The organism is Butyrivibrio sp. FC2001, assembly GCF_000424125.1.
Taxonomy (GTDB): domain Bacteria; phylum Bacillota; class Clostridia; order Lachnospirales; family Lachnospiraceae; genus Butyrivibrio.
In genome coordinates this window covers 115343-173013 of record NZ_AUJH01000015.1, presented here as the reverse complement: position 1 = coordinate 173013, position 57671 = coordinate 115343, and the positions used below count along the sequence as shown (strand labels likewise).

The 57671-nt window shown below is 43.5% G+C and carries 44 protein-coding genes (1 of these 44 cut by a window edge); 5 read left to right on the top strand and 39 right to left on the bottom strand.

From position 1 onward, the window contains the following. Positions 1 to 71: 71 nt before the first annotated feature. Complete coding sequence (gene tnpA / locus G601_RS27330) at positions 72 to 476, top strand: IS200/IS605 family transposase (RefSeq protein ID WP_026492017.1); 405 nt, start codon at positions 72 to 74, stop codon at positions 474 to 476. A 160-nt stretch (positions 477 to 636) separates the two neighbouring features. Here the strand turns inward: tnpA and G601_RS0109635 are convergent, their stop codons facing one another. From G601_RS0109635 to G601_RS0109625, 3 genes are all read right to left on the bottom strand, one after another. Then, complete coding sequence (locus tag G601_RS0109635; protein ID WP_026665211.1) at positions 637 to 2133, bottom strand: DUF3298 and DUF4163 domain-containing protein; 1497 nt, start codon at positions 2131 to 2133, stop codon at positions 637 to 639. A gap of 485 nt (positions 2134 to 2618) precedes the next feature. Continuing rightward, positions 2619 to 3692, bottom strand: coding sequence for a GTP pyrophosphokinase (locus tag G601_RS24980; RefSeq protein WP_051205715.1), 1074 nt, complete (start codon positions 3690 to 3692; stop codon positions 2619 to 2621). Positions 3693 to 3797: 105 nt separating this feature from the next. After that, a complete protein-coding gene (locus tag G601_RS0109625) occupies positions 3798 to 5879 on the bottom strand; it encodes a hypothetical protein (RefSeq protein ID WP_155834501.1) in 2082 nt (693 codons plus the stop codon). A 318-nt stretch (positions 5880 to 6197) separates the two neighbouring features. Between G601_RS0109625 and G601_RS22745 the strand changes: the two genes are divergently transcribed. Further along, complete coding sequence (locus G601_RS22745; protein WP_051205714.1) at positions 6198 to 8669, top strand: ATP-binding protein; 2472 nt, start codon at positions 6198 to 6200, stop codon at positions 8667 to 8669. Between the two features lie 74 nt (positions 8670 to 8743). Here the strand turns inward: G601_RS22745 and larB are convergent, their stop codons facing one another. From larB to G601_RS22740, 8 genes are all read right to left on the bottom strand, one after another. Beyond that, positions 8744 to 9493, bottom strand: a complete 750-nt coding sequence (gene larB / locus G601_RS0109615) for a nickel pincer cofactor biosynthesis protein LarB (protein ID WP_026492014.1) — start codon at positions 9491 to 9493, stop codon at positions 8744 to 8746. A gap of 8 nt (positions 9494 to 9501) precedes the next feature. After that, positions 9502 to 11394: a leucine-rich repeat protein gene (locus tag G601_RS0109610; protein ID WP_026665209.1), complete on the bottom strand. Its 1893-nt coding sequence runs from the start codon at positions 11392 to 11394 to the stop codon at positions 9502 to 9504. A gap of 6 nt (positions 11395 to 11400) precedes the next feature. Beyond that, positions 11401 to 12345 carry an ABC transporter permease gene (locus tag G601_RS0109605; protein WP_026665208.1) on the bottom strand — a complete coding sequence of 315 codons (945 nt, stop codon included), beginning with the start codon at positions 12343 to 12345 and terminating at the stop codon, positions 11401 to 11403. A gap of 6 nt (positions 12346 to 12351) precedes the next feature. Next, positions 12352 to 13659: an ATP-binding cassette domain-containing protein gene (locus tag G601_RS0109600; protein ID WP_026665207.1), complete on the bottom strand. Its 1308-nt coding sequence runs from the start codon at positions 13657 to 13659 to the stop codon at positions 12352 to 12354. Between the two features lie 54 nt (positions 13660 to 13713). Continuing rightward, positions 13714 to 14595, bottom strand: coding sequence for a DegV family protein (locus G601_RS0109595; RefSeq protein WP_026665206.1), 882 nt, complete (start codon positions 14593 to 14595; stop codon positions 13714 to 13716). Positions 14596 to 14605: 10 nt separating this feature from the next. After that, positions 14606 to 17047: an alpha-galactosidase gene (locus tag G601_RS0109590; RefSeq protein ID WP_026492009.1), complete on the bottom strand. Its 2442-nt coding sequence runs from the start codon at positions 17045 to 17047 to the stop codon at positions 14606 to 14608. Further along, positions 17044 to 17607 carry a TetR/AcrR family transcriptional regulator gene (locus G601_RS0109585; protein ID WP_026492008.1) on the bottom strand — a complete coding sequence of 188 codons (564 nt, stop codon included), beginning with the start codon at positions 17605 to 17607 and terminating at the stop codon, positions 17044 to 17046. Before G601_RS0109585 ends, G601_RS0109590 begins: the two co-directional genes overlap by 4 nt. Positions 17608 to 17727: 120 nt before the next feature. Further along, complete coding sequence (locus tag G601_RS22740; RefSeq protein ID WP_035790579.1) at positions 17728 to 19443, bottom strand: two-component system response regulator; 1716 nt, start codon at positions 19441 to 19443, stop codon at positions 17728 to 17730. 254 nt (positions 19444 to 19697) lie between these two features. Between G601_RS22740 and G601_RS22735 the strand changes: the two genes are divergently transcribed. After that, positions 19698 to 20801, top strand: a complete 1104-nt coding sequence (locus G601_RS22735) for a ribose-phosphate pyrophosphokinase (protein ID WP_035790578.1) — start codon at positions 19698 to 19700, stop codon at positions 20799 to 20801. Positions 20802 to 20858: 57 nt separating this feature from the next. On the opposite strand, the gene G601_RS0109570 is transcribed toward G601_RS22735, so the two are convergent. The 4 genes from G601_RS0109570 to G601_RS0109555 form a co-directional block, all read right to left on the bottom strand. After that, on the bottom strand, positions 20859 to 22352 hold the full coding sequence (locus G601_RS0109570; protein WP_026665205.1) for an ArnT family glycosyltransferase: 1494 nt from the start codon (positions 22350 to 22352) through the stop codon (positions 20859 to 20861). A gap of 106 nt (positions 22353 to 22458) precedes the next feature. Then, entirely contained in the window at positions 22459 to 23025 is a 567-nt protein-coding gene (locus G601_RS0109565; RefSeq protein WP_026492006.1) for a TetR/AcrR family transcriptional regulator, read from the bottom strand. After that, positions 22940 to 24517 (bottom strand): phytoene desaturase family protein, encoded by a 1578-nt coding sequence (locus G601_RS0109560; RefSeq protein WP_155834500.1) that lies wholly within the window; start codon positions 24515 to 24517, stop codon positions 22940 to 22942. The genes G601_RS0109565 and G601_RS0109560 overlap by 86 nt, the downstream gene beginning before the upstream one ends. 164 nt (positions 24518 to 24681) lie before the next feature. After that, the gene (locus G601_RS0109555; RefSeq protein WP_026665203.1) at positions 24682 to 25863 is read right to left on the bottom strand and encodes a hypothetical protein; all 1182 of its coding nucleotides are present in this window, start codon (positions 25861 to 25863) and stop codon (positions 24682 to 24684) included. A 240-nt stretch (positions 25864 to 26103) separates the two neighbouring features. Between G601_RS0109555 and G601_RS0109550 the strand changes: the two genes are divergently transcribed. Then, a complete protein-coding gene (locus G601_RS0109550) occupies positions 26104 to 26754 on the top strand; it encodes an SGNH/GDSL hydrolase family protein (protein ID WP_026665202.1) in 651 nt (216 codons plus the stop codon). Here G601_RS0109550 and G601_RS0109545 read toward each other — a convergent pair whose 3' ends face one another. Next, the gene (locus tag G601_RS0109545) at positions 26755 to 27522 is read right to left on the bottom strand and encodes a response regulator (RefSeq protein ID WP_026665201.1); all 768 of its coding nucleotides are present in this window, start codon (positions 27520 to 27522) and stop codon (positions 26755 to 26757) included. It lies immediately after the preceding gene. A gap of 1 nt (position 27523) precedes the next feature. Continuing rightward, complete coding sequence (locus G601_RS0109540) at positions 27524 to 30490, bottom strand: ATP-binding protein (protein ID WP_026665200.1); 2967 nt, start codon at positions 30488 to 30490, stop codon at positions 27524 to 27526. Between the two features lie 934 nt (positions 30491 to 31424). Between G601_RS0109540 and G601_RS0109535 the strand changes: the two genes are divergently transcribed. Next, the gene (locus tag G601_RS0109535) at positions 31425 to 31967 is read left to right on the top strand and encodes a hypothetical protein (RefSeq protein WP_026665199.1); all 543 of its coding nucleotides are present in this window, start codon (positions 31425 to 31427) and stop codon (positions 31965 to 31967) included. A 43-nt stretch (positions 31968 to 32010) separates the two neighbouring features. Here the strand turns inward: G601_RS0109535 and G601_RS0109530 are convergent, their stop codons facing one another. From G601_RS0109530 to pyrF, 22 genes are all read right to left on the bottom strand, one after another. Beyond that, positions 32011 to 32655 (bottom strand): AAA family ATPase, encoded by a 645-nt coding sequence (locus G601_RS0109530; RefSeq protein ID WP_026491999.1) that lies wholly within the window; start codon positions 32653 to 32655, stop codon positions 32011 to 32013. A 148-nt stretch (positions 32656 to 32803) separates the two neighbouring features. Next, positions 32804 to 33514: an ABC transporter ATP-binding protein gene (locus G601_RS0109525; protein WP_026491998.1), complete on the bottom strand. Its 711-nt coding sequence runs from the start codon at positions 33512 to 33514 to the stop codon at positions 32804 to 32806. A 3-nt stretch (positions 33515 to 33517) separates the two neighbouring features. Beyond that, on the bottom strand, positions 33518 to 34276 hold the full coding sequence (locus tag G601_RS0109520; RefSeq protein ID WP_026665198.1) for an ABC transporter ATP-binding protein: 759 nt from the start codon (positions 34274 to 34276) through the stop codon (positions 33518 to 33520). Between the two features lie 2 nt (positions 34277 to 34278). Continuing rightward, the gene (locus G601_RS0109515) at positions 34279 to 35322 is read right to left on the bottom strand and encodes a branched-chain amino acid ABC transporter permease (RefSeq protein ID WP_026665197.1); all 1044 of its coding nucleotides are present in this window, start codon (positions 35320 to 35322) and stop codon (positions 34279 to 34281) included. A gap of 4 nt (positions 35323 to 35326) precedes the next feature. Next, positions 35327 to 36211 (bottom strand): branched-chain amino acid ABC transporter permease, encoded by an 885-nt coding sequence (locus G601_RS0109510; RefSeq protein ID WP_026491995.1) that lies wholly within the window; start codon positions 36209 to 36211, stop codon positions 35327 to 35329. A 138-nt stretch (positions 36212 to 36349) separates the two neighbouring features. Next, the gene (locus G601_RS0109505) at positions 36350 to 37573 is read right to left on the bottom strand and encodes an ABC transporter substrate-binding protein (RefSeq protein WP_026665196.1); all 1224 of its coding nucleotides are present in this window, start codon (positions 37571 to 37573) and stop codon (positions 36350 to 36352) included. 179 nt (positions 37574 to 37752) lie between these two features. Continuing rightward, positions 37753 to 38907, bottom strand: coding sequence for a hypothetical protein (locus G601_RS0109500; RefSeq protein WP_026665195.1), 1155 nt, complete (start codon positions 38905 to 38907; stop codon positions 37753 to 37755). Positions 38908 to 39170: 263 nt separating this feature from the next. Next, complete coding sequence (locus G601_RS0109495) at positions 39171 to 39881, bottom strand: hypothetical protein (RefSeq protein WP_026665194.1); 711 nt, start codon at positions 39879 to 39881, stop codon at positions 39171 to 39173. A 73-nt stretch (positions 39882 to 39954) separates the two neighbouring features. Beyond that, positions 39955 to 41346 carry a DNA repair protein RadA gene (gene radA, locus G601_RS0109490; protein WP_026665193.1) on the bottom strand — a complete coding sequence of 464 codons (1392 nt, stop codon included), beginning with the start codon at positions 41344 to 41346 and terminating at the stop codon, positions 39955 to 39957. Between the two features lie 899 nt (positions 41347 to 42245). Further along, the gene (locus G601_RS0109480; protein ID WP_026491990.1) at positions 42246 to 42653 is read right to left on the bottom strand and encodes a hypothetical protein; all 408 of its coding nucleotides are present in this window, start codon (positions 42651 to 42653) and stop codon (positions 42246 to 42248) included. Between the two features lie 148 nt (positions 42654 to 42801). Next, entirely contained in the window at positions 42802 to 45357 is a 2556-nt protein-coding gene (locus G601_RS0109475; protein ID WP_026665191.1) for an ATP-dependent Clp protease ATP-binding subunit, read from the bottom strand. Positions 45358 to 45409: 52 nt separating this feature from the next. Next, positions 45410 to 45781: a GntR family transcriptional regulator gene (locus G601_RS0109470; RefSeq protein WP_026665190.1), complete on the bottom strand. Its 372-nt coding sequence runs from the start codon at positions 45779 to 45781 to the stop codon at positions 45410 to 45412. Positions 45782 to 45879: 98 nt separating this feature from the next. Continuing rightward, on the bottom strand, positions 45880 to 47289 hold the full coding sequence (locus tag G601_RS0109465) for an SH3 domain-containing protein (protein WP_026665189.1): 1410 nt from the start codon (positions 47287 to 47289) through the stop codon (positions 45880 to 45882). Between the two features lie 217 nt (positions 47290 to 47506). After that, entirely contained in the window at positions 47507 to 48781 is a 1275-nt protein-coding gene (gene purD / locus G601_RS0109460) for a phosphoribosylamine--glycine ligase (protein ID WP_026491986.1), read from the bottom strand. A gap of 68 nt (positions 48782 to 48849) precedes the next feature. After that, on the bottom strand, positions 48850 to 49497 hold the full coding sequence (gene purN / locus G601_RS0109455; RefSeq protein WP_026665188.1) for a phosphoribosylglycinamide formyltransferase: 648 nt from the start codon (positions 49495 to 49497) through the stop codon (positions 48850 to 48852). Next, complete coding sequence (gene purM / locus G601_RS0109450) at positions 49491 to 50525, bottom strand: phosphoribosylformylglycinamidine cyclo-ligase (RefSeq protein ID WP_035786236.1); 1035 nt, start codon at positions 50523 to 50525, stop codon at positions 49491 to 49493. Before purM ends, purN begins: the two co-directional genes overlap by 7 nt. A gap of 24 nt (positions 50526 to 50549) precedes the next feature. Next, complete coding sequence (gene purE, locus G601_RS0109445; protein WP_026665187.1) at positions 50550 to 51050, bottom strand: 5-(carboxyamino)imidazole ribonucleotide mutase; 501 nt, start codon at positions 51048 to 51050, stop codon at positions 50550 to 50552. 218 nt (positions 51051 to 51268) lie between these two features. Then, entirely contained in the window at positions 51269 to 53953 is a 2685-nt protein-coding gene (locus G601_RS22730) for a DegV family protein (RefSeq protein ID WP_051205713.1), read from the bottom strand. After that, positions 53950 to 56433: a hybrid sensor histidine kinase/response regulator gene (locus G601_RS0109435; RefSeq protein ID WP_026665186.1), complete on the bottom strand. Its 2484-nt coding sequence runs from the start codon at positions 56431 to 56433 to the stop codon at positions 53950 to 53952. The genes G601_RS22730 and G601_RS0109435 overlap by 4 nt, the downstream gene beginning before the upstream one ends. Positions 56434 to 56442: 9 nt before the next feature. After that, positions 56443 to 56805, bottom strand: a complete 363-nt coding sequence (locus G601_RS0109430) for a DUF6142 family protein (RefSeq protein ID WP_051200930.1) — start codon at positions 56803 to 56805, stop codon at positions 56443 to 56445. Positions 56806 to 56810: 5 nt separating this feature from the next. Next, the gene (gene pyrE / locus G601_RS0109425) at positions 56811 to 57497 is read right to left on the bottom strand and encodes an orotate phosphoribosyltransferase (protein ID WP_026491979.1); all 687 of its coding nucleotides are present in this window, start codon (positions 57495 to 57497) and stop codon (positions 56811 to 56813) included. A 15-nt stretch (positions 57498 to 57512) separates the two neighbouring features. After that, positions 57513 to 57671, bottom strand: partial view of an orotidine-5'-phosphate decarboxylase gene (pyrF, locus tag G601_RS0109420; RefSeq protein ID WP_026491978.1) — the 3' end only. It continues 762 nt past the right edge of the window; 159 of the gene's 921 nt are visible here — the last part of the coding sequence; its start codon lies off the right edge, out of view; the stop codon is at positions 57513 to 57515.

Below are 57671 nucleotides of genomic sequence, written 5' to 3'. Positions count from 1 at the left end.
GATTACTGGATGGATGGATGGAACAATTACACATTGGATGCCGCTCCCTGCGCCTCCAAAGATATAACGGTATGGATAACAGATATAATCGCCATAACAGGCGTAAGTATAGTCTTAAAGTGCATATAGTTCTTGTTACGAAGTACCGCAAGCAAATACTTAAAGGCTCTATCGCTGACGATGTAAAGCAAAATATATACGATATCTGTAATTCTAAAGGCTATAGCATCATTGCTATGGAAACCGACAAAGACCATATTCATTTTCTGATAAACTACGACACCACGGATAGAGTATGCGATATAGTTAAGTTGATTAAGCAACAGACCACACATTATCTATGGCAGAAATATCCTAACTTCTTATCTAAGTGTTATTGGAAACATAAGATATTTTGGTCGGACGGCTATTTTGCTTGTAGTATTGGCGAAGTATCATCAGCTACCATACAGAAGTACATCGAAAGCCAAGGTTAATGGCTTACGAATTTACAAGGCTCCTCCCACCGCCCAAGGGCAGTGGGTTTCCGCTTACGAAACCGAAAGGATTTTGTTTATGAAATAGTATCATAATGCCCAATAATACAGAAAGCTCCCGGGATGTTCCGGGAGCTTTATAGACGCAAGCTTGCCATTTTCAACCTTTATAGTCTGCAGCTTCCTCAGAATCACCTGCGTCCTCGGAGCTATCACTTTGGATATCAGCAGCGTCTATCTCAGTGTCTCCCATCTGCTCCTCATACTCTTTTTCAGGATCTGTGAATGCCTTATAAGCCTTGAAGCCATTATCAAGTTCTTCTGCATTTTTCCTGTAGGTTCCTGATCTTACAGCCTTGGGTGTTCCGTCTGTGATATCAAAAACCAACAGATCATAGCAATCATCATCCTCGGGAAGAATCAGATAAATCAATGTGGTTACATCTTTTCTGTGAACATAATAGTAATCAGCAAAATCGTATGTTACATTGCACTTTTTCTCAATAGTCGCTGACTTGCCATCAAGAGTAAGGATGATTGCCTTGGCAGGAGTATAGTTTTCCTGATACTCGCCATCTTTTACAAAGCTTATGTTTATACCCTCTGTTGCGTCCCCATTTCCTTCCTCTGCGACAAAGGTATGCTCAGCGTTGATATATCCGCCATCCGTGTCAGGCACGATTTTTTCATCAATAATGCCTTCATACTCATCATAGCCGATGACCACGTCTGAAGCTCCAAACGCGTATGATGTCAGCTCATAAGGATTGAAAATGAAATGTAATCCGTCGCCGCCAAGGTACCAGTTGTATGGAAACTGCGACTTCTCATAATCGTCATTATTAGAGGTATCAGGATTGTATTTATAATGGGCTAAAGAATCCTCCAGCCCCATGAACTGATTCTCATCAACCTCAGTAGCATGAAGCTCATCTGCAAGAATCTTATCAAGCTCCTCTTCTGAGCACTTTACTATCTCATCCAGCTTAAGCTCAGCTCCGGTCTGGGTGTCATAGGTGCAGCCCAGCTCATTGTACAGGTTATGGAAACCGCCATAGAATTCGTCAAAGCTGTTTACTATGCTAAGAACTGTGTTGTCCGCGCGGGATATTCTCATGTTCTCCTTATAGTAATAATGTCCCATGAAGCCATAGCCGTTATCAATTGCTTCTTCATAGTCACTTACAGCCTGCTCTTTTGCCTCCTTAGCTACATCACCTACATTGTTTATCTTGTCACTGGCTTTGCTGCTGATGGTTTCATACAGCTTAGGAAAAGCGTCTGCGTATTGTTCATCCATTAGAAGTGCTACGTACTGTCCATCTAGTAGGACACCATTACTATCATCCAATGAAGGATCTGCAAACTTCTTGCTTCCCTCATACTTCACCTGCTCTGTCTTATAGGCAATCCTGAAAACGCCATCCAATGCATCAAGCTGTTCCGGTTCCTGCTCCTCTGCAGTCTCTTCGGTCTCAGCACTTGCATCTTCTGAGTTCTCCTCCTGAGCGGCATCACTTGATGCTGTATCAGCAGCCTCTGTACCCTGTCCTGCTTCAGAAGATTCTGTTGTTGCTCCCGGCACGTTACTTCCACATCCTGCAACACTTAATGCAAGTAATAATGCTGTCCCTGCAATATAATCTTTTCTTCTCATACTTATCCCTCTTTATAATATATATTTACTCCTGCGTATATTCTCAGAAGATTTTACGTCTATATATGTTTATAGTCTATTCCGACTGCCTGCGGAGAATGTGTTCCAATAGCCATTACGTCTAACTGCGGACAAATCTTTCTATTGGTTACCATGCGGGCACTGCACTCCGGCAGCGATTACGTCTATTCGCGAACTTGTCTTTCTATTGATTACCCTGCAGGGAAAATCTTCAGGTAGTCGTTACGTCTAACTGCGGACAAATCTTTCTACTGGTTACCATGCGGGTAAAATCTTCAGGTAGCCATTACGTCTATTCGCGAACAAATCAAACCACAGGTTGAACGCCGCCCAAAGCCCAAGCCATCAAGTAGCCCAATTCCCCCAGAATTCACCAAACCGGCGTAATACAACATGAAAAAAAATTTGTTCGCGCCTGCACATATTCAAAAAATACAAATAACTCCCGCAAGCTGACAGACTATCTACTTACACAATCCGCCAAACTCGTCTCTCAGTCCCATAATTATCCTTGCATTGTTCTCCGCCTTCTTCATATCCTCAGAGAATGCATAATAGATATCCCTGATCTCCTTCTCGGTGTAATCTCCCCAGACCATCTTGGCTCTAAAGAGATAGAACAGTGCTGCGTTGGAGGTTATCTCCTCAAGATCAGAGAACTGAAGCGCGTGGTTTAATAAGAGAAGTACATGATCGTGCTCCTCGCTTACAAGCTTATGGAGACCACCAAGGGTCTCGATTCCGAACTCCACCAGCATGGACAGATAAGCTTCAGCGCCAACAAGAATTACCTTACCGCCTGTGAGCTTAGCCATATCCTCATAGAGATTGTTCATGGCCTGACTGTATTCCATGAAGGCGTTAAGAGTGAGTATATCAAGAGTCATCTGCTCTGCAGTATCATCATGGATTCCCTGAAGAGTCTCGGTCTCATAGATTCCAAGCTGGTTCCTTATAGTCTCGAAGGAATCATCTGCCACCTCAAGGAGTCCTGCTATGCGGGCGAACTCACGGCGGACATATCTGGGAATTTCAAGGACAGTCTTATAACCAAGGTCGTGCTCGATCTCTGCCCAGGCATGCTGCAGAATAGTCCTTAGCTGAATCTCAAACACAAGATTAGTAAGCTCCTCCGGGTATCCCATATCCTTCCTCAGCGTGCACTGAAAATGTAAAGAGAGATAGCCAAAGGCCTCCGGCGGAAGACTCAAACGCTTGTCGTCCGAGTGCTCAAGATCCACATCAAATATCTTCTTTACAACCTCGCCTGCCTCATCAACCTGGGACAGGAAAAAGCAGATTACGCGAAGCCCAAGAAGGTCATTTAAGTCCTCAACATTGGAATATCTGTCGGGCTTTTTTACAAGCTTATCCTCGACAGATTCCCAGCTCTTAATTCTGCTTGGAAGCTGCATGATATTGATGTTCGCTTTTTCAAGCTCAGTAGCTAAAAGCTCAGTAGCTATTTTCTGAACCTCTGCGTATTTTTCGACTATCTCATCATAGTTCTGTTTCTGGATTTGTAGTCTAAGATTCATTTCCCCACCTATAAAAAAATCAGAATAGCAAATTGGGTATCGGCGTGACCTGCGCCCGGTACCCAATAATAATAAATTATATCCCTTCGTAAGGCAATTTCCCTTTTATTCGAATACCTTATCAAGGCCACCGAAATTATCAAGCTTCATATTGGGTGAAAATTCGTTTATTACAAAACGTATGGTTCTGCTCTCTTCCTCTCCAACCGTTATGAAGTCTATGTAATTCTGAAGGTCTGACGCATAGGGCGTAACCTCCGTGCCCTCTGCCACATAGAACATTCCACCTGAGCTTAGCGCATCCGAGGAGTTCCTGGGATTATATCTTCCGCTCTCCCGTATTTTCAGCTTTCCTCCGGAAAGCTTGTACTCCTTCGCTGCAGGAACAGGGAAGCCATCGTTATCGATCATGTATGCTCCTGTCGGATACATGAAGCAGACAGGTCCGTCTATAACCTCGTTTACATGCATAAGCACATAGTCCGGATCAAGTGTAGTCTCAGGAAGTATTGAAAGTCCCAGGTCACCATTGTCCTCAGGGATCCTGAGTCCCTTATCGGTTATCTCATAGACCATTCCATAAAAGCTCACATCACCCGTAGGCACATTCACATAAAGGAAGCTCCCATCCTTCGTAGATGTGAGATACACATCCGGTGCATATCCGTAAAATGGTGTTTCAAAGGTTCTTCCACCGGCGGTGCCACGCCACTTAACATCATCCTCATTTATGTCACATTCCATCCTGAATTTGATGCCGCCCTTTACGTAATAATCGGTATCGTAATCCAGTCTGGTGAAGGTCTTATCGGGACATTGTCCATAGAAATTGCTGATAAGCTTAGGATTATCCTCGAAGGAAAGCGACAGATGATAGCCCTCCGGCTCATCATCCACAACACCTGTATTTATGAAAATATGAACAAAGCCATTAGCAAGTGAAAAGCACACATCACCGTTACCTTCCATGATGGATTTCCTGATACGGTCACTGCTCTCCTCAAAAAACTTCTTCCTGGGGTACATCGCCTTAAGGGAGCTATCTATCAGATTTGGAAGCTGATTAAGATCCCTGAACACATCTGAAAACAGCAGAATATTTCCTGTGACAGAATCCACATTATAAGTCCTGTAGGATACAGATTCTTCCGTCTGATCAAGGTCTATCTGTCTCTTTTCCCTAATATACAAGGAGATAACCTCGGAGTCATTTCTCGTGACAAAGCTCTCACTTTCATAGTAGAGCTCCCTTCCCTTTCTGCCGTTTTCAAAGCTATCTTTTGCAGCCATGGCCATGTCCATCTCGAAGCAGTTGATATTATTTATGGCTTCGCGAAGCTCCTCCTCTACAGGGTACTTCAGCTCGTTTATTTTTCCGAAGGCATCCATCCTTCCTATGTGCAGCAGCGGGAACAGAATATGGCCTTTCCCCTCTCTAAGGGTCACGTCCTCATATTGTGAAGACACTGACAGGCCTATGAGATCACTTCCCTTGGCACAGGCACTTGCAAAGAGCTGTACAAAGGCATCCTCAGCCTCAAGGGGAAGGAAATTCTCTTCGTTGTCACTGGCGTAAATATTCTCGCCCGATTCAAACATTACGCTTAAGGTTGCACCATATTCATCAGAGATTCCCCTGATCTCATTATCAAGTCCGTTGTAGGATGCAAGATCATAGGTATCTATTATGTCCATAAGGTAATCCATGAAGGCCTTCCCTGCCTCGAATCGTCTCTCATCCTTTGTGGAAGAGTCGTAGGCAAGGTAGCTTCCTCTAACGGTTGTGCCGTCATAATCAGCCCTCAGCTTCCATTGCTTTTTTCCCATAGTGAGCACTCCCTCTTCGTACAAGGTAGAAAAGGTGCAATAGAACGAGATAATCTGTGAGGACTCAATCTCCTTTTTTGCATTCGGATTGGAATTATTGACGCGGTTTCCATCCCCCGGCACCTCGTCTTCAATGCCTGAAGCGAGAGGAGTATACTCATCCTCTATCTCCAGATTTTCAGTTAAAGTGGTATCCTCATCCGATACGGCGACCTTGAAGAAATCAACGATGTTCGTGCGCCTGGAAACAATGCTCTTTTTCACCACGGGCTCGTCAATATGAGCTATCTGGTAAAAAATAGCAATACAGAATCCTATTAAGGCCATTATAGATAATCCCACAACTAACCCCTTTTTCATTCTGCAGTTCCTTTCAATCACTTAACGGAAAATTGATAACAATTAATACTCTGCGCAATGATACATCCTGTACTTATATTTTAAAAAAAACTGATAAATTTCAGGGTAAATAACTATAAGCATTGTATTAAAAGATTATTAAAAATACCGGTGAATAATTTATAAAAAACATATTTAATTGAAATTTAATGGAAACTACAGAATAAAAAAACATATTACTGATATGATATTTTTAGAGAATTATACTTACGAAATATCGTTACCATTAACCTTTTACAGGCACGTACATTTTGGTGTCTTGAAAGGACGGTCTTTGTCATGAAAAGATACCACTTTTTTTCAGCGATTATTCTAATTTTCATATTGCTATGCTTCACTTCCAATGCGGCCTTTGCTACAGAAAAAAGTAACGAGACTTTAGTTGTAGGAGTCCCTGTGGATCGCTGTCCCGTTTTTTATACTGATGGCAACGGAGAAATCGTTGGTATCGGCGTTGATCTGATGCGCTGCGCCGCTGAGGAAGCAGGGTATTCGACCGAATTCAAACCACTTAAAGAAGCGAACCTTAAAGAGTCACTGGACAACCCCGAATATGATCTTATCATGCCCTTTGGAAGTGCTATTTCCAGCGCAAAGGGCGAGGAATCCATCGTCTCTGAAAATCTGACACAGACCCCATTTACACTTGTAACAGTAAATAATAAGCAGATCAGTGACCCCAGAAATCTCAAGGTAGGTATGCTCAAATCTCTTGGCGGCGGTGCTGAAACAGTAAAGAACCTCTATCCGGGAATCGAGATAACTCTGTACGATACCATGTCTGAATGTGTGAGTTCACTTATATCCGGCAAGGTGGATGCGCTTTTACACAACTCATACGTGTGGAGCTATGTCCTTAAAAAACCGGCCTACTCCAATCTGGTTCTCCATCCGGCTTCAATGTTCTCCATGGATTTCAGGGCAGGAACATTAGATACCCCCAAGGGCAACAGCATAATCACAAGACTTAACGAGGGCATAGGAAAAATACCTGAAACCCGTAAACAGGCAATTGTTCTGGACTATACCACCAGAAATCTCTACAAGTACAGCTTTTTTGATTACATATACCAATACGGCCTTATCGTAGGCGTATCTTTACTGGTTGTCATAGCGATAGCGTTTGAAAATAAAAAGCTCCGAAGAGCAGAGAAAATTGCTGAGGATGCGTCTAAAGCAAAATCCATGTTCCTTGCAAATATGTCCCACGAGATACGCACTCCCATAAACACTATCATGGGCATGGGTGAGATGATTTCAAGAGAGACAACTGACAACAATATCCAGCAGTATGCTTACAGCATTAACAGATCAGCAACTTCTCTTCTTGGTCTGGTAAACGATATTTTGGACTTCTCCAGAATGGAAGCCGGCAAGCTAAAGCTGAGAAATGAGCCTTATAATCTCTCAAGTATTATCACCGATGTGAACGTGATGATAAAAAATCGTGCTGAAGCTAAGGGACTGACCTATAAGGTAACCGTCAGCAAATCTATTCCGGATGAACTTGTAGGTGATGAGACAAGACTTAAACAGGTCATCATAAATCTTCTTACAAACGCCGTAAAATACACAGCCAAGGGCTATGTTCATCTGACTATTGATTATTCAAAAACAAGCAGAGATACCATCGACCTTACCGTTACTGTTGAGGACTCCGGTATCGGAATGAAAAAGAGTGAAATCGACAGATTGTTCACCGCCTTTGAGAGACTTGATGAGGATAAAAATAAGACTATCGAGGGAACAGGTCTTGGCATGAGTATCGTAAAGCAGATCCTTGATGCAATGAACAGTACCCCTGAAGTCCATAGCGTCTATGGTTCAGGAAGTACCTTCTCATTTACAGTAAGCCAGAAGGTTTCTACCTGGGAAAAGATTGGAGATTACAATGAAACAGCCAGGGACATTGTCACAAAGAAGGGCAATTACAGCGCCAGCTTTATTGCACCTGATGCCAAGGTTCTCATAGTTGATGACACCGAGATCAACCTTACCGTAATAACAGGGCTTCTTGCTCCCACTCAGATGAAGATAGACACCGCTCTCAGTGGCAAACAGGCACTGACAATGCTTGAAAACACAAAGTATGACATCCTTCTTCTTGATTACCGCATGCCAGAGATGGATGGTATTGAGCTTCTAAACCGCATAAAAGGTGACCTCCACAACATTAACTACTACAGTGTATGTATAGTACTTACTGCCAATACTGTGGATGATGCCAGGGATATGTTTATAAGGGCAGGCTTCGATGAATACCTTGAAAAGCCTGTTAATGGAAAAATACTTGAAGCCATGCTGCTTAAATTCCTTCCGCCAGATAAGATTCTTGAAAGCAGAGTCCCTGACGAATCAGGTGAAGACGATACGTCTGAAGCTGAATATCAGATCAAATCACCGGATCTTCAAAAGCTTCAGGATGATGGTATTCTTGATATCATACGCGGAATTGAATACGCAGGCTCCGAGGAATTATTCATTGAAGCTCTTACGATATTTAAGAATTCAATTGATAAAAAGGCAGATGAAATTGAAGAGCTCTATTTCCGGGAGGATATCACTAACTACACCATTAAGGTCCACGCCCTTAAGAGCTCTGCTAATATAATCGGAGCACATGACCTGTCCGAAAAAGCCAAGGACCTGGAGACCGCCGGCAAAGCAAACGACATCGACTATATCAGAGAGCATACAAGCGAACTGCTTGATATGTATTGTCAGTATAATAAGCTTCTTTCAAAATTCTGAATAGTTCTTAAGCAAAAAGAAAATGAAACGCCGCCAGAAGCATTTATATATGCCCTTGGCGGCGTTTCATTTTCTTATTGATGATTGATCATGGAGGCCAGATATCCTGCACCAAAACCGTTGTCTATATTCACAACACTGACTCCACTGGCACAGGAGTTCAGCATGGATAAAAGCGCTGACACGCCTCCAAAGGAAGCACCGTAGCCGACGCTTGTAGGAACAGCAATTACAGGACAGTCTGCCATGCCGCCGATCACACTTGCAAGTGCTCCCTCCATTCCTGCTATGGCTATAATAACTCTTGCTGACATAATATCATCCATATGTCCCAGGAGTCTGTGGAGTCCCGCAACGCCCACGTCATAGAGTCTTACAACCTCATTGCCGTAAACCTCTGCGGTCTTTGCAGCTTCCTCCGCAACAGGCATATCACTTGTTCCGCCTGTGGCCACAACGATTTTACCTTTTCCGTCCTTTTCAGGTATCTCTCCCGCTATGCCTATGTGGCTTAGTTCGTCATAGGTAAAATCAGCTATATTCTGCTTTAGAAGCTCTGCTGCTTCTTCCTTCATTCTGGTAATAAGAACTGTTTTCTGACCGTGTTCCCGAAGCCTTTTCGTTATCTCCAGAACCTGAGATGGAGTTTTGCCTGCTCCATAAATAACCTCAGCTGCTCCCTGTCTAAGTCCCCTGTGAAAATCAGGCTTGGCAAAACCAAGATCCTCATAGGGAGCCTCCTTAAGCTTTAACAGAGCATCATCAACACTCAGCTTCCCCTCAGCGACCTGCTCAAGCATGTCCTTTATCGCTTTTTTCTCCATATATCCCCTTACTTCTTTTTCTTGTATTTGTATGTCTGCGTTTTAGCGCCGCTCTTCTTTAGCTTTTTCACAATCTTATTATAGGTTTTCTTGTTCTTTACATAAACAGTAATCTTGCCATCTTCCTTAGTATTTTTAAAGGCACCTGATCCAACCTTACTAAGATTATTGGCGTAAATCTTTACACTTTTTAGCTTCTTACAATTCTTGCAGCACTTTTTGCCAATCTCCTTCACAGTTTCCGGAATAACAAGCTTCTTAAGCTTCTTATAATTCTTGAAGGCTTCATTACGTATTTTGACAACTGCGTAGGTCACTCCGTTTTCATCAGTTACAGTAGATGGAATAGTTATGCTCTTAGCGTTCTTGTTGCCGCCTCCTGTTATTTCAACCGTTCTCTCTGAAGAAGAAAGAACAGAATAGTTATAACCACCACTGGCAACGCTTTCACCGCTGGCCTTAATTACCGAAACAGGTATTGTGGTCGTAATATTTTTATTATTAAAAGTGTCCACACTCTTAACAGTGATAGTTGCAGTTCCGGGAGCTTTGGCGATGATCATATTGCCATAAACACTCACTACGTTTGTATTGCTGCTTTTTACAGTAAAACCATTCTGGTTTGCATTAGCAGGTGTTACAGTAGCCTTGACTTCAAGCTCATCTCCAATTTCAAGTACAGTCTTTTCAAGGCTTGCACTGATTCCCGTTGCAGGAACATATGAATAATGATAGAGTCCCTGAACATGCTCTCCTATGTAGTCATATGTGTATGTAGTTCCTGTTGCTCCCGGCATCATATAACCACAGCGTCCATTAATTACTCTGTAATGCCACAAATCATTTTCATAAGCATCTGTTGTTTTATTAAAAAAAGCACTACTAATCTGATTATATTGCTCCGAAGGTATAGCCCAGGTAGTATCCACTTCATACCAATCACCACCAAGATAAACTATGTTCCAGACATGTCCGACTCTGCCTGCGCCCCCATCTGCCTCACCATTAATTGTCATTGTGTCAATCCCCAGCGCGTCCATTATCATCATATATCCGCTAGAATATCCATCGCAAACTGCATACCTGTTATAAAGAGATCCCCATGCCGTATGGCAAAGATCAAAAACATTATTCATATCCTCCTCATCATAGGGGATTTTTCCTGCGTAATAGTCATGAATATTACGCTCAGTTGCTGCTTTAGACAAAGGGTTCGACCCATTTACTATCAGTCCCTTAGCTTTTATCTCAGCCAGCCAGGTGTTTAGTCCTGTGCTTATCTGATTATTTATTTTTGAAAATTGATTTTCATCACTATATGACCTTATAATACAAAAATCATAATAGGTCGTAACATTTCCAACCGTCTTTTGAAAATATCCAATATACGTCGGAAAGCACATATAGTATTGTATTTTTGCGGGATAATCATAACAACATGCCTGATGCACAATGTTCATCTTAACATAAAACGTTGCTCTGTCGTAAGGCTGCGTACTGGTCCTGACATTATAAACAACAGCATGCTGTTGTAACAATGCTTCAGTTACATCCGCATCAGAAATTTTATATGAAAGATAATTCCCGGCATTCACAGCATTATAAAACAATTGATAAAATTTTTTATGTTCATCTTCAAGCCGAACGTAATGCTCCCCATTAAAGCTTGTGGCCTTACTTACTTCAACGGGCACGCTGTAGTCTTCCGGTATTTCGATCTCTCCCAGATCTTTGGGTTCCGGCATCTTAGCCAGACCACCTACATAGCGCCTGCCTGTCTGCCCTGCTGCATTAGCAACTCCGGCACTGTTAATCAGCTTTCCCGGAATCAGGAATGATATCACAAGAGCCAGCGTTAAAATGATTGGTAATGTTCTTCTTACTTTCTTCATCACTTTCATAGTTTGTCACCTCTTATCCTTATCTATAAACTCCAGTAATATCACGGCAGCCAGAACATAAACCATCGTCCAGGCAATAAGCCATGCCCAGCATTTGTATACCACATCATCATCAAAAGCAAACTCGGGATTTTGATTCTGCTCTGCGGTTTTTTTGAGTATTTCATCCCTGTAATCATTCTTCTCTAAATAAACAAAAGCATCCTGTAACGGTTTTTCTCCATTGATCTCCACATTCTGCATTTTAAGGGCGTTATTCCAGACACTCACCATGGGAAGTGAATTGTAATCCCCCTGAGCACAGAGAGCTGTGAGTCCCCATTTGGTCGCCGTCAGATTGGTCAAAGGCTTAGCCATATCGGGTAGTGTGAAAAAGTTACCTGAAAACAGCAGCTGCACAATAAGCATAAACGGCATTATAGTCATGGCTGTGGTTGTGGTTTTCGCACAGGATGATATCAAAAGAGCCAGCATATCAGCGCAATAGGTCACAAGGAAAATGGTTATCATAAAGTCCACAAGCGGAAATCCGGTTATAAGACTTTTTGAAGGCATCATTATCCTCATGGACATAAACACAAAAATGGTTATGGCAGACTGGGCTATGCAAAGTACCGCCTGATATATCATATGCGCCAGAATATATGAGGTTATATGAAGTCCTGATCTGTGGTCTCTTTTTACTATCGCCCTCTCCCTGCATATCACCTGTATGGAATTGAAAAATCCGTTCCACACACAGATACAGGAAATCGCAAAGGCTCCCATGAGAGTGCCTTCCATGGTCTTAAATAAATTCTGCCCCACACAAAATGCCACAAGACCTGCTATGATTGCAGCCATGGGAAGAACCTTCCAGTCACTTTGAAATAGAAACATTCGGAAAAGCTTACCCAGATATATGATGGTCTGAAGGAGCCTTCCTGTATGTCTTACACGTCTTCTCCTCATAGTCCGTCACCCCACATTCCCCTTCATAAGATCAGCGTATTTTTCAACAAACTCTTCTCCACGTCCGTCTCCTCCGACATTGATAGGATTGATAACGCGGAGAATTCCCTCCATGGAATCCTTTTCGAAGAATTTATAGGATTCTTCAACCGTTCCATAAAATGCAATTCTTCCTGTTCTTTTGGAATCCTTTATAAGAACAATTACATCATCAAAAAGATCTGCAACTCTGTCCGGTGTATGAGTTATTACAATAACTATTTTTCCATCGTTTGCTATATCACGAAGCTTCTCGAAAAGGCTTCTGGCTACGACGCCATCAAGACCTGAGTCAGGCTCATCAAGAATAAAAAGAGTAGGATCGGAAATATATTCCATCGCAATTGATACTCTCTTCCTCTGACCTCCTGAGAGCTTATCCACCAGATTATTTCTTACGACCGTAAGTCCAAATTGTTCAAGGACGCTGTCAACGCGCGCGAATCTCTCCTTTATCGGTGTATCGGAAGGCAGACGCAAAGTAGCAGCATCAGCAAGAGTAAGCCAAACAGTATCATTGCCGCGGATGAGATCCTGCTGGGGCACAAAGCCCACATCATAGATGATCTTTTCATAATCATCATAAATGTCCAATTCACCAAGGGTTATCTTGGCATCTGCTTTTTCATAGCCCGTGATCGCATTAAGGAATGTAGTCTTACCTGCGCCGGAGCCACCAAGAAGCAGCACCATATGCCCCTTGGGAATATTCATGTGAATATCCTTAAGGAGCGTCTTCTTTTTGAAAAAGTCCCAGCTGGTTCTGCTTTTGAGATTGATTGTAAGTCCGTTAATATCATCGGAAACATCCTGTCCCAGGATCTTTGCTCCATCCCCTTCTAAATCATCCACTCTGAAGGAAGGAACAAATCCCTTAACCAATCCCCAGATCATAAGCGTGATGCCTTCAAATAAGAAGAACATAATGATCCATTTTTTGTTCCTCTTAAAGACCTTGATAAGCTCCCAGTAGACCCTTATTTTTATTATTACCATTGCTAAAGCTGATGAGAAACAAAAGATAAATATAATGACCGAAAGCCTGTTACTGCTGTTTATAAAACGGCCAACAAGCCAGGATGCATAGTAAATAAAGGAAAGAAGTGTAAGCGTCCTTCCATCCTCTTCTTTATCTGCGCATAGAGAAATGTGGTATTCACGGGCGACCGGGATGACCGCCCAGAAAGATTTAACCCCACACTTTTTGAACAGATTCCAGCATCCTATAGATGCCAGAACATAAGATACGACATTTAAACCTACCTGTTCCCACATAAGAGTCCCCCTCATAAAAACCCTTAAACTTTCACACGGTACTTTTCTTTAAATTTAATCTATTCTTTTGTTTCCCATGAAGAACAAAGCTACAGTACCCGGACCGGTGTGACTTCCGATGGTGGTACCTATATCGTACACTTCTATTTTGCCCTTCATGCCAGGTATACTCTTTTCGATCTCCTGAATAAGCGCTTCTGCGTCTTCCCTGCAGGCTGACTGTGAGATGTAGCACTTGCCGTTGTAGTCTGCTCCTCCCACTGCATTTTCAAGCATCTTCTTGGCAGTTGCCCTTATGACTGCTGCCTTACCTCTGTGCTTGGTTCTGGGAATGAGCTTACCCTGATAATCAACATTTAAGAGCGGGCATATTTTCAATGCTCCTCCAAACCATCCTGCTACCTTGGACACTCTTCCGCCCCTTACAAGATAAGTAAGGTCGGTTGTGAAAAACCAGTGGTTAACATCAAGTCTGTGCTCAAGAACCCAGTCGTTAAGCTCATCAATTGTGAGTCCTTCGTCGCGCTTATCAGCTACGTTATCAACTAAAAGTCCATACCCTGAAGATGCTGCAAGAGAATCTATGATATAGATTTTCCTGTCGGGATATTTTTCCCTAAGCACATCTGCCGCAATGTTGGCAGAGTTCAAAGTTCCTGAAATTCCGGAGCTCAGTGTAAGATGAATGATATCCTTTCCCTCCTCAAGAAAAGGAGTAAAGTGACTGATATATTCATCCACATTTATCTGGGATGTCCTGGTCATTGCACCTGCTGCCATGGCCTTATAGAAATCATCTATAGGATATTCCCCGTTATCGCAATATGCCTTTCCGTCTACCTCAAAATGGAAATAAGCAAGCTTAATATCCCTTTTTTCATAGTGCTCTGCATTTAAATCCGCTGTTGAACAGCAGCTAAGAACATAATCTGACATGTTTTCCCCCTTATTCTGTCACTTCTGCAAATACATACAATCTCGCATCATTTGTTCTGAACATGCGAGTATCCTCCCCATAGCCTGTTCCGCCGTAATCAGGATTAAGACGAACACCGCATCCGTTAAGAACGCTTCCTGTTGCCACTGCCTCATCCTTTTCACTGCGCATCTTGTATCTTCTAGCTATGATACCATGAATTATTCCATCCTGCTTAACATGAATCGGAGACATGGTATTTATAAGACTTCCGAAGTCCTTTATATTGACGCTGACCTGACGGTTTGCAACCTCATAGACCTTATCATCTGCAAGGCCCATGGTCTTAAGCGCAAGATAATCATTGTTAGGTCTGCTCTCCTTTTGGAAGATAAGAGCAACCGCTGCAGACTTATCCTTTGTAACCACCATGAAGCGGTACTTATCAAGTCTGTAGAAATCACCAAACTGGAATACCTTTCTCCACTGCTTGTAGAATGCAACCTGATCCACAACCTGCTTCTTCTGCTCCTCTGAAAGCTCGCCAAGATTGAGCTCATAGCCAAAGCAGCCAAAGGCAGCCACTGAGAATCTGGTCTCAAGCGGAACAACGTGAAGTGTCTGGTGATTAGGAACAGCTGACACGTGGGCACCCTGTGTGTTAACGGGATAGCCGTAGCTGTAGCTTCTCTGAATATCCATTCTGCAAACTGCATCGGTATCATCACTTGCCCATATCTGAGGGAAGTATGAAAGTATTCCAAGGTCGAATCTGTTACCACCTGCTGAACAGCCCTCAAACAGAATATGAGGGAAGTTCGTTGTAAGTGTTTTCATAACTCTGTACAGACCGATGTAATATCTGTGCTGGAACTCCTTCATCCTCCCCGCAGGAAGCTCAAGTGAAAATCTGTCTGAGAAAATTCTGTTCATATCCCACTTTATGTAGGAGATGTTTGCAGATGAAAATACCTTTGAAAGTGCATCTATAATATAGTCCTGTACGTCCTTTCTGGACATATCAAGGATCATCTGTGTTCTTCCGACTGAATGATCGCGGCCGGGTACTCTTACGGTCCACTCTGGATGTGCTCTGAAAAGATCAGAGTCCTCGTTTACCATCTCGGGCTCAACCCAGAGACCAAACTTCATGCCAAGGCCGTTTATCTTTTCAGCAAGTCCCTTTAAGCCATCGGGAAGCTTTTTGGTATTAACTACCCAGTCTCCAAGACCTGCATGATCATCGTTTCTGGCGCCAAACCAGCCATCATCAAGAACAAAGAGCTCTACTCCTGCCCTTGAAGCTTCCTTGGCAATTCTAAGGAGGCTGCTCTGGTTGAAGTTAAAGTATGTTGCCTCCCAGTTGTTTATAAGGATCGGTCTTTCTTTATCTCTCCACTCACCGCGAACGATGTGTTTTCTTACAAAATCGTGCATACTGCGGCTCATTCCGCCGTAGCCCTCTTTTGAATAGGTCATGACTGCCTCGGGGGCCTCGAAGGACTCACCGGGATTAAGCAGCCACTGGAAGCCAACGGGCTGTATTCCGCTGACAAATCTGCTAAGGAAGGTGCCGTTTGATGAAAGGGCACTGTAATGATTACCACTGTAAACAAGATTGAGACCGTAGCAGTCGCCTGCTGTCTCTGTCGTATCAGGCATGCTGATCATTGTGAAGGGATTGCTTCTGCTTCCTGACTCTCCGGCAGCGAGCTCCTCATTTACAACTTTTCCAGCATTACAAACAGATGCAGTCTGTCCCATCTCATCTGCCCAGCGTCCGTGGAAGCTTGTGAGCTGGTAGCCTGTCTGCTGAAAATCAAGCTGATTGGACAGGAGTCTGTCGATCTTCACATCCTCCTTGCCATCATTTATAAGCTTACTGCTTCTTGTGATCGTATTGCATTCAGGGTATACCTTGTAGATCATCTTAAGTCTTACGTCCTTTGACTTTTCCTTAAGAGTGATGACGAGCTGCATGGCGTGATCAGCCATGAATGCAGGGAGTGTTGCACCCGCCCCGGATACATCTTTCTTATCTCCATCATCATAGGAGGAAGGAAGTGTCTCCAGTGGAGTGATCTCATCTGAAATAACTGCGTTTTCAAATAAAAAGTCGCAGGTTGTAGAGCCATCTGCAAAGCTAAGCTCTACCATGGGCTCTCTGATGTCGCCCTTACCAAAGCCCGACATCTCAAGGGGCATGACCTCTAAGCACATGGGATAATACTCAGGTGCATAGACAACCATGTTGCCGCCTTCGTTTTTATGCTTGATCTCAAGAACCTTCGCCATGTCGGCAAGGATCTCTGATTCCTCATTCTGATTTTTTAAAAGTTCCTCGTACTGGAGCTCTGAAAGAAGTGATGCTCCATAGTGAATGTGTTCAATGTGACCTGACGGCAGAACCTGCATGAAATAACTGCTGCTCCTCGTCTGAAGTAAAAATATGTTGTCTTTCCTTATGATCATCTTACGCAAATACCTCTCATTATAATGTCTATCATAATCTTAAGGGCATCATCATAGGTTGTGTTACCCTCGATGAGTACATTTGAGCTCAAAAAGCGCTCTATTGAAGCCTCTGTCATAGCTTTGATAACAGGGATGGGAAGAGGTCTTATAACGCCCTCTCTTATTCCTCTTTCAATAAGCTCAATCGTGTCCTCCCAGTCGTTCTCCAACCTGTTCTGAACCTTAATATAGATTTTGGGATATTTATCCCTAAGTGTAAACACTTTTCTGAAATCTACATCCCTGTATTTATCAGGCATGCAGATCATGATCTTTTCAACCTTCTCAACAGTTGAAAGTGTGTCATCATTAAGAATCTCCGCTTCCTTTGCCTTAATGGAATCAAAGCAGTAATCAACAAGAGCATCGAAGATCTTTTCCTTATCATCGAACTCCTTATAAATTGTTTTCTTACTCATGTGAAGATCGCTTGCCACATCATCCATTGTGAACTTGGATCCCTTTTCCTTGAATTCATCAAGCACTGCCTCGAGTATCTTAATCTTTGTATCGTTCATGTTACCTCCTACTATTCGCTTTTCGCTATACCCTCTGTAAACTGTTGCTTTACAGATTTTCCATCATTACCACGAAAACCAAATATACCTTATTTAGTTTCCTTCAATTCCCCTATACTGTCAAGCTTCTAATGCAGCATTTACCTCTGCCTCGAGCTCTTCATTTTCCTTAACTATGAGCTTTTCAAACTCTGATACCACACATGGCATCGAGAAGTAGAATCCCTGGATGACATCGCACCCTGCCTTCTTCAAAAGATCGTACTGTTCCTCTGTTTCAACCCCCTCAGCTACAACCTTGACCTTGAGGGATTTCGCTATATCCATCATGAGCTCCACCATCTTCATGTCCTTATTGCCCTCGTGGATATTTTTCACGAACTGCATATCCAGCTTGAGGATATCTATGGGAAGTGAGGTTATCATGTTGAGAGAGGAATAACCCGTTCCGAAATCATCCATCTCGATGGCAAAGCCTTTTTCCCTAAGTCCGTTAACCACCTTGATTATCTGATCAGAGTTCTCCGTGTAGGCCGACTCTGTGATCTCAAGATTCAGCATCCCGGGAGATATCCAGTTGTTCTGAACCACTGTGAAAATCTCCTCCCCAAGGTCAGGAGCTCCGATATCAACTCTTGATACGTTTACGGAAACAGGAACCTTGAAATCATATTTCACCATCCACTCTCCTACCTGTTTGGATACCTCATCCCACACGTAGTGATCCAGCTTATGGATAAGACCGTTATCCTCGAAAAGTGGAATAAATCCGTCCGGCCGAAGGAGCCCCAGATCGGGATGCTCCCACCTCACAAGAGCCTCTGCTCCATAGAGAGAATCCCTGTCGCCCTGAACAGAATATTTGGGCTGGTAGTACACCTTAAACTCGTGATCCCGTATGCCTCTTTGCATATCATTGATAAGACGCTCATCCAGTTTTTCCTTATCGTGCATATCCTCGTCGTAGATAGCACAGTGGATATTGTAATTGCCTCGTATACTGTTGCAGGCAACTCTCGCCTTATCAAATCGATGCTCTACGGTAATCTCCATATTTACATTTTTGTAGATGCCCATCCTCAGATAAACTCTTGAGTTATTGAGAAGATCCTCCAGACCTTTTCCTATCTCCCTCAAAAGTTCCTCGTAGTCAGAACCCGTCGGAATATATAGGAGGAATTCGTCCGCTCCGCCGCGTCCTGCAATTCCGCCCTTTTCCCTGGATATCTGTTTGATGCTGTCCGCGATTTTTATAAGAACATCATCTCCGGATCTACGGCCCTGAAGCTCGTTGATCAGATGGAATCTGTTGATGTTAAGCACGATGGCATCCATTCCGGAATTGGAATAGTGCAGATCTCTAAAGTGTGAGTACTCCATGAAGAAATCATGGGTCAGAAGACCTGTCAGCGTATCATTCTGAGTCGCATGAATAAGTCCTCTTCCCTCTCTTAGCTCAATCGCCCTGTCGATTCTGGCACGGATGACCATGGGATGTGAAAAGGGCTTTGATATAAAGTCAACGGCACCAAGCTTAAAGCATTTGATTTCCGATTCTATTTCCGATGTGCACACGATTACCGGAATCAGCTTAAAGAGCTTGTCGTTCTGCATGAACTCAAGCACTTCATAGCCGTCCATATCAGGCATCATCAGATCAAGGAGAACCAGCGATACCACATCACTGCTCTCCTTCAGCTTTTCAATAAGTTCAACACCATCGCCGGCGAAAATAACATCATAGCTGTCCTTTACGATATTCTCCAGCATTTTTCTGTTGATCGGCTCGTCTTCAGCTATAAGTATTGTTCTTCTGACATTAAACTGATTTACCATATAGGACTCTCCATACAAAACCTAATAATCCAAATTAAAAGTACAATACTATTTTAACATGCAATAGTTTCCACGTGAGTTAGCAAGTTATGAAAGTTATATAAACTTTTTGTATACTCGTTTCCCCATTGTATAAAGCCGGCATAGTGCAGTATTTAGACATTCTTAATCATCTTTTAATACATTTAGCCCGTAAACATAAGTAAAATATAGATATAGCCCCCGTTTTTCCTTACAAGGAGGTAACGCATAAGATGGAAACAGATGATAAGTTAGGAATCATTGCAATGGAATCCTTTGCCACTCAGGCAAAGCGCATAAATCAGATACTCTGCGAATGGAACAAGGCTGACAATTATCTTATAGATATTGAGGTCCCCCGCTTCAACAGTGGAGAAGCTAAATGCGTCATAAAGGATAGTGTCCGTCATAAGGATATCTATATCATTTCCGATGTAACCAACAGTTCGATAAAATATAAAATGGACGGCGATTACAACAGAATGTCTCCCGATGACCATTATCAGGATATAAAGCGCGTGGTAGGTGCCTGCAACGGAAAGGCCAACAGAATAAATGTCATCATGCCCTTTTTATACGAGAGCAGACAGCACAGAAAGACCTGCCGTGAATCCCTGGACTGCGCCATGATGCTAAAAGAGCTGGAATACATGGGAGTTGACAACATCATAACCTTCGACGCCCACGATCCCAGAATGCAGAATGTACTTCCCCTTCAGGGAATAGAAAATATATCTCCCGCTCTGCAGTTTACGCAGCAGCTCCTTACCGAGTATGAGGATATCGAGATAGACCCTGAGCACCTTATGTTCATCTCTCCTGATGAGGGTGCTACGGAGCGTGTCGTTTTCTTCGCTTCCCTATTTGGCGTAAACCTCGGTATGTTCTACAAGAGAAGGGACTACTCCCAGGTCGTTAACGGAACCAATCCCATCGTGGCCCACGACTTCTGCGGCGGTAATCTTGCAGGCATGGATACCATCGTTGTGGATGACATGATCGACTCCGGCGGAAGTATCATAGATGTATGTAAACAGATAAAGGAGCGCGGTGCAAAACGTGTCTTCATATTCGCAACCTTTGGACTGTTCTCCACAGGTTTTGCAAAGCTCGATAAATCCTATGAAGATGGCCTCTTTGACAGAATCTTCACCACAAACCTTGTATATCAAAAGCCTGAGCTTTTAGAGAAGGAATACTACCTCAGTATCAGCATGAACCGTTATATTGCTGCGATAATCGATACGCTGCACAATTACGGTTCAATGGAAAAGATTATAAAGCCCGCACAGAGAATAAGGGAAACAATCGCCAGATACAAGGGTATACCACTATAAATATATAAATAAAGACCGAACCATTTTTAACTTACAATGGTTCGGTCTTTTTCACTTTTAATATGTATCTGTGCTAAATATCAGATAGGAATTATCCTGAAGGATCACGTGGCCGGAAAGTACACCGGCGTAGTCATCCCAGAGGTCCTTATCCACTATGATGATGGAGCCCGTATCGCTTAAGAAATTATCAACAGTTCCATCTACAGGAAGGAAGTCACAGTACATCTCGGCAGGTGCCACATATTCGGGCTCCCAGTGTCCCTGCTCAGAGTAGTCTCTGAAATCCGAAATGAGGTATACATTTCTTCCGGAATACTCTTTTCCGTACTGAGCTTCAAAGGTTTTCATATCCTCAGTAAATTCATCCACAGGATGTCCGCCTGTTCCTGCAAGGTTGATGTCATTTTTGATGCAGGGAATGATAAAGAAAAATGAAGCCAGCACCACAAGTCCAATTGAGGTAGCTGCAAGCAGTATCTTTTTACCCTTGGCTCTTACCGCTATAAAGCCGCACATTCTGGCAACAAGGATGCAAAGCGCCAGCTGTGAGGTGTAGGTGTACCAGTCGAGGTAGCTTCTCATGGTTGCAAAAAACAGCACCGGTACTGCAGTCCAGATGATAAAAAGATAGTTTTCCCAGACAAAATCACGTATTACGGTGATGTACTCTCTTCCTGTGAAGTGTCTTGCGATAAGCACTGCAGCTACTATAGTCACAAGTGCCACAATGAAAATCTCGCTTACATTGGAAGTCACAAAGTCAATTACAGGCTCCCAAAACTTGTTGCCTGAGCCGCTTACTCTGTCCACGGTCTCACCAAACATCAATGTATTTATGAACTGCACTCCATCAAACATCGATCTCTTTATCATCCATGCAACGGGAATTATTGCAGCAAGAAGCGCTGACAGCACTACCCTTACCGGTGACATGAAGGCCTTTTTGATCTTAGGAATATAGAGAAGTCCGATTATGAAAATAAGTGCTGCGTGAGGTCCCTTGCACATGAAGGCAAGGCCAAGCGCAAGGCCATACATATACATGTACTTTGCATTCTCTTCCATCTCATACAGTGACAGCATGGCTATCACAAAGAAGAAATTGAAAAAGGAGTCCATCTCAGCTGCCCTGTACATGTGGAATGTAAAGAAGGGCGTGCACGCCGCAAAAACAACGGGCGCAATAGCTGCTGAATACAGGTTATCTCTTTTTATCAAAAACAGGATGATAAGCAGAATTGTCAAAAGGCCGCCTAAGGCTGAAGGGAATCTTGCAGCAAAGCCGCTTGCTCCCAGCACCTTAAATGAAGCAACCATAAGGTCAAGACACAGCGGAGGCTTGGAATTAAAATAGTCCGCCGCATATTTATAGGTGTTTATTACCCAATTGCTCTGCTTATACATCTCATAAGCATTCGTGGCATGATACGCCTCGTCCGTCGAAATCAGATAATTAGCACCTAAGTTGTGAAACAGCATATACGCTGTAAGAAGCACTGCTCCGATCAGAACAGAAATCAATGCACAATTTTCAACTTTTTTCCCCATGATTCTCTCCCCAAAATGTAGAACTAAGTCAGGTGTCGACCACTTGATATAGTATATTCTAATACCATTTTGAGATATTTGCATCTAAAAATCATGAAAAGAGAAATCATTTCCTTAAAATATCAAGGAGCCAGTCAGGGTCTGGGGTGTCCAGATTCTTATTTATGGTCATCTCCTCCATTATTCCCTGGAAGGCTGACCAGAAGCACAGCGCAAGGAGTGTGGGGTCTCCCTCTCGGAAGATCCCGTCCTTTTGGCCCTTTTTTATAAGCTCTGCGGTGTTGTCCACTGCCTGAACAGACAGTGCCTCCTTCCTGACCTCCTCAGGCATGCCGGCTCTTCTGGCCTGTGCCATGAGAACGAACATGTTGGATACAAAGGGCTGCTTCTTGGCATAAAGGAACAGCTCTTCAAGCATTCCCTTTAAGAAAATATCCGCAGGAGCGCCCTTACTGTCACCGGTAGCGTTTGAAAAATCCTTGCCCCTTTTTACCAGCTCCAAAAGGAGCTCCTCCTTTGATTTAAAATAATGGAACATCAATCCGGTGCTCATGGGAACTGCGGCAGCAATATCACTGACCTTGGTCTCATGATACCCTTTCTCTACGAAGAGACTCAGCGCCGTCATCAATATTGCCTGTCGTCTCTCTTCCTTCTGTTCCTCTCTTGTCATTGTAATCCTCCATAGTAATGCTCTTTTTATGGCAAATTCTCTGGATTGCGAACTTGCCGTTAGTAACTGCAATGGGAAGTCCTCCGGGTGAGGTATTCCACTGACCTGCAAAGGTAAGATTTCTGATGCCCTTGATGTCGCCCTTTATCCTGATGGACTTGGCACCTGCTGTCGTGATAAAGCTCATGTAGCTGCCGTGATATGCATTGCAGTAGCGCTCATAGGTAAGAGGTGTCCAGGAGTCGAGGTATTCAAGGTCTCCCTTAATCTCAGGGAAAGCTGCCTCAATTCTCTTTACTATCTCATCAGAAAGCTTCATCTTAGCCTCTTTATACTCATCGGGGAACATTCCCTTCCAAACCTCATAGTCAGCATCCGTCTGGAAAATGCTGGTCTGGAGCACCTGTCTGTCACCCTTCACGAAGGTCTTGTCATAGCCATATACCTTAACATACATTCTGTCGAAGGTGGTAGCGCCAACCTTAAGAGGCTCTATATCTATGAAAACTGTCTCTCCTGGATTAAAGCTCTTATTTACTGAATATGCTGCCTGGAAGCCACTGGTTGCAGGATAGATATTTGCAGATTCATAGGCATTTTTCAAAGCTGCAGGCATGTATTTTCCACTGATAAGTTTTCCGAAAAGAACTGCCGTATCAACAGTTGCGATGTAGTAATCGCCCTCAGCCCTTGTGCCATCCTCGAAAAGAACAGCCTGTGCCTTTTTCTTATCCACTTCTATCTTAGCTGCGGATTTATTATAGAAGATCTTACCGCCAAGCTCCCTGAAGCGCTTCTCCATTCTGAGGGACATCTGGAGAGAGCCGCCCATAGGGATGTTGCCGTTGCCATCAGCAATAGTTGCATAGGATACAAGCAGTGAATAAGCGGTGTACTCCTTGGGCAGATAGTCGCACATGAGCTTCTGGATTATGGGAGCCTTGAATCTCTTGCTATAATCCTCAAGGGAGATATTTCCAAGCTCCTTCATCACCTTCACGAAGTCGCCCATCTCCTTACCCATGCGGATATAGTCGCCAATGCCGAACATGTCCAAAGGCTTATTGGCAGGAATGAGACACCTCTTGGAATATTCCACATACTCGATAAACTTACTTATCTCTTCGGCATCCTCAGGTGAAAGCTCTGTCAGCTCTCTCTTTGTGCGGTCAAGGTCAGCCCAGAGTGTTGCACTTTTACCGCCATGGCATGTGGTGAAAAATGAATCAAGAACGGCATACTGAGTATCATCTGACAATGCTCCCACAGTTTTCCATACGTCGTAGAGCTCTGTATCCTTCCTTGTTCCTGTGAGCCAGTGAATGCAGTTATCGATGTGATAACCTTCCCTGTTCCAGCCGATGCACTCTCCGCCGGGAATCGAATTCTTCTCATAGATCTCAGCCTCCATACCGCACAGACGCGCATATATTCCTGCTGAAAGTCCTGCTACTCCGCCACCGATTATTACAACCTTCTTCTCTTTTTTCATGCCTTTTGTCCCCATTCGTTTTTATTGAATATCAATTCATTGAATATATATTCAATATAATCATATCACGGATTTTTGTCAACTGTTTTTATGAAAAAAGATATAAAAAGCTCCCAGTATTTCAGAATCAGAAATACCGGGAGCTGTCACGAGTCTTATTTAATTTAATATACTGCTATGTCGCTTAACATTGCATCGTTGTAGATACCACCAAAATCGGAATCCTGCCAGGTTGTTCCGCCTGTTCCCCAGGCATCAACGAACTCTCCTGTCTTCTCATCAAAGTTGGCATTCTTGTAGGTAATATCTGTGGTGCCGTCCATGAGCTGCTCCTCTGATGAGTAGTTGACGTTAACTATGCCATTTTTCCTGCGTAAGATTCTGTCTACCCTGTAGCCTGAGCCCTTGATCTTGCCGGCGAGGTCAAAGCCAACTATCTTCTCCAGCTCTTCCTCTGTGATATCGGTTCCACCATATTCCATGAAGTCCTTCTTCTCACTGTCGTAGTAGAAATAATAGGGCTTCCAGGTGTGTCCTGTCCACATGTAGGATGACTCATCACCTTCAACATAATTAAGGTAGCCGTCGTAGGCACTGTAGGTCATGGCGATGTTCTCAATGTCAGCGCCGGGGTAGAGGTCTCCAAGCTTGGAAATATTGGACTCCACCAGCTGATCTCCGTCAATATAGTAGACGTAGGTAAGCTGTGCTGTCACATAGGCTTCATCAAAGGCTACGAAATATCTGTTACCTGCATCCATAACCCAGAACACATTGCCATCATCATTCATGGCAAGAGTTCCCGAATACACCTCTCTGCAGATATCGTCATTTACAAAATATACCTTGCCATCGCACCATCCGAGCTCATCATCGGGCCCCTTGCCCACATAAACAAGTCCCTCGTATGTGCCGTTGCCATCAAAGTCGTTAAGACTGCAGCAGAGTATATCCTCATAGGCAGAGCCTGTCTCTGTTATGACCTTATCGAAGAACTCTTCCATCTTTTCCTCGGAAATCGGCTCACTTATAGGATTCTCTTCCGGAGCGGCACTGAGAGGTGTCTCGGTCTCCTCTATTTGTTCTGTGTCTTCCGCAATTTTTATATCTTCTGTCTTTTCTTCGTCTATTTTATCTGTATCTACTGTATCTTCTGTTATTTCAGGTTCTTCTGCTTTTACTGTTTCTTCTGCTTTCTCTGTCTCCTCGACCTTAACGGTATTCGCCTCGGAAGCATTTACCACTACCTGGCTCTCCCCGGCCTCGGCTTTTTTAGAACTACAGCCTGTAACAGCGGCAGTAAGTGTACAAGTTAATAATAAAATGCTGAGAGTTTTCTTTTTCATAATACCTCCTGATACACCGGTGTCATGTACTACCAGTCATCCCCTGAGCAATATTATCTCCATGTCAAAAGTTACATATGTATCTATTATAACCGAATTTGACTTATCCTTCACCCGAAAAATGGTATTATCGGAACTTCGCACAGCCAGTTCCACTCATATTATAAAAATCAATCAAATTAACCCCCGGATATGATATTATTTACGGGTAGCAAATTCTATATAAATCAGAGGTTCATTATGGAAAAGAAAAGAATACTGTGTTTTGGAGATTCACTCACATGGGGATATGACCCGGAAAAGAGATCACGTATAGAAGAAAACAGCCGCTGGACAGGTGTATTGCAGACACTTTTAGGTGAGTCCTACAAGGTTATTGAGGAAGGTCACAACGGCCGCACAATAGCCACTGACGATCCTGCAGAGGGTGAGAAAAACGGCTTAAAATATGTTATTCCATGCATAGAAAGCCAGTCCCCGCTTGAAGTCATGATCATCATGCTGGGGACTAATGACTTAAAGAGAAAATTTTCATATTGCTCAATGGATATCGCCGGTGAAATGCAGATTTTCCTTGAGAAGGTTCAGGCCCACAACAGATTTCGCATGAATGATAAAATGAAGGTTCTGCTTGTCTCTCCTCCGCTTGTGGGAACCACAGGTAAAGGCTCCTGGCTCGAGGACTGCTTCGATTTCTTAAATGCCCAGAAGGTGTCCGCCGAGCTTGCTACCTGGTATAAACAGCTTGCTGAAATGTATGGCTGCGAATTCATTGATGCCGCAAAGCTCGTATCACCCAGTCCTGCAGACGGAGTGCATATCGACGCTGCTGCCCACAGAAAACTGGGACAGGCCATTTATGAAAAGCTTCACGAATCAAATCTTCTCTGATTACATATAGTTCTTCAGCTTCTGCTTTTCAAAAAACTCATCAATACTAGCAATAAGTTCAGCAGGGGGCATTGTCTTTAGGAGATATTTTTCAGGCTTAAGGGCAATAACCCCCATTACACTTTCCCTGTCAGATTTATTCGTAAGGAACATAACGGGAATATCACTTGTTCCCGGCTCACTCCTTAGCATCTCAAGGACCTTTGGTCCTGTGGTTACAGGCATCTCATAGTCAAGGAGGATCAGATCAACCTCGTTTTTTGCAAGAAAAGTAATTGCAGAAACTCCTGAATTTACCATGAATACCTGGTACTTTTCAGAGAGCCAGCTCTTTATTGTTCTGAGCATCGTACCATCATCATCAACCACAAGTATCTTCTTTTTCTGAAGTCGTACCTCTTCGTTTGCAACGACTCTCAGCATCTCACTTGCAAGCTGCTTGACATTAACCGGTCTCTCAAAAGCCGCTGCTATTTTCTCCTTGGAAATTATTTTATAGAACTTTTCAAGCTCGTCAGGTGAGCCTATGACACTGACTGAGATATCGCTCTCAACAGCTCTGTCACGAAGGTATACAAAAAGATCCCTCATCTTATCTATATCATCAATATAAATAAGATAAACGCTGGGCTTATACTCCATATGCTCGATTGCCGTAACATCCGCGGTAGAGGAAATAACTGTAAAGCCTTCCTCCTTTAGTTCCTTTGCAATCGATGTAACCATGAAGCTCTTTCCATCACCGATAAGAAGTACTCTCTTTTCCATCTCAATCCTCCAGTACCTGAAGCAGTGCATCTCTGTCAACTGCTGCCATGAGCTGTTTTACTTTTTCATATTTATCCCTGTACTGCGCAGGTATGCTGTAGTCCGCAAGCATATTCATAATTCCGTCCGCAGTGTCATAATCATAGGCTTCCAAAAGCTCCCTTATGTCCATAAACGCACGCTTTAATTCATCCTCAGGAATCTCAGGAAGATCTTCATCATCCGTGCCTGCATTTATCGGTGCGAGCATTTCCTTATAGCTTCTAAGAAGTGTTAAAAGTTCCGGTGTTTTTTCATTTATCTCATTTACATCCTCAGCGTTGCCACTATCCTCAAGGTGCGCCGCCATCTGCGAAAGCTCCATGGCACCAATTAGTCTTGCTGAGCTCTTAAGCGCATGAACACTGACAGTGTAGTTTCTATAGTCTTTATCCTGCAAGCACTTCTCGATACTCTCTGCCTTTGGATCTATTGAGATCAGGAACTCTTTTACCACATCCATAAGGAGCTCACGACTTCCACAGTTCTTTACTGCTTCCTGAAGGTCGATTCCCTTAAGCTGATCTAAAACATCACCTTCATCATCACCATTGGTGGCGTTAGAATCGTCATCACTCTCTGCATTTTCATCTGTCACTATCGTGATCTTCTCCTCAGGAAGATACTCCATAAGCATCTTCTCCAGAAGCTCGCCGTTTACCGGTTTTGACAGATAATCTATGAAGCCTGCTGCCAGATATTCCTCCCTTGCACCCTCTCCGGCATTAGCAGTGAGAGCTATATATGGCGCATCGGCAGATAGGTTATCGCTCATATCCTTTAGATTTTCCAGCGTCTGAATGCCATCCATTTCAGGCATCCTGTGGTCTATGAAAATAGCATCATACTTCTTTTTCTTTACAAGCTCCAAGGTTTCAAATCCGCTTTCCGCGGTATCAATTTTCACCTTAGTACGCTTTAAAAGTCCCTTCACAACCGTGAGATTAACCGGAGTATCATCCACAACAAGAATCTCCGCATCCGGCGCTATAAAGCTCTCACGATACTCCTTCTGGCTACTGAGGTATTCCCTGTACTTTTCCTTAAAATCTCCAAGCTCTTCCCAGCATGCAACGCCCTGCTTTACCTCGAATGAAAAATCTGAGCCCTCGCCGTAAACACTCTTAACCTCAAGCTTGGAATCCATAAGTGCCAGCAGCTTTTTCACGATGCTCATTCCAAGACCGGTTCCTTCAATTGAGCGGTTACGTATCTCCTCTATTCTTTCAAAAGGTGAGTACAGCTTTTCAAGATCCTCTTCCTTGATTCCGATTCCCGTATCGATTACCTGGAATCTCAGAAAGATGTTAGAGTCATCAACCTTTCTGCAGGAAACATTTAGGGTAATGCTTCCCTCTTCAGTGTACTTAACAGCGTTTGACAATATGTTGGTCACACACTGCTTGATTCTAAGCTCATCTCCCATAAGCTTTGTTGGAAGCGTTTTATCGATATTGATATTAAGCTCAAGGCCCTTATCTTCAGCCTTTACGGCTATGATGTTAAGGAGATCGTTTATGGTAGAGCTCAGGTGATATTCTGCCTCAAGGATCTCCATTTTTCCTGCTTCAATCTTGGAAAAATCCAGAATATCATTAACTATTCCAAGAAGAGAATTGCCGGCACTTTTCACGCTGTTTGCATACTCCAGAATCTGATCCTCGCTGCTCTCTCGAAGTATCATCTCGTTTAATCCAAGTACAGCATTTATGGGAGTTCTTATCTCATGAGACATGTTTGAAAGGAAAGCGGATTTTGCCTCGGAAGACTTCTGCGCCACCTCAAGCTCTTTTTCCAGCTCATACTCCGCATTCAGATGGTTTATGTAGTTCTCTATAGCTGCCACAGTATCCTTAATGGATTCATGCACCACCTGGATCTCGTCGTGGGTTCTTATATTGATCTTACATGCTTTTCTTCCGACTTCGACTTTCTTATCATCAGGAGCCCCGGCATATTCCTGCATAAAATCCGCCATGTTTCCAAGCGGCGTTCCTATAGTGACCTTTGTAAAAAAGTTGGCTATGCCGGCCATGGGAACACCAACGCAAAGCATTAAAAGCAGCATTTTAATGTCGTAGCTTATCGTTCTTTCATCAAATCTGTAATTTAACTTTTCAAACCTCTGTGAAAGGTCCTCCTGCGATAATTTCTCCCCCATATCAGAAAAAATTTCATCCTGGTGGACGGCATCAACAAAAATATTCCTGTTATCAGTGAACAGTACCATCATAAACACCGCTACTGCTATACCAAGTAAAAGCTCAACAGCAATGATAATTGCTGATATCTTGACACTTATCCTTGTTTTTCTGATTCCTCTTTGGAACTCCTTGTCTTCCTCATAATATCCTGTATACGCAACCGCTACCGGAAAAGGATACTTCCAGGTATCGGGCATCCTTGTGTAACAGAAATGAAAAATAAATGCGAGAATGATTATTCCGATGGCTTCTCTGCAAAAATACTTTCCGTAATCTCTAAATGCATCAAGATCATATTGATTAGTCGCAATTACCGTAAGGCACAGAAATTCAACAAGTGACGTGAGAATCAAAGTAATAAGAGCACATATCGCCGTTTTTTTCTTGGTGTAAAACCAATGGTATTGTCCAAAAATAGCAAAGCACATCGCCGCTGTCATATAAATTGACATAATGAATGCTTTGTCCATTTTGACACACAGCGTTACTATAAAGGAAATCAAAAAAACAATGAGCGTAATCAGATAGCCGTACAATCCGGCAAGAATCATGAAGGGCCATAAAAAGAATGAAATAGCCACACTACCTGCAGCCAGATACATAATCTCCCCATTCACAGCAGAATAAATGCAGCATCCTGATAATATCAGCAAAACAGTTATTCCGACTATTATGGTAGTTATAACTGTGGATTTTTTATATTTGTCGACTCCATATCCCAGCATAAAATGGTCCTCTCATTAACGATGTTGCGTTAATCTTTCCATAAACACTTCCCACCATGATGCGTATAGTTAGTATTATTGTAACATTCGGTGATTACCATTTTATAAAATATCGATAAAGAATGAAGAAAGTGGGGGGATGATTTGATGGGATATGTTTAGACCGAGATTGTAGGTAAAGGTGTATTCTAATTTTCTGTTATGTAAGGAGTGGGCTGGGGCGCGTTACGTCTATTTTCGTTATTATATTGTGGTTGGTTGCTCTGCGGGATGCAGGTTACGGATGGGGTTACGTCTATCCGCGAACAATTCTGCTGATTGATCCATCTGCAGAATGCACGTTGAGAGCCGCGTTACGTCTATCCGCGAACAATTCTTCTGCCTGGTCCATCTGCGGGTTGTTGATTGCAGTCAGCGTTACGTCTATCCGCGAGCAATTCTTCAGCCTGGGCTATCTGCGGGGAGAACGTTGAGAACGGCGTTACGTCTACCCGCGAGCAATTCTTCTACCTGGTCCATCTGCAGGCTGAGCATTATGGTTACCGTTACGTCTGCCACGATGAATTCTTCTGATTGATTGATCTGTGGAAAGCAGGTTGATGTTAATATTACACCTATCCATGAAGAAAGTCCCTAATCGGTTGCTCTACAGTATATTGATTCAATTTAAAAAACATCAGCCTCGCTCTTCATTGATGATATTTGTTAAATTTTTTAATTGAACACTTCCTCAATATGTGATAACTTATCAAAGTTAATTTCCTTTTTATTTATGCCCGAAGAAGCAAATAGAAAGGAAGATATATGGAAAAAAATCAAAATTTAGTTAGCTCTGAAAATACATCATTGGGAAGCACGCCCTATGATGATGTTTTCAGAACATTAGTAGTCGAGCACAAAGAATTAGTGCTAAGGCTCATCAACGCCTGATTACATGACCATTTTCGTTCATGTTCCAGATGGCAGATATGTGGATTACAAGGTACCCATTCTCAAATTGATCAACTATAGCTGTGACGACATCCTTAATAAGGAACTGTATTTCCTTATCCCTTTTTATCTGTTCAACTTTGAATCTGAATTTGATAAAATAGAGACAGGAGAACAGGAATTTGTAGACAGCTTCAAAGCCCGCTATCGTGAGATTTATGACAAGCTCAAGGAACGATATGAAGCAGGCCTGATTGATGCCAGAACTCATCAAAAAATCATAGAGCTGTCGAAAAAGGTAATTATGGCTCTTGCGAACAACAAATATGTTGTAAGAGAGGAGGCTGAAAAGATTATGGGCGGACAGGTACTTGTAACTGAAACAGAAACAGTATACAAAGCAGGTCAGGAATCTGGAAAAGAAGAACTCGATATTCTCTATTCCTGGCTTAAAGAACAGAATCGTACTGACGATATCCTCCGAGCTATCGGTGACAAAAATCTTCAGAACGAACTATTGGAAGAATACAAGAAATCAAACTGCTAACTTAAATAGCCCCCAGGAGCCAGGCTCCTGGGGGCTTTAATAATTAATCAAAGCAGTCTTCACCAAATCTAACCTTTGCGTAAGCCTTGATTGCTTCTACGCACTTCTCGAAGCCAAGCTTGCCGCTGTCGAGGCAGAGGTCGTAGTTAAGGGCATCTGTCCAGTGATGGCCTGTGTGATACTCGTAGTATTCTGCTCTTGCCTTGTCAATCTGAGCGATAAACTTCTCAAGGTCTTTTCCTGTAAGACTCTGCACCTTACCGGCCTCCTGCATGAGGAAGTCATGGTCTGCGTGAACGAAAACTCTAAGGGCATTGTCGTAATCCTTAAGCACAAAGTCCGCACAGCGTCCCACGATTACGCAGGGCTCGCCTTTTTCCGCAAGCATCTTGATGGCCTTGGCCTGGTTACTGAAAATATTCTCATCTGATGTGAGATCAGAATCGCCGGGCTTTTTAACTGTTCCGTCATAAATCGTAGAAATCAGTGAAAGCTTACTCTTCCAGCTACTCTTCACCTTCTCATCTGCTGTTACAAAGTAGCTCTCGTTGATTCCGCTCATCTCGGATGCAACCTTGGAAAGCTCCTTGTCGTAGTAATGTATTCCGAGCTCGTCCGCAAGCATTTTTCCGACGGTACGTCCGCCACTACCATACTGACGCGCGATTGTGATGACTATATTCTTCATGCTATTACTGTCCTCCTATACCCTCATCCGTCAGCTTCGCTGACACCTGTCTCCGTTCCACTTCGGTCCGCGCATAGCCAACGTCCCCCGGACGTTGTGCGCCCCCAAGGGGAAGGCTATTTTTTATCTCAGCATTGTTAAAGAATTCTTACTCACCAAGATAAGCCTTTTTGATGGATTCGTCGTTAAGAAGGTCTGATGCCTTGCCTTCCTTAACGATACTTCCTGTCTCAAGGACGTAAGCTCTGTCTGCGATGGTCAGCGCCTTCTTAGCGTTCTGCTCAACAAGAAGTACTGTCACGCCATCCTTATTCACATCCTCGATGATGCTGAATATCTCATTTACGAAAATCGGTGACAATCCCATTGAAGGCTCATCCATTAATATTATATCAGGATGTGACATGAGTGCTCTACCCATTGCAAGCATTTGCTGCTCACCACCTGAAAGAGTTCCTGCCACCTGATTTTTTCTCTCCTCAAGTCTGGGGAATCTCTTGTAGACCATCTCTATTGTCTTATCGAATTCCGCCATATCGTTTCTGGTGTAGGCGCCCATCTTAAGATTCTGCAAAACAGTCATATCTGCGAATACGCGTCTGCCCTCAGGTACCTGCGCCATTCCAAGGGATACGATCTTGTGTCCTGGTGTTGTTACCAGATTCTTATCTTTATAGGTTATCTCACCCTCTGCGGGCTTAAGAAGTCCTGACAGAGTGTGCAGTGTTGTTGTTTTTCCGGCGCCGTTTGCACCGATAAGGGCAACGATCTCACCCTTTTCTACATGAAAAGAGATACCCTTTAAGGCTTTGATAACGCCATAGTTTACGCTTAAGTTTTTTACATCTAAAAGTGACATATGTTACTCTCCCAGATATGCTTTTATTACTTCCGGATCGCTTAAGACCTCCTTGGTCTCGCCCTGCTTAAGAACGCGGCCGAAGTTCAGTACTGTGAGCTTCTCACAGATTCCTGATACGAGCTTCATATCATGCTCGATAAGAAGTATCGTCATGTCAAACTCTTTTCGTACAAGAGCGATTGTATCCATGAGTTCCGCTGTCTCGTTAGGGTTCATGCCCGCTGCAGGCTCATCAAGTAAAAGGAGCTTCGGTGATGTAGCCATGGCTCTTGCTATCTCAAGCTTACGCTGCTTACCATAGGGAAGGTTGCTGGCAAGAGTGTCTCTCTCTGAATCAAGGTCGAAGACCTTAAGAAGCTTCATAGCCTCTTCATCCATCTCCTTCTCCATTTTTCTGTATCTTCCAACATGAAGAACTCCCTCGATGCCGCTGTATTTAAAGCGCTCTGTAAGTCCCACCTTAACATTGTCGATTACTGACATCTGATGGAACAGACGGATATTCTGGAAGGTTCTTGCTATTCCGGAATGATTTATCTCGATGGTATTTTTCCTGGTGATATCCTCACCGTCAAGGTGGATGATACCTTCATTCGGCTTATATACGCCGGTGAGCAGGTTGAACACGGTAGTCTTGCCGGCACCGTTAGGTCCGATCAGTCCGTAAAGCTCTCCCTTTTCTATTTCAAGGCTGAAGTCGTCAACGGCTCTCAGTCCTCCAAATGCAATACTTAAATTATTAACCTGAAGTAATTTCATAGTTACGCATTCCTTTTAATAAACTTGTGTGCTACCTTCTGCCTCCACTGAACTGCTGCGGGTGCCCAGTTAAAGAGCATCATCACGATAAGCACGATTGAATAGATGAGCATTCTGTATGTATTAAGGCCTCTGAGCATCTCAGGAAGCAGATACAGAATAGCTGCTGCAATGACTGAACCTCTGATGTTTCCGATTCCTCCAAGCACCACATACACCAGGATCATGATTGATGCGTTGTAGCCGAAGTACTGTGAAGTAGCTGTCAGTGATGTGATGTTGTGTGAAAACAGAACGCCTGCAGCTCCTGCAATGGCAGCGGAGATTGTGAAGGCCATCATCTTATAACGGGTTACGTTGATACCTGCTGATTCAGCTGCAATGCTGTTGTCACGAACAGCCATGATCGCACGTCCGTCTCTTGAGTTCATAAGATTAAGAACTACAAAGAGTGAAAGCAGAAGCACCACTATTGCTATAGTGAAATTAGCATCTCTGGGAGTTCCTGTAATTCCCATGGCTCCGTTGATAACAACCTGTCCATCAGGCTCCATGCCAAGCTCCATCACATTGTTCATTGAAATGTGAGGTCCCTTGGAATCCACACCAAAGTAAATTGCATTGATTACGTTTTTAATGATCTCGCCGAAGGCCAGTGTGACAATTGCAAGGTAGTCACCCTTGAGCCTAAGTACGGGAATACCTATTAAAAATCCAAACAGCGCTGCAAATGCGATTCCAATCACAAATGCCAGGAAAAATCTGGGCGCTGTGGGAATAGTATTCTGAGTTAATTTTGAGAAAACAGCACTTGAAAAAGCACCAATACACATAAATCCGCAGTGTCCGATACTCAGCTCTCCAAGAATTCCAACACAGAGGTTAAGCGCTACTGCTATTATTGCGTAATAGGTCATCGGTACTAAAAGTCCCTTCAAATGACTTGAAAGGTTGCCTGTTTTCATAAGGATTTCCATGATCAGATATAAGGCGATCACGATTCCATAAGTAATTAAGTTATCTCTAAGTCTCTTTTTTGCAGCCATATCATTACACCTTTTCTTGAATTTTTTTACCTAAAAGGCCAGTGGGCTTAACAAGGAGCACCACAATGAGAATACCGAACACGATAGCATCTGACAGCTGTGATGAAATGTAAGTTCTGCTGAGAATCTCTACGATTCCGAGAACAAGTCCACCGATCATCGCGCCGGGGATGGATCCGATTCCTCCGAATACTGCAGCAACGAATGCCTTAATTCCGGGCATCGCACCGAGATAGGGAGACAGTGAAGGATATGCTGAGCAAAGAAGCGCACCTGCGATTGCAGCCAGTGCTGAACCGATTGCGAATGTAAGGGAAATTGTCTTGTTTACATTTATTCCCATGAGCATCGCAGCACCCTTGTCCTCAGCAACGGCAAGCATAGCCTGTCCTTCCTTGGTCTTGTGAATGAAAAGCTGAAGTACAATAAGAATTACCACACTTGAAAGGATGGTAATGATTGTTACACCCTGAATCTTCAGGTCGCCACCTGCAAAGGAAAGTCCCTGCCATGAAACAACTGAAGAGAATGATTTGATATCTGCTCCGAAAATAAGAAGAGCAAGATTTTCAAGGAAATAACTAACACCAATCGCTGTAATAAGAACAGCCAGAGGAGAAGCTGCACCTCGTAGCGGTTTGTACGCGACCTTCTCAGTAGTCACACCAAGAAGTGTGCACAGTATAATAGCTGCGATGATTCCCACAAATGTATTGCCACTAAGTGTGGAACAGATTGTGAATATAACATAGCAGCCCACCATGATGAAATCGCCATGCGCGAAATTCAACATCTTGGCAATTCCGTATACCATAGTGTAGCCCAGGGCGATTATCGCATAAATGCTGCCCAGACTAAGTCCGTTAATAAGGTAGATTAAAAAACTCATCTTTTCCTCCGACAATCAATAATTTTTCATAAGGAATTTCTAACGAATACGAGGAATGCCTGTGACAGCATTCCTCGCAACCTCGCGATATTTTATTATATCAAAATTTAAAACTATTAGATACTAAATATTACGATATTACTCAGCTGTTACGTAAGCGCCATCCTTAATCACAACAGCCTTAGGCTCCTTGTTAGGCTCGCCGCTTGCATCCCATGTCATTGTTTCTGATGTAAGACCTGAAGCTGTGATCTTAACGATTGTGCCCTTAACTGCTTCGCAGAGATCACTTACGCTCATATCAGGTGTAGCACCGGCCTCTTCAAGGCACTGCTTGATGATGTAAACTGCATCATAAGCGTCTGCTCCGAACTGGTTAGGTGTCTCACCATATTTTTCCTGATAGTTCTTAACGTAGTTAACTGTGAGATCATCTGTTGCATCAGCTGCGAAAGGTGTAAGAAGCATAAGTCCCTCTGCAAGTGATGTGTCAAAGTTCTCAACTGTAAGGATACCGTCCATACCATCTACACCAAAGAATATAGGAGCAAATCCCATTGTGTTAGCCTGTGTAAGGATAAGTGAAGCCTCTGTGTAGTAGATAGGAAGGAAAAGAAGCTCTGCGCCTGCATCCTTAGCCTTCTGAAGCTGAACTGAGAAATCTGTCTTGGAATCAGCTGTGAAAGCCTCTGCAGAAACTACTTCGAATCCCTGGTTGGGAGCTTCCTGTGCAAATGTTTGGTAAATACCTGATGAATATACATCTGAGCTGTCATAGATGATAGCTACCTTAGATGCAAGCTTGTGGCTTCCGATATACTGAGCGGAAGCAAGACCCTGGTTAGGATCTGAGAAGCATACACGGAAAACATTGTCGTAGTTAACACAATCAGCAGCTGATGCTGAAGGTGTAAGCTGGAACATATTGTCCTCATGTGTATTCTCACTTACTGCAAGTGAGCATGCACTTGTGGTTGAACCTACAAGGAACTGCATACCCCAGTCCTTAAGTGTATTGTAAGCGTTAACTGACTTCTCAGCGTTAAGCTCGTCGTCCTCGCCCTTCATCTCAACCTGATATCCGTTGATACCACCGTTAGCATTGATCTCATTTACAGCAAGCTCAACTGAGTTAACAACTGCAAGTCCGTATGCTGCTGCACCACCTGTAAGAGGTCCGATAGAACCAATTTTAAAAGTAGCTCCGCTTGCAGCACCTTCTGATGCTGTTCCTTCTGCAGCCTCTGTAGCTGTGCTCTCTCCGCTTGTTGATGCTGCATTGTTTGAAGCATTACCGCCACATCCTGCAATTGTTCCTGCAAGAAGTGCTGTCGCAGCCATCACACTTACTAAACTCTTCATCTTCTTCATAAAAAGTCCTCCTCGTATAGAATTCGCTTTCGCGAAAGCCATTTGTATCATGTTTATACATGTATACAATCTTTTTTAATACTTTAAAGTAGTGTAGTGAAAAAGTCAAGCACAACAATGCCCCGGGCCCTTTTAAAAGCCCGGGGCATTCCCTTATCCAATACAATTACTTATTTCTTTACCTTGCACAAAGTCAGATATAGTCTTGAAGTTGTCTTACTTTTCTTATTGTAATATGTAATTCTCACATAAGTCTTTGTTTCAATATCCTTAGACTTAACTGTATATGTTTTCTCATTGTAGACGTTTAGGTTCTCATCACCAATTGGATCATCTATTATTGATGTATCAACTTTGCTAAGCTTTATCTTCTTGCCGTTCTTAGCCTTCTTCCATGTAACAGGAATCCAATCCTCTTCTTCGCTATCATATGCCAAATCAAGTGTAGATGCATAATCCTTCTTATAATTAATCTTAACTTTGCCTTCAGCGTTTTTATCTGTAACTACAACTGGCTTTCCAACTTCAATCTTCTTAAGCTTAAAGCCATCATTCATAGAAACCTTGATAACTCCTGATTTAGCTGTTGTTGTCGACCAACCATAATACTTAGCCCACATCCAATCCTTGTTAGCTGAACTTTCAGCTGCTGATTGAGCTATTAGTTTCCCACCAAATGTAATAGACTTGATCGGACCTCCGTCCTCTTTAGCTATAACCTTAATTGTCTTTTTAACAGTTGTTCCGTCTTTTTTTACAGCATCAAATTTAAGCTTATAGGTTCCTGCCTTAGTTGCATAAAGTCTTACTCTATAGCAGCCAGAATCATCGCCCTTTGGTCCCTTAGTCTCCCATTCAGCTTCTGAAATAGAAGTAATAGTACCATCGATATTTCTAAAATAGCATGTGCCTCCATTCTTTGCTATATAATCAGGGTATGTAGCCACCTTTTCTGTAGCAGGATCCGTATATTCCTTAGAGGCAATAACTTTAGCCTTTAAAGCTTTCTTGCTCCCCTTGAAATTCTTAAATTTTGCAACATCTTTCGTTGTTTTAATTTCTATGTATGAATTATATGTGCCTACCGAAATAGTAACAGCCTTTGGTATAACATATTTAACTGCACTTGGATCATATATAGTATAGTCTTTTTCAGAAATACTCTCCTTAGTATCCTCGTCTTTATAAGTTTTGTTTGTAATTTCGCCATCGGCATCTCTTTCATACTCAAGAATAACTTCAGCCTTAGCACTTATAGGTGTAATCAATGTGATTGAGAGCGCTAATGCAATCGCAGCAGCACCGATCTTTGTAATTTTGACCATGAATAATACCTCCTTCTCATAGAGAAATAAGACGGTTTTTCGTAACCGTTTTCCGTGACACCCTCATTCTAACATCACCAAAATCAAAGTCAATGCATGTAAAAATGCCGCTTTTTTCTGCTTTATAAATTGTTTATAATTTCGTACATTAAAAAATACAGAAGGCGCATGGCTTTTACACAATTTAATAGAGTATTGTTAGCCATACGCCTGAATGAACTTTATATTCATTTAATAATTAAAAATATGAAACTATTATTCTTTTATTTAAATATCTCCTTGACCAGAGCTTCGTATTCCTCCATGGAAATCTTCTGATCTTTAAATGTGAAATCACTATCCTGATCATAGGTATCGGATTCACTTTCCCAATATTCCGCAGACAAAGTGAAGTTTTCAACTGATTTACCATCCTCATATCTGTCAAAAACATAAATCTGCCTTCCACCATGGGAAGTGTCGCTGTGAACTATATAAGTTTTTCCTTCATAGTCTGCATAGCTAAGATATCCGGTAGTGCCTTCACCCTCAGTAAGGACGTAGACCTTGCCGTCTCTCTCATCAAGGTACATTCCACCATAGGGGCCGTCCATGATAAGCTCATCCTCGCCGTCATTATCAACATCAGCTTTCTCATCCCTTACAAAATAGCTCTCCCAGTCCTCTTCATCATGAGGAAGCTCTGAATAATTGAAGGAGCTCTCTGTTCCGTCCTCTGCTATGCGAATTGCAGGGATCTCATCATTTATAAATGCATCAAAAAGTGAACCCGATTCTGCAGTAGGCTGCTCTGTTACAGTCTGGTTAGTTGCACTGTCTTCTACTTTGCTGTCTTCTACTTTGCTGTCTTCCACCTCCGCAGAAGCTTCTTCTGTGGTTTTGCTGGTGGGCTGACTACATCCCAGTAAACCTGTAGAAGTTATCATCATCGCGCAAACAATTCCTAATCCCCCAAATGTTTTTTTCTTTTTCAATACTGTTCTCCTTTTCCTTAAATTTTCATATTATTTTATAACATCCCTGTATTATAGCCAATAAGTTTCTCCTTTACCTTATCATTCCTACCGCATCCTGAACTGATGAAACTCCTATAAGCTTAATCTTAGGGAATTTCTTAGCATACTTCTCAGCCACGGTCTTTGGAACTATGCAGGTCTTAAAGCCAAGTCTCTCAGCCTCGAAGATACGTACATCAGGCATGTTTACAGAGCGTACTTCACCTGAAAGACCAACCTCACCAAAGGCTATAACCTCATCAGGTATCGCTCTGTTCCTAAAGCTTGATACGATTGCCATACACATTGATAAATCCAGGGCAGGCTCAATAAGCTTCATTCCTCCTGCAAGGTTTATGTAGCAGTCATAGGATGACAGCTCCAGTCCCACTCTCTTTTCAAGCACTGCCATAAGAAGGTTAACTCTGTTGTAGTCAGTGCCGTTTGCCTGTCTTCTCGGAAAATTGAAATTAGTGTGACTTACAAGTGCCTGAATCTCTATAAGTATAGGTCTTGTTCCTTCAATCGAGCAGGTTACAATTGAACCGCTGGCATTTTCAGGTCTGCCCTCAAGCATGAATTCAGAGGGATTGCTGACTTCCACCAGTCCCTCATTTCTCATCTCGAACACACCGATCTCATTGGTGGATCCAAAACGATTCTTCACAGCTCTGAGTATTCTATATGAAGCGTGTCTGTCTCCCTCAAAGTAAAGCACCGTATCAACCATGTGCTCAAGAACTCTGGGACCGGCCACTGTTCCTTCCTTAGTTACATGACCTACTATGAAAACTGAGATTCCAAGCTGCTTAGCAATTCTCATAAGTACAGCCGTCGATTCCCTTACCTGTGAAACACTACCGGGAGCTGATGACACATTTTCATTGAACATAGTCTGTATGGAATCAATGATCACGACCTCCGGTGCACTTCTTCTTATAGTCTCCTCGATGGTTCCAAGATCAGTCTCACAAAACAGATTCATGTCCTCTGTAAACTCACCTATTCTGTTAGCCCTGAGCTTTATCTGCTGAAGGGATTCCTCACCTGAAATGTATAGCACCTTTCTCTTATCTGCGGAAAGAAGTCTTGCTGTCTGTAATAAAAGCGTGGACTTACCTATTCCCGGATCACCACCAACAAGAGTAAGGGATCCCTTTACCAGTCCGCCACCAAGAACTCTGTTAAACTCACCTATATGAGTGTCGAATCTGTCCTCTTCATTCAGCACAACCTCAGAAAGCTTCATAGGCTTGTTTTGACCATCTGAGCCTCCTGCTGCTCCGCCTGCTGCACGCTTTGATCCTTTCCCCGTAATTGAAGGCTTTATCGTCTCCTCAACAAATGTATTCCATTCCTTACAGCCGGGGCACTGTCCCATCCACTTTGCTGACTCATACCCACAGCTCTGGCAGAAAAATACTGTCTTAATCTTTGTTGCCATATTCCTCCTTGATGAATAGCAATAATATTCTTAATATCTCTATTTTTTTATATCCTTAGCCCTTTAATAATTTATGTACTTAGTTTTTTCTCTATTTTTTGCAGCTATATTTAGCCGTCCTCCCAATTATATCTCATATTTCACAGTTATAAACTCGAATTTTGCCTGAATTTTTCTCGGTTCAACCTGTTTGGTCATATCCGCATTTCTGACTTACTAATTTATCTTTATTTTGATATTATATACACTTTATCACGTTTTCAATCAGTCAATCTTACCCCAATTCATTAAACCGGTTTAACATTTCCCAAAAATACTTCTCAAAATCCTCTTTTAATTCAACCAATTCAGATCAATTTAGGCCAATAGACTTAACGCCAACCACAACCTACGTTATACAAATCAATAATAGTCAAAATTACATCAACCCCGTACGCCTATAACCAAATTTGTTCGCGGATAGACGTAACGACTCCCTAACCATCACCCCCGCGAGCAATCAATATACCTCATCTCCATCAACTGACGTAAAACATACCCACCTTGACCAAATTCCCCCGCCCCTCACCTCACCCTGCCCCTCACCCCTCCTCACCTCGTCCTACGGGCTGCTTTGCAGCCCTTACTTGCCTTTAATATGTGTGGCTTGGAGTAGCCAGCTCTGATGGCGGTGAAGTAAGAATATATATAATACTTTGCGAGATTTAAGCCACGTAGCTGAGACCTATCCATCTCAAGTGCCATTGCACGCAGAGATGGATGCTTAGGGCTCAGCGAAGTGTCCGGCTTAACACGAGCAAATATTATATATATCTTACGGTTCTGCCACAGAGCGTCCTCCTCCAAACCACACATATCCAAATAACAAGAGGGCTGCGAAGCAGCCCTCTCTTATAATTTTACTTATGAATTTCTACTTTTGATGGAGCAGTTCCAAGCGGTACGCTGAAACTAAGCTTACCTCCTACTCCTGTCTGCATCGGACCAATATTCTTGCCGTCCACAAGGATGTGGTACTCTGCATTCTCTTCAAGTCCGACGGTAATTTGTGCGTCTCCCGGTCCTTCAACCTCGAAAGCCAAGCCTCCTTCACTCTCCTTAAAGTGTGTGACCGTTGTCCCCGGAACAGATTCATAAAGGAACATCTCATTTTGTTCAAGCTTTGTTATGTCCTTAAAGGTCTTAACCTTCAAAACGTTACCATCATGCTTGAAATCATCAAGCTTCTGCTTTGCAGGTAACTCGTAATTGCCAAAGCTAATAGTTCCATCAGCTTCTGCTCTCAGTAACTGCTCTACGACAGCCATTTTCTACCTCCTGTTTTAGATAGTGCCCAGAAAATCTGTGCAGTCTACTAGTATAGAATTTTGAACTGATTCAGAGATATTTCTCCGTCTCTAAATACAATTTTATTATAAAGCATATATCCAATTAAATTTATTAAAAATTTATGAATCATTTCGATTTTTTGGATACTGTTTTTCTGGTTGTTGTTTTCTTGGTCGCAGCCTTCTTGGCAGGTGCCTGCTTGGCTGACTTACGGCCTGAAGTCTTGCCGGAAGCCTCCTTTTCACCCTTCTGGGAGAATACAACCTTGTCGTCCTTGAGACCGATTGTGACCTTGCTGTCTCTCTTGATGTTGCCCTTCAAAAGCTCCTCAGCCATAGCGTCCTCGATAACAGACTGGATTGCTCTCTTAAGTGGTCTTGCACCCATCTTGGCATCTGAATATTTCTTTACAAGATACTGCTTGACCTGCTGAGTCATTGTAAGGTCAATACCAAGCTGCTCCTTACATCTCTTGCTAAGGCTCTTGCTAAGGAGAGCTACGATCTCCATCATCTCCTTCTCGTTAAGAGGATGGAATACCATAATCTCATCGATACGGTTAATGAATTCAGGTTTAAACAGACGCTTAACCTCCTCCATTACTCCGTTCTTCATGTTTTCATAGTCCTTCTTCTCATCGGAAGCGGTGTCAAAGCCCAGCTTCTTGGGCTCGATGATACGCTGTGCTCCGACATTGGAGGTCATGATAAGGATCGTATTCTTGAAGCTGACCTTCCGGCCCTTTGCGTCTGTGATATGACCATCATCAAGAACCTGCAAAAGCACGTTGAAGATGTCAGGATGTGCCTTCTCTATCTCATCAAAAAGGATTACTGAGTAAGGGTGTCTTCTTACCTTCTCACTGAGCTGGCCGCCCTCATCGTAGCCTACGTATCCCGGAGGTGATCCGATCATCTTGGATACGGAGTGACCTTCCATGTACTCTGACATATCAACTCTTATCAGGGCGTTCTCGTCACCGAACATCGCCTCAGCCAGAGCCTTGGAAAGCTCTGTTTTACCTACACCGGTAGGTCCGAGGAAAAGGAATGACCCGATTGGTCTATTGGGATCCTGAAGTCCTACTCTGCCTCTTCTGATAGCCTTGGATACTGCAACAACAGCGTCCTCCTGGCCGATAACTCTCTGGTGAAGAATCTTCTCAAGCTTAAGGAGTCTCTCTGATTCCTTCTCAGCGATCTTCTTAACCGGGATCTTTGTCCACATTGCAACTACTTCTGCAATGTCATTTTCATTGACCACGTAATCCGCGTTCTTTTCCTTCTTATTCTCTGCAGCCTTCTTGCGGTTGTACTTTTTAATAAGTGCTTCCTGCTTGCGGTGCACTTCACCTGCTCCTGAAAAGTCCTCCTTAGCAAGGAGCTCCTCTACCTGAGCATCCATCTCCCTGATCTCCTGCTCCATATCGCGAAGAGCAGCTGATGAACCTGTCAGACGAAGTCTTACTGCAGAAGATGCCTCGTCTATAAGGTCGATTGCCTTATCGGGAAGATTTCTGTCATTTATGTATCGACTACTTAAGTCAACAGCAGCCTGAATAGCCTCAGGAGTGATCTTTACATGGTGGTGCTCTTCATATTTGCTTACGATTCCGTTAAGGATTGCAAGGGACTCATCTCTGTCAGGTTCTTCAACACTTACGGGCTGGAAACGTCTCTCAAGAGCAGCGTCCTTCTCCACATACTTGCGGTACTCAGTGATGGTAGTTGCACCGATCATCTGGATCTCACCTCTTGCAAGTGAAGGCTTCAAAATATTGGAAGCATCGATTGCTCCCTCAGCACCGCCGGCACCTATGAGGGTATGCATCTCATCTACGAAAAGAATGATATTACCGTCATCGATAACCTCGCGGATAACTCTCTTTATACGCTCTTCGAATTCTCCTCTGTACTTGGAGCCTGCGATCATACCGGACAGGTCAAGAGTAAGGAGTCTCTTATTCTGAACTGTAAAAGGAACATCTCCTGCCACAATTCTCTGGGCAAGCCCCTCAACAACCGCAGTTTTACCTACACCGGGCTCACCGATAAGGCAGGGATTATTCTTGGTTCTGCGGCTAAGGATCTGGATAACGCGCTGAATCTCGTTATCTCTTCCAATGATGGGATCAAGCTTATTATCAGAAGCAAGAGCTGTAAGGTCTCGACTGTACTGGTCAAGCATTGATACCTTCTTCTTGGAATTGTTTTTCCTGCCCAGATCCTCCTTGACAAGGTTGGCATCCTCGCCCATTGCTGCAAGAGTCTCAGCATATATCTTCTGAATTGATACGTTCATGGTGCCGATAAGGCGAACAGCAACATTCTCACCCTCCTTGATAAGAGCAAGAAGAATGTGCTCTGTTCCAATCTTATCAGCGTGAAATCTTGCTGCCTGTCTGTCTGCCTCATCAAGGACGCTCTCTGCTCTGGGAGAAAAGCCCTCCTTATCAAGCAATGTAATATTTCCGCCCTCAACGATGAGATCTCTGATGACATCCATCATCTTGTCTTCATTGATTCCATTGTCGATAAGTATTCTTGAAGCTACGCAGCCTTCTGTTTTAATAAGTCCCATAAGAAGGTGCTCTGTACCGACATAGTTGAGCTTTAAGGTTCTTGCAGTTTTTCTTGCAAGCTTAAGCGCCTGCTGCGCTTTCTCTGTATATTCTTTACTCAAGTAAACTCCTTTCCTTAAAGATCTTCATTAGATCTTCAAAAGGTATTTGTTATCACATTCCATAGCCACCGTAGATTCTGTCGACCATTTCATGTATTTCTTCCTTGGTAACACCCTTGCACATGGCTCTCGCCAGTACTACGCTCAGCATATCGTGAGCTTCCTCAAGGGCCTCAAGTTTATTAAGGTCAATTGCTATGATGGCTCCACGACGCCTGTCAATCTTAACGAACCCTTCCTGCTGCAAAATGGAATAGGCCTTATTAACGGTGTGCATGTTGATACCGATCATATCAGCTAACTGTCTGACACTTGGGAGCTGTTCTCCCTCCCGGAACTGAGACGTCGCAATACCCATTATGATCTGATTACACAGCTGCACATATATTGCTTCATCACTGTTAAAATCAATTTCAATTACCATGTTCTGTCCCCTTTCCTGTGATACATTTAGTATAACAAAAGAGACTCTTATGTCAACAAAAAACCGCGCCTCACAGCGCGGTTTCATTATTTATCTAATTACTTATCATCGTCATCCAGATCAAGGAATTCAAACTCGAAGTCCTCGTCATCAATGAGGAAATTACGTGACTTGCGTGTAGCAGGTGCCGGATTGCTGGGCTTAACCTCACTTCTTTCCCTCGGAGGAGCAGGTCTCTCTGCTCTGGGCTCTGCAGGAGCGGGTCTTCTTGTGGGCTTTTCATCAGGAATAAGAGAAGCAGCTGTTCCCATGGGAGCGCCCTTTCTTACTGCTGAAGATGTAGCTGCAGGTCTCTTGCTGTCTGCCACAACTCTGCCTGCTGACTTAGGCTTGTCGCTATCCTTATCTCTGGCAAAGAACTTCTTTGCAGGCTTCTCAGCCGGAAGATCATCATACTTATTCTTTCTTGAGGTTGTCTCCTCTTCATCATCCTCGTAGTACATATAGTCACGAAGCTTGTAGATAAGAAGGAGAATACCAAGTACCAGAAGTGCTATAACAACAGACATACCGATGAGTGCTCCGCGGAGCTTCTTAACCTGTCCCTCAAGGGCTGCTGCCTGCTGGCCTGTCTTAGCAAAGTCGAGAAGGTCGTTAAGCTTAACCTGTGTGCTCTCAACGTTATCATAGAGGTACCATGCCTCTGTGCCTGTTCCGTCATCCTTGTAAGCAAGTGAAAACTCGCCGTTACCAACTACTGAGGTATCAACTACAGGCTGCTCTGCGGGCTGTTCGCCTTCACCCTCAACGGGCTGCTCACCTTCGCCTTCAACGGGCTGTTCGCCACCTTCAGCACCCTCTGTGGGCTGCTCAGCCTCTGTAGGTGCCATCTCTCCACCTTCCTGAGGATCGTCTGACTGAGCCTGAGGAGCTCCCATTGTAAGGAGGTCTGCACGAACAAAACCTGTTCTTCCGCTGTCGCCAAACTTTATCTGATACCACTTTTTATTGTCTGTGCCATTAGCCTCACCTGTTATGGTAACGCCATCGCCGTTCTTAACTGTACCAACAGTGCTGTAGCCTGTGCCTGCACCTGATCTTACATTTGCACTTGCAACTGTAACTGTTGCAGCCTGCTCTGCCACTGCAGTCACCTGAGTCTCAGGCTGTGCTGCGTTTGTGGTTCCGGCATCAGTGCTCTTGGTCTCGCCTGACTTGGAAACAAGGTCACTTCTTACGTATCCGTATTCCTGACCATTTACATAAATTCTGTACCACACATATCCCTGTGCGTCTGTAGTCTCATCGATGATATCAACCTTGTCCCCCGAATCAAGACTTGATACCTGCTGAGAAGATGTGCTCGCTTCAGATCTAACCTTAACATTAGAAGATGTTACTGTTCCTGTAGCTGCGAGAGCCATTATGGGCTGTCCAAAAACCAATATGCCTGCAGTCATGATTGACACCGCACCTATGGCTTTCTTCCCTAATTTTCTATTTATCATACCTTCTACCTCCAGTAACCAGTGTAGAAAAACTACACAAAAATATTGCCTGTTGAACATTACTCTGGCTCTTCGGACTAAAATATTTGCAAGAATTTGAAGAAAAAGTAAAAAATTATCAACATTTGGTGTTAGTATAACACAAAACCACTATATTTTCAGCTTTTTATAATTAATATAAGGGCAAAAAATAAAATTTTATTTTTTGCCCCTACCATTATGCTTCTTCGATTGCTTTTCCGATATCGTGACGCATATATTTGTTATCAAAGGTTACCCACTCGGTAGCTTCGTATGCCTTCTTTCTGGCCTCTGCCAGAGTATCGCCCTTAGCTGTGATGCCAAGTACACGGCCACCGTTTGTGACTACCCTGCTGTTCTCATCGAACTTTGTTCCGGCATGGAAACAGTAATAACCATCCTTATCCTTGAAGTTCTCAAGTCCCTTAATTTCCTTGCCCTTTTCATAGCTTACGGGATATCCCTCTGAAGCAAGAACAACGCAAACTGCTGCCTTATCCTCGAACTTAAGGTCAACCTGATCCAGAGTTCCATCAATAACAGCCTCGCAAACCTCGATCATATCGGTCTGAAGTCTCGGAAGAACAACCTGTGCCTCGGGATCGCCAAATCTGGCGTTGTACTCGAGTACCTTGGGGCCGTCCTCTGTGAGCATAAGTCCGAAGAAAATAACTCCCTTGAACTCTCTGCCCTCTGATCTCATGGCATCAACTGTCTTCTGATAGATATTCTCCTTGCAGAACTTATCAACTTCATCTGTATAGAAGGGGCTTGGTGAAAAGTTGCCCATTCCGCCGGTGTTGAGACCTGTATCTCCGTCTCCTGCTCTCTTGTGGTCCTGAGCTGAGCTCATAAGCTTTATTGTCTTACCGTCAACAAATGAAAGAACTGAAACCTCTCGGCCTGTCATGAACTCCTCAATTACCATGCGGTTACCGGCATCACCGAACTTCTTGGTCTCCATGATCTCGCGGACACCTGCCTCAGCATCTGCCTTAGTCTCGCAGATAAGAACGCCCTTACCAAGAGCAAGTCCATCAGCCTTGAGAACGATAGGGAACTTGGCTGTCTCAAGATATTTTAGCGCCTCCTCCGGATCATCAAAGGTCTCATAAGCTGCTGTGGGAATACCATACTTTTTCATAAGGTCCTTGGAAAATGCCTTACTTCCTTCAAGGATCGCTGCATTTTTCCTGGGTCCGAATACTCTTAAGCCCTCAGCCTCAAAAGCATCTACAATTCCGCCTACAAGCGGATCATCCATACCTACTATTGTAAGATCGATCTGCATGTTCTTTGCGAATCTTACAAGCTTGTCAAATTCCATAGGGGAAATCGGAACACACTCAGCAAGCTCTGCTATTCCGGCATTACCGGGTGCGCAGTAAAGCTTATCAAGGTGCTTACTTCTGGAAACTGCTTCTGCTATGGCGTGCTCACGGCCGCCTCCACCAACTATTAATACATTCATGTTCGCTCCTTACCCCTCATCCGCCCTTCGGGCACCTTCTCCCCAGGGAGAAGGCATTTAGATGAGTATCATACCATCAAATCCGGATCATATCCTTCAATTACAACTTTTCCATCTTCTATACTTACCTTACCGTTTGCAATAAGGTCGATTGCCTTGGGAAGAATCTTCCACTCAGCCTGCTCCATGATGCGCTGCTGCAGTGATTTTGCAGTATCATCAGGTCTTATCATAACGGGCTTTTGCAAAATAATCGGGCCTGTGTCAGTCCCCTCATCAACAAAGTGAACTGTGGCACCGGACACCCTTACGCCGCGCTCAAGGACTTTCTCATGTACTCCAAGTCCGTAGTAGCCTGTTCCGCAAAAGGACGGAATAAGCGAAGGATGAATATTGATTATTCTGCCGCTGAAGGCCTTAACTATCTTCTCGGGTATAACCACAAGGCATCCTGCAAGAACGATAAGATCAGGATTCTCAGCTACAAGAAGATCATAAAACGCTTCATTAAAAGCTGCTCTGTTCTCAAATTCCTTCGGAACAAGAACCTCGGTCCTGATCCCATGCTTTGCTGCTCTCTCAAGAGCGTAGGCATTGCGGTTATTACTAAAGACCATGCTTATCTTTGTGTTTGTAATTGTGCCGTTATCAATGGCATCAATTATCGCCTGAAGATTGGTTCCGCCTCCGGAAACAAGGACTGCAATGTTTAGCATATCTCTACTCCCTTGTCACCTGCCTCAACAGAGCCGACAATCCATGCCTTCTCACCTGAAGCCTCAATAGCCTTAAGTGTCTTATCTGCATCTGCAGAATCTACTGCGATTACCATACCAAGACCGCAGTTGAAGGTGTTGAACATCATGTGCTCATCAAGGTTACCTGTCTTCTGCATAAGCTTGAAAATTGCAGGAACTTCGTAGCTATCCTTCTTAACAACTGCCTTGCAACCGTCAGGAAGCATTCTCGGGATGTTCTCGTAAAAACCGCCGCCTGTGATGTGGCTGCAGCCCTTAACTGTGATTCCATCCTTCTTTATCTGCTTAAGCATCTTTACATATATTCTTGTGGGCTCAAGAAGTGCTTCTCCAAGTGTGCATCCAAGTTCGTCATAGTACTTCTCAAGACTCTCTTTTGTCATATCAAATACTTTTCTTACAAGTGAAAAGCCGTTTGAGTGAACGCCGCTGCTGGCAACACCGATAAGTGTATCGCCTGCCTTGATGGTGCTTCCGTCGATCATCTCTGATCTGTCTACAACACCAACAGCAAAGCCTGCAACATCGTACTCATCCTCAGGCATAAGGCCGGGATGCTCAGCTGTCTCACCACCGATAAGCGCGCATTCAGACTGCTTACAGCCCTCAGCTACACCCTTAACTATTGCAGCAATCTTCTCAGGATAGTTTTTGCCGCATGCTATGTAATCAAGGAAGAAAAGAGGCTCGCCGCCTGCACAGATTACGTCATTTACGCACATTGCAACGGCGTCAATTCCGATGGTGTCATGCTTGTCCAAAAGGAAAGCAAGCTTTATCTTGGTTCCTACTCCGTCAGTTCCGGAAAGAAGAACCGGATCCTTCATATTCTTAATATTTGCAAGGGAAAAGGCTCCTGAAAAGCCTCCAAGACCACCAAGAACTTCCGGTCTCATGGTCTCCTTTACATATCCCTTAATCATCTCCACTGACTTGTAGCCCGCTTCGATATCGACACCTGCGTTTTTGTAGTTAAGCTCTGCCATGTTTTCCTCCATAAAAATCTTAAATTAATAATTCTTATATCCAACTTCCTGAAGATGAGCGTCCTTTGCAACGACTGCTTCCTTCAGGCCCTTTGAATAATCCTTGAGCTTTGCGAGAAGCTCTGAATCACTTGTAGCAAGAATCTTTGCTGCAAGAAGACCTGCGTTAGCTCCTCCGTTTATTGCAACAGTAGCAACCGGAATGCCGGTAGGCATCTGTACAATGCTATAGAGAGAATCTCTGCCTCCTAATGAAGTTGTATGCATGGGAATACCGATAACAGGCATTGGGAAAATAGCGGCGCACATACCAGGAAGATGTGCTGCCATTCCTGCTCCGGCGATGATGACTTTGAAACCTTTGTCCTCGGCGCTCTTCGCATAAGAAAAGAACTCCTCGGGTTCACGATGTGCTGAGATAATGTTCATCTCGTAAGAAATACCGAGCTCATCAAGTATCCCAGCTACTTTGGCCATGACCGGCATATCCGAGTCAGAGCCCATTACAATTCCAACCTGTGCCATATTTTTCCTCCGTATAGTGAAACATACATAATCCATAGTCACCTATGAAATAAAATCTATGCCACCGCAATCCTACCACAACACTAATGTGATTATCAACCTGAGATAACCAATTTTTGATAAAACTTCAAAATTTTTATCTAACGAAATTTTACTCAAAAAAATAAAGGACAAATCGCCCAAACCAGAGCGATTTGTCCCTTTTTTTCTATTAATATTTACCTATTCGCTTCGGTGTCCTGGAGCATGTACAGAAGTCCGAATGCACCGCTTCCGTGGATGGCGGCCATGGAGGCTGATTCCTTCTGGACGATGATCTCGTCGAATACCATTATGTTGCTGACCCAGCGCTTGATTTCTTCTATTTCATTAATGGATAGGTCTGTGTGTGTTATGAAAAGAAGCTTCCTGTCGATCGGTGCAAATCTTGTGAGCTGATCCTCAACATAATTCTTCCTGCACTTTGCAACCGTACCGACCATCATCCTTCCAAGGGTTCCTCGTCCATCCCTGAAGAGGATTGCGGGCTTTAACATGAATACGCGGCTAAAGCCACCGGTCCTTCTCTTGATTCTTCCCATGCGGATAAGATAATCAAGAGTATCGATGAGGAAGCTGGTATGGATACGCTTCTTTATCCTGTTGAGCTCAGCTATGCACTCCTGAACGTTTTTACCCTCCTGACACAGCCTTATGGCCTGAAGCACAAGTATTCCTATGCCGCTTGATAAGCTCTCGGAATCAATTACGGTTACCTTATCAAAAGAGGCTGCTGCCTCCTTGGCAACATGGAACGCACCTCCTGCCTTTCCGGACATACTGATGTGAATGATGTTCTCGGCATCTGACAGGTGCGCAGCAAAGAAGTCCTCATACTCCTGCACGGACGGAATATCCGCATTCAGATTGTCCGCACCGCCTTCGCTCATGTACTTCAGGATACCCTCGGTCTCTACCTCAACACCATCAAGGAACAGACCGTACTTGGTCTTGATATACAGAGGAATAGTAGGAATCCTCAGCTTTTCTAACATCTCCTTTGGAATGTCGCAGGCACTCTCAGTAGTTATCAGGATAGGAAGTCTCTCCTTCTCTGACATGAGCTTGTCGTTCTCAGGATCGATATACATAGGTGATATCCTGCGAACCTTATCCGCAGGAAGGACTCTCAGCAGTGTATTTTCAAGCATCTCACCGGATATAGGCTTAAGCAGGAATCCATCAAAGCCGGCAACCCTGTACTTCGCCTGATCTTCAGATGAAGCGTACGCTGTAATAACGATAACAGGAGTCTCTCTGCACATGCCTCCCACCTGGGTCCGAAGCTGTCTGAGACACTCGATACCATCCATCTCCGGCATCTCATAGTCCATGAAAATACAGTCATATTCAACATCCGCGCATCGTGACAGACACTCTATTCCGCTCTCTGCCTGATCGATAACCATCTTGGTATCCTTAAGGAGCTTGGCGGTAACTATTCTGTTCATAACGTTGTCGTCAACAATAAGCACTCTGCAGGAAGGCGCCTCAAAGCTCTGTCTGTAGAACTGCGTAGCCTCACGCTTTTTAAGAGTCTCAAGAGCAAGCTCTCCGACAGGCTCCTCATTAACAACCTCCTGAGGAATAGAAACAGTGAAGGTTGAACCCTTGGTGTAGATACTGTTTACCTGAATCTCGCCGCCCATGGCATCTGTCAGCTGCTTAACGATGGCAAGTCCAAGACCTGTTCCGCTTATTCCCTTGGTCTGCTCTACATTAACCCTCTTAAACTCATCGAAAAGATAAGGCATACTGTCTCTCTTAATTCCCATACCTGTATCTTCTACCTGGAAAGAAAGAGTTATCTGCTTATTGCTTAGGGGCTTCCACTTAACCGTAAGCTTTACGCTGCCTTCGTTTGTAAACTTAATGGCATTGCCGATTATGTTCATAAGAATCTGCTCGATTCTCACATCATCACCAAGAAGTTTCTTGGGAATTGTTTTATCTATATCGACGTAAAAGGCCAGTCCTTTTCGTGATGCCTCTCCCCAGATGAGATTAACTGTCTCCGAAAGTAAAAGTGCAATATCGTATTCTGTAGGTACGATCTCCATCTTGCCGGATTCAAGCTTACTCATATCAAGAACGTCGTTCATAAGTGATAGCAGCATCTTACTGGAGCTCTTAATATTGCTGGCATACTCAGCTATCTCATCCGTAGTGGCATTCCTTAATATCATCTCGTTGAAGCCGAGGATGGAATCTATAGGTGTTCTGATTTCATGGCTTACGCTTGAGAAGAACTTACTCTTCGCCTGGCCGAGTTCCTCAATTTCCTTCTTCTGCTGCTCGATCAGCTTGTTCTCTGATTTATATATCTGATTTTGGAAAAGGATCATTACAGTCATCAGGCCGCTGACCAGGATAACACTGGTAAGTGAATCAAAATGAGCTGCTTCATCGGTGTGAGGTGTAACAAGATGTGGGAATTTATAGGCAATATAATAAGAAACAGCTGTTGTGCATGCACCGATTATAAGAAGGATATACTTTCTTACGCCCTCGACAGTCATTCCTATAAAGGTAAATCCGAACACAAACCAGATAGGCGAACCACCATAGATACCGCCACCAAGAATAAAAGCGGTAGGCAGAATGATGAGCACAAGTATCGACGCTATGATCGTGGCTCCAAGCTGGGTTTTCCTCTTTTTGATCGTGATCATTACCACAACGGTGAAGAACACAAGGAAAAAGGCTATGACCATGATGTTAATGATATCATCCTTAACGATCACCCCTATGAAGATAAGCAGGAACATGGAAAGAAGCCCTATGACAGGTATGACTGAAAACATCTTTTCCTGTAGGGTTTTATTTCTGTCGTATGCTGCATTGAACAAGCGCTTTAAGATCATGACGCACTACCTCCGTAAATCCGCATAATATCAGCTCTTACGGCATCAATCTGACGTTTTAAGTCATCGTGATTAGCTACAACAAACGCTTCCCATTTTTCCTCAGCAGCTCTCTCTATCTCGCCTGCTTTTTTGGAAAGGTCATTAGCGCCAATTATCCTGGTTGAAAGCTTGAGTCCTTCAAGCTTGATCCTGTAATTCTCCCAGTCCTTTGCCTCATATAGTTTTTGCAGCTCCTCTACGATAGAGTCTGCCTCCCTGTCAAACTCAAACAGCATCTCCATATAGAATTCGTTACTGCCACGGCATATCTTCACGCCATTCTGAAGATTGAGGAGCCCATAGTTCATAACCGTACCGACATTGCCACTAAAGCCCGGCAAAGTCGGCTCCTCATCCTTTTCTTCCTTAACTGCAACATACTCCCACATGGTTGAGGGCAGCAGTTTTTTCAGAACTCTCTCAAGCTCTGACAGCTCTATGGGCTTAGCAAGGAATTCATCAAAGCCCTCTTTTACGAACATCTCCCTGACACCGCTGACTGCATTGGCAGTAAAGGCTATTATGGAAGTATGGTCATCCTGTCCCGCATTCTGTCTTATGAGCTTCATAGCCTCAACACCGTCAACCTCTGGCATCATATGATCCATGAAAATGACGTCATATTTCTTTTTCTCACACATAGCCACAGCTTCCATTCCGCTGCGGGCAAGGTCAGCCTCCATACCATAGCCGGCGAGGATACCCTTTGCAACGATAAGGTTCATCTCCTCATCATCTACGATAAGTGAATTAACGTTCTTAAATACAAGCTTCTTGCCACTGGTCTCGGGATCGAACTCCCATACAGCCATTTTCCTGTTAACGGCATTAACAATAGAATGGCTGAAAATAGGCTTCCTGATGTAGGTTACATTGCTGTTATCTGCAATCTTAAATTCAGGAGTAACTGTCACAATTACAGAAACATCCGACTTGATATTTTCATAGTAATCCCTGTTATCGAGGTACTCCTCCTCAGCTGTGATAACATGCGTGATCTGACTCTTGGCACAGAGTCTCTTAAGCTCATCAAACTCAACAACCCTGTGGATCGGCACAGAGAGTCCCTTAAGAATATGCATTATCATGATATTGTAGTACTCTCTGACAGCAGGGCTCTTGTACTTGTCATTTCTTAAGTAGCATGCGATCTCAAGCTTTTCAGGATGATCAACCACTACGCTGGGCTTCTCATCAACTACCTGCTGAGGTACTGTTACTGTAACCTTAGTTCCCTTCTTAACTTCACTCTCTATTCTTACAAAGCCGCCCATCTTCTTAACAAAGCCATTTACGATGGACAGCCCAAGTCCTATTCCCTCAGTTCTTCTGCTTCTTCCAGAATCGATCTGATAAAGGCCTTCGATAACCCTCTTTCTCTCCTCATCAGTCATACCTATTCCGGTATCGGTAACCTCAATGCAAAGATTTGCACCGTATTCCTTCTTACGGGCAAATACACGAAGATTAACGCAGCCATTTTCGTCAGTAAATTTGATGGCATTAACTATGAGATGTCTTATGATTCTCTTTATTCTTGCTGCATCGCCCACCATTCGGGCAGGGATGTTGGCATCCATATCTATTACTATTTCAGGCGTGCCTTCCCTCTGCAATCTGAACTCTGTCGCAACATCATTTACAAGAGATGAGATACGATACTCATCCTCCGACAGCACCAGAGATTCCGTATCGATTTCAGTGTAGTCAAGGATATCCTCTATTCTGCTGAAAAGTCTGCGACCAGCATCCTGGATTGCTGAAAGGTCAGCCTTCTTCTTTTCCTCCTTCTCATTATTTAAGAGAAGTCCTGATAGACCTGTAACTACGTTTATGGGGGTACGCAGTTCGTGAGAGATATTAGCCATGAAGTCCTCGGATTTCTGCTTCATCTCACTCATCTCTTCTTCCAGCTCATCAGCCATGCTCTTGGACACAGCAAACATCTCACAGATATATCCGGCAACTCTGTTAGCCAGAGCAATTGCCATGCAGTCTAAGAGTACTATGCCTGCATTAAGCTGATCAGCTGATTCAACCTTGGTCAGGATCAGTATCAGGTGATAGCCAAGAAGCATCAGATATGCCATTAAAAATATACGAAGAACAGGCTTTTCCTCAGTAAGAGAGAAAAGCATCATCGCCAATACAAAAATCAGCGCCGAATTATAAAATTGTTCGATATGGGATCCATAAAAGAACACCGCGAGCGAGATAAAGCCCGCATAAACGAAGACCCGGAACCTGAAGACGAACTGTCCGGATACATAGAGACTCCAGGAAGTAATGGCGCCGATTGCAATAATCGGAATCGCCCAAAACTCCCATTTTTCTGCTATTGAGACCACAATAAGTCCAAGCGAATACAGCGTGTAACACACAAGTATTACTATCTGAATGCTTTTTCGCATTTCCTCATGTCGCCTGCCTCTATCCATAGCTGCACCTCATAATACAGAAAAGTACAATAGCAACCCTACCCATATGAGCGAAAGCACATTGAGTATTATCCCCAAATTTGGAAACAGCCTGAATATATCTTTTTCCATTCTGGACATTATTCCCAGAACCAGCCCGGCTATGGAGTACAGTAAGCAGAACATGACTGCCACGCCATACCGGGGTTCCGCCTGCCCTCCGTTTTCATAGCTTTTAAAAACGGCCAGGCAGATGGTCACTACGGAAATTAGTCCGAGAGCCGCGGAAAGAACTCCTTTTTCAGGATGCTTCTTGTCCGTAAACACATATCTGCCATGTCCGCGAACAGGAAGCTTGATATTCAGTTTTCTCCTCTTTCTTCTCTCCTCCATATAAATTACTTAGCAGAAACTGCTCCATACTCCTTGTAATACTCGTCGATGGCCTTTTTGATGTTCTTGTCGATAATAACATCGCCATCAAAGGACTTGCCGTAAAGATGCTCGACAACCTCCTGCATTGTTACGATAGCGCCTGCCTCAAATCCATATCTCTCACGGATCTCGTCAAGTGCGCTCATGTCTGTCTCAAGTCCCTTCTCCTGTCTGTTAAGAGAAACCATCATCCCAACGATATCTGCGTCAGCCTGCTCTCTGATGATCGGAACTGTCTCCTCGATTGACTTACCTGATGTTGTAACATCCTCGATGATCATGACTCTGTCGCCATCTCTGAGCTTTGTTCCAAGAAGGATACCCTTATCGCCGTGATCCTTGATCTCTTTTCTGTTGGAGCAGTAGCGGATCTCTCTTCCGTAAAGCTCGCTGATAGCGATTGTTGTAGCTACTGTAAGCGGAATTCCCTTGTAGGCAGGTCCGAATAAAACATCAAACTCAAGTCCGAAGGTATCGTGAATTGCTCTTGCGTAGTACTCGCCGAGCTTCTTGAGCTGAGCTCCTGTAACGTATGCACCGGCATTCATGAAAAAGGGAGATTTGCGTCCGCTCTTAAGAGTGAACTCTCCGAACTTCAGAACGTTACTGTCTACCATAAATTCAATAAACTCTTCCTTATATCTTTCCATCTTTATATAATCTCCTTAGTTTAATGCGCTTCTGATATCTTCCTTCATGTCGAGAACGGCTGCTCTTGCTGCCTCTCCAAGAAGTTCCTTTGAAGGATCTCCATACTTTTCATTCTTCCATGCTGCGATTATTCCTCTTGAGGAATTAACTATCGCACCAAGTCCATCCTTGTC

Bases quoted from the DNA above. Each gene is read 5' to 3' on its own strand.
- tnpA (WP_026492017.1), top strand. From the start codon at position 72: ATGGATAACAGATATAATCGCCATAACAGGCGTAAGTATAGTCTTAAA.
- G601_RS0109635 (WP_026665211.1), bottom strand. From the start codon at position 2,133: ATGAGAAGAAAAGATTATATTGCAGGGACAGCATTATTACTTGCATTA.
- G601_RS24980 (WP_051205715.1), bottom strand. From the start codon at position 3,692: ATGAATCTTAGACTACAAATCCAGAAACAGAACTATGATGAGATAGTC.
- G601_RS0109625 (WP_155834501.1), bottom strand. From the start codon at position 5,879: ATGAAAAAGGGGTTAGTTGTGGGATTATCTATAATGGCCTTAATAGGA.
- G601_RS22745 (WP_051205714.1), top strand. From the start codon at position 6,198: ATGAAAAGATACCACTTTTTTTCAGCGATTATTCTAATTTTCATATTG.
- larB (WP_026492014.1), bottom strand. From the start codon at position 9,493: ATGGAGAAAAAAGCGATAAAGGACATGCTTGAGCAGGTCGCTGAGGGG.
- G601_RS0109610 (WP_026665209.1), bottom strand. From the start codon at position 11,394: ATGAAAGTGATGAAGAAAGTAAGAAGAACATTACCAATCATTTTAACG.
- G601_RS0109605 (WP_026665208.1), bottom strand. From the start codon at position 12,345: ATGAGGAGAAGACGTGTAAGACATACAGGAAGGCTCCTTCAGACCATC.
- G601_RS0109600 (WP_026665207.1), bottom strand. From the start codon at position 13,659: ATGTGGGAACAGGTAGGTTTAAATGTCGTATCTTATGTTCTGGCATCT.
- G601_RS0109595 (WP_026665206.1), bottom strand. From the start codon at position 14,595: ATGTCAGATTATGTTCTTAGCTGCTGTTCAACAGCGGATTTAAATGCA.
- G601_RS0109590 (WP_026492009.1), bottom strand. From the start codon at position 17,047: ATGATCATAAGGAAAGACAACATATTTTTACTTCAGACGAGGAGCAGC.
- G601_RS0109585 (WP_026492008.1), bottom strand. From the start codon at position 17,607: ATGAACGATACAAAGATTAAGATACTCGAGGCAGTGCTTGATGAATTC.
- G601_RS22740 (WP_035790579.1), bottom strand. From the start codon at position 19,443: ATGGTAAATCAGTTTAATGTCAGAAGAACAATACTTATAGCTGAAGAC.
- G601_RS22735 (WP_035790578.1), top strand. From the start codon at position 19,698: ATGGAAACAGATGATAAGTTAGGAATCATTGCAATGGAATCCTTTGCC.
- G601_RS0109570 (WP_026665205.1), bottom strand. From the start codon at position 22,352: ATGGGGAAAAAAGTTGAAAATTGTGCATTGATTTCTGTTCTGATCGGA.
- G601_RS0109565 (WP_026492006.1), bottom strand. From the start codon at position 23,025: ATGACAAGAGAGGAACAGAAGGAAGAGAGACGACAGGCAATATTGATG.
- G601_RS0109560 (WP_155834500.1), bottom strand. From the start codon at position 24,517: ATGAAAAAAGAGAAGAAGGTTGTAATAATCGGTGGCGGAGTAGCAGGA.
- G601_RS0109555 (WP_026665203.1), bottom strand. From the start codon at position 25,863: ATGAAAAAGAAAACTCTCAGCATTTTATTATTAACTTGTACACTTACT.
- G601_RS0109550 (WP_026665202.1), top strand. From the start codon at position 26,104: ATGGAAAAGAAAAGAATACTGTGTTTTGGAGATTCACTCACATGGGGA.
- G601_RS0109545 (WP_026665201.1), bottom strand. From the start codon at position 27,522: ATGGAAAAGAGAGTACTTCTTATCGGTGATGGAAAGAGCTTCATGGTT.
- G601_RS0109540 (WP_026665200.1), bottom strand. From the start codon at position 30,490: ATGCTGGGATATGGAGTCGACAAATATAAAAAATCCACAGTTATAACT.
- G601_RS0109535 (WP_026665199.1), top strand. From the start codon at position 31,425: ATGACCATTTTCGTTCATGTTCCAGATGGCAGATATGTGGATTACAAG.
- G601_RS0109530 (WP_026491999.1), bottom strand. From the start codon at position 32,655: ATGAAGAATATAGTCATCACAATCGCGCGTCAGTATGGTAGTGGCGGA.
- G601_RS0109525 (WP_026491998.1), bottom strand. From the start codon at position 33,514: ATGTCACTTTTAGATGTAAAAAACTTAAGCGTAAACTATGGCGTTATC.
- G601_RS0109520 (WP_026665198.1), bottom strand. From the start codon at position 34,276: ATGAAATTACTTCAGGTTAATAATTTAAGTATTGCATTTGGAGGACTG.
- G601_RS0109515 (WP_026665197.1), bottom strand. From the start codon at position 35,322: ATGGCTGCAAAAAAGAGACTTAGAGATAACTTAATTACTTATGGAATC.
- G601_RS0109510 (WP_026491995.1), bottom strand. From the start codon at position 36,211: ATGAGTTTTTTAATCTACCTTATTAACGGACTTAGTCTGGGCAGCATT.
- G601_RS0109505 (WP_026665196.1), bottom strand. From the start codon at position 37,573: ATGAAGAGTTTAGTAAGTGTGATGGCTGCGACAGCACTTCTTGCAGGA.
- G601_RS0109500 (WP_026665195.1), bottom strand. From the start codon at position 38,907: ATGGTCAAAATTACAAAGATCGGTGCTGCTGCGATTGCATTAGCGCTC.
- radA (WP_026665193.1), bottom strand. From the start codon at position 41,346: ATGGCAACAAAGATTAAGACAGTATTTTTCTGCCAGAGCTGTGGGTAT.
- G601_RS0109480 (WP_026491990.1), bottom strand. From the start codon at position 42,653: ATGGCTGTCGTAGAGCAGTTACTGAGAGCAGAAGCTGATGGAACTATT.
- G601_RS0109470 (WP_026665190.1), bottom strand. From the start codon at position 45,781: ATGGTAATTGAAATTGATTTTAACAGTGATGAAGCAATATATGTGCAG.
- G601_RS0109465 (WP_026665189.1), bottom strand. From the start codon at position 47,289: ATGATAAATAGAAAATTAGGGAAGAAAGCCATAGGTGCGGTGTCAATC.
- purD (WP_026491986.1), bottom strand. From the start codon at position 48,781: ATGAATGTATTAATAGTTGGTGGAGGCGGCCGTGAGCACGCCATAGCA.
- purN (WP_026665188.1), bottom strand. From the start codon at position 49,497: ATGCTAAACATTGCAGTCCTTGTTTCCGGAGGCGGAACCAATCTTCAG.
- purM (WP_035786236.1), bottom strand. From the start codon at position 50,525: ATGGCAGAGCTTAACTACAAAAACGCAGGTGTCGATATCGAAGCGGGC.
- purE (WP_026665187.1), bottom strand. From the start codon at position 51,050: ATGGCACAGGTTGGAATTGTAATGGGCTCTGACTCGGATATGCCGGTC.
- G601_RS22730 (WP_051205713.1), bottom strand. From the start codon at position 53,953: ATGATCTTAAAGCGCTTGTTCAATGCAGCATACGACAGAAATAAAACC.
- G601_RS0109435 (WP_026665186.1), bottom strand. From the start codon at position 56,433: ATGGATAGAGGCAGGCGACATGAGGAAATGCGAAAAAGCATTCAGATA.
- G601_RS0109430 (WP_051200930.1), bottom strand. From the start codon at position 56,805: ATGGAGGAGAGAAGAAAGAGGAGAAAACTGAATATCAAGCTTCCTGTT.
- pyrE (WP_026491979.1), bottom strand. From the start codon at position 57,497: ATGGAAAGATATAAGGAAGAGTTTATTGAATTTATGGTAGACAGTAAC.